We start from the raw sequence: 57671 nt of genomic DNA, 5'->3' as shown, positions 1-57671 counted from the left end.
GAAGAAATCGAAAACAACACCGTGCGCACGACGCAGGTGATCGAAGCATTTACGCCGTTTCAAGCTGCCGTGAAGGCAATCGGCCGGGAAGTTAGGCTGCGCAAGGACGAGCCCAGCTGGATCCAGGTGACGGAAGTGCTGACCAGAGCCAAGCAAACACGCGACGGCAGGGTTTTCGAATATTCCGTGGGAAGCTACCCGTCCCACGGCTGATGGACTCGGCCCTATCGCTCCCCTGGCGCGACGATTGGGTTGCGATGGGTCGGCATCAACGCGCTCTCACATCCCCTGCAAACAGCTTCCCAAATCCGTTCAATATCCTCTACGCGCGCAACGCCGCGCTCCGCCTTGCGTGCTGCGCTGCAGCATCGAATCTGACTTGACATAATTTATGCCAAGTGAGTAATTGCCCATTACCAAGGCAAATGCTCATCTTGGTTCATGGGAGGAATTTGATGAAACTGCGCACGCTCACTTTGGGCCTGTTGTCGGCCAGCGCCTTCGCTTTCGCCGCGCATGCCGAATCCATCACCATCGCCACCGTCAACAATGGCGACATGGTCCGCATGCAGAAGCTGACCGACGACTTCACCAAGGCTAACCCCGACGTCACGCTCAACTGGGTCACGCTCGAAGAGAACGTGCTGCGCGAGCGCGTCACCACCGACATTGCCACCAAGGGCGGCCAGTATGACGTGATGACGATCGGCACCTACGAGGTTCCGATCTGGGCCAAGCAGAGCTGGCTGTTGCCGCTCGACAAGCTCGGCGACGACTATGACGCCAAGGACATCATCCCGGCCATCGCCGGCGGCCTCTCGGTCGACGGCAAGCTCTATGCCGCGCCCTTCTACGGCGAAAGCTCCTTCGTCATGTACCGCAAGGACCTGATCGAGAAGGCCGGGCTGACCATGCCCGATGCCCCGACGTGGGACTTCATCAAGCAGGCGGCCGACAAGATGACCGACCGCGCCAATGGCGTGAACGGCGTATGCCTGCGCGGCAAGGCCGGCTGGGGCGAGAACACGGCGTTCCTGACGGCCATGTCCAACTCGTTTGGCGCCCGCTGGTTCGACGAGAACTGGAAGCCGCAGTTCGACCAACCGGAATGGAAGAACACACTGCAGTTCTATGTCGACCTGATGAAGGCCGACGGTCCGGAAGGCGCTTCGTCCAACGGCTTCAACGAGAATCTGGCTCTGTTCCAGCAAGGCAAGTGCGGCATGTGGATCGACGCCACCGTGGCGGCGTCCTTCGTCTCGGATCCGAAGGCCTCGAAGGTGGCCGACAAGGTCGGTTATGCTTTGGCGCCGGACAATGGCCTCGGCAAGCGCGCCAACTGGCTCTGGGCATGGTCGCTGGCGATCCCCGCAGGCACGCAGAAGGCGGAATCCGCCCAGAAGTTCGTCTCATGGGCGACCAGCAAGCACTATGCCGAACTGGTCGCTTCCAAGGAAGGCTGGGCCAACGTTCCTCCGGGAACGCGTTCCTCGCTCTACGCCAATCCCGAGTACCAGAAGGCGGCCCCGTTCGCCAAGATGACGCTGGACTCGATCAATGCCGCCGATCCGGCGCATCCGACGGTCAAGCCGGTGCCCTATGTCGGTGTGCAGTTCGTCGCCATTCCTGAGTTCCAGGGCCTCGGCACAACCGTTGGCCAGCTGTTCTCGGCGGCGCTCGCCGGCCAGACCAGCGTAGACGACGCGCTCAAGCAGGCGCAGGACGCCGCCACGGCGACCATGACCGAAGGCGGTTATATCAAGTAAGGCTCCTCCCGGTGCCGAACGCCGGTCGCCTCCTGACCGGCGATGGCCGCCCGAGTCCCAGTTCGGGCGGCCGCTTTTTCCCCGCTGTGAAAATTCAGTCCGACTAGTGAAGGGTGACCGTCATGGCTACTCAGCAGACCCGTTCGCTTGCCCGCTTCATGATGGCGCCGTCCGTCGTGTTGCTGTTCGTCTGGATGATCGTGCCGCTGGTCATCACCTTCTGGTTCTCCTTCCAGCAATACAATCCGCTGAACCCGATCCGCGACGGCTTCGTCTGGTTCTCGAACTACTCGCTGTTCTATTCCAACCCGGCATTCCTGCAATCGATCCTGAACACGCTCGTCCTGGTCGGCAGCGTGCTGCTGATCACCGTGATCGGCGGCATCATGCTGGCGCTGTTGATCGATCAGCCGATGTGGGGACAGGGGATCGTCCGCATCCTCGTCATCTCTCCGTTCTTCGTCATGCCGCCGGTGGCTGCACTTGTCTGGAAGAACATGATCATGCACCCGCAATACGGCGTCTTTGCCGACATTGCGCGCTTCTTCGGGGCTCAACCGATCGACTGGTTCGGGCAGCATCCGATGCTGGCCATCATCATCATCGTCGCCTGGCAATGGCTTCCCTTCGCCACGCTGATCCTGCTGACCGCATTGCAGTCGCTCGACGGCGAGCAGAAGGAAGCCGCCGAGATGGACGGCGCCGGCTTCGTCAGCCGCTTCATCTATCTGACGCTGCCGCACATGTCGCGCGCCATCACCGTCGTCATCCTGATCCAGACCATCTTCCTGCTGTCGGTCTATGCCGAAATCCTGGTCACCACCAATGGCGGACCCGGCTATGCCTCCACCAACCTGCCCTTCCTCGTCTACCAGAAGGCATTGCTGGAGTTCAAAATCGGCCAGGCATCGGCCGGCGGTGTCATCGCCGTCATTCTCGCCAACATCGTCGCCTTCTTCGCCATGCGCGCGGTGGGCAAGAACCTGGACAAGTAAGGGAGGATACGATGGCACGTGCAGTCACCACCCAACACAAGGTCATTGCGACAGGCGCCGCCTGGATCGTCGCGCTGCTGATCTTCTTCCCGATCCTCTACACGATCATCACCTCGTTCAAGTCGGAGCAGGAGGCCATCCAGGGCTTCGCGCTGATCCCGTCGGGGACGTTCGAGAGCTATACCGAGGTCCAGGCGCAGAGCGGCTACTTCAAGTTCTTCTTCAACTCGGTGCTGCTCTCGGTCGGCTCGACCATCCTGGCCCTGATAGTCGCGGTTCCGGCCGCCTGGTCGATGGCCTTCTCGCCGGGCAAGTGGACCAAGGACATCCTGATGTGGATGCTCTCGACCAAGATGATGCCGGCGGTTGCCGTGCTGTTCCCGATCTACCTCATCTTCCGCGATGCCGGACTGCTCGACAGCCGCATCGGCCTGATGATCATGCTGATGCTGATCAACCTGCCGATCGTGATCTGGATGCTCTACACCTACTTCCGCGAAATCCCCGGCGAGATCCTGGAAGCGGCACGCATGGACGGCGCCACCCTGTGGGGCGAGATCGTCTATGTGCTGACCCCCATGGCCGTGCCGGGCATCGCCTCGACCATGCTGCTCAACATCATCCTGGCGTGGAACGAAGCGTTCTGGACCATCCGCCTGACCACCACCGAGGCGGCGCCGCTGACGGCCTTCATCAGTTCGTTCTCAAGCCCGCAAGGCCTGTTCTGGGCCAAGCTTTCGGCGGCCTCGACGCTGGCCATCGCCCCCATCCTGATCATGGGCTGGTTCAGCCAGAAGCAGTTGGTGCGCGGCCTGACATTCGGCGCGGTAAAATAACGGACGTTGCCTGAAGCAATCCGGCCAAATAACCCCTCGGGGAGGAAACCATGGGAAACATCACGCTCAAGAACGTCTCCAAGCATTTCGGATCGACGGTCATCATTCCAGGCCTCGACCTCGTCATCGAGAATGGCGAGTTCGTCGTCTTCGTCGGGCCGTCGGGTTGCGGCAAGTCCACGTTGCTGCGCCTCATCGCCGGGCTCGAGGACACCAGCGGGGGCACCATCAACATCGATGGCCGTGACGTCACCGGCGAGGCGCCGGCCAAGCGCAAGCTGGCCATGGTATTCCAGTCCTATGCGCTCTATCCGCATATGACGGTGGCCAAGAACATCGGCTTCCCGCTGAAGATGGCGGGCGAGGATGTGGCGACGATCGACAAGAAGGTGAAGGACGCAGCCCGGGTCCTCAACCTCACCAACTATCTCGAACGCCGGCCCGGCCAGCTCTCCGGCGGCCAGCGGCAACGCGTCGCCATCGGCCGCGCCATCGTGCGCCAGCCCTCGGCATTCCTGTTCGACGAGCCGCTGTCCAACCTCGATGCCGCACTGCGCGGCACCATGCGTCTGGAAATCAGCGAGCTGCACCACCAGCTCAAGACGACGATGGTCTACGTCACCCACGACCAGATCGAGGCCATGACCATGGCCGACAAGATCGTCGTGCTCAACGCCGGCAACATCGAACAGGTCGGCTCGCCGATGGAACTCTACAAGTCGCCGAAGAACCTGTTTGTCGCCGGCTTCATCGGTTCGCCGAAGATGAATCTGATCGAAGGCGCGCCGGCGGCCAAATACAACGCCAAGACCATCGGCATCCGTCCCGAGCACATGGGGATATCGACCACGGCGGGCGACTGGAAAGCCCTTGTCGGCGTCGCCGAGCATCTTGGATCCGACACCTTCCTGCATGTCCAGGCTGACGGCGTCGGTCCGCTGACCGTGCGCGCCGATGGCGAAATGCCCGTCCGTCACGGCGACACCATTTACCTCACCCCCGACAAGGTCCGGATGCATCGCTTCGGCCCCGACGGAAAGGCGCTGACGCAGTGAGGCTGAAAGGCAAATCGGCGCTGGTCACCGGATCAGCACGCGGCATCGGCAAGGCCTTCGCCGAAGCTTATGTGCGTGAGGGTGCGACCGTCGCCATTGCCGATATCAATCTGGCGGCTGCCGAAAAGACAGCCTCCGAGATCGGCGCCAACGCCTATCCGGTCAGGCTCGACGTCAGCGACCTCGCTTCGATCGAGGCGGCGGTGAAGGCGGTCGAAACAAAGACCGGTGGCCTCGACATCCTGATCAACAATGCTGCCTTGTTCGACCTGGCGCCGATCGTCGAGATCACCAAAGCGAGCTACGACAAATTGTTCTCCGTCAACGTCGCCGGCACTTTGTTCATGCTGCAGGCAGCGGCACGTTCGATGATCGCAAGGGGCAAGGGCGGCAGGATCATCAACATCGCCAGCCAGGCCGGACGGCGCGGCGAGCCGCTGGTCGCCGTCTATTGCGCCACCAAGGCCGCGGTGATTTCGCTGACCCAGTCCGCCGGGCTCGACCTGATCAAGCACCGCATCAACGTCAATGGCATCGCGCCCGGCGTCGTCGACAGCGATATGTGGGATGAGGTCGATGCGCTGTTTGCCAAATATGAGAACCGGCCGAAGGGCGAGAAGAAGCGGCTGGTCGGCGAGGGCGTGCCCTATGGCCGCATGGGCAAGCCGGAGGACCTGACCGGCATGGCGGTGTTCCTGGCCAGCGACGACGCCGAATACATCGTCGCCCAGACCTACAATGTCGATGGCGGCCAATGGATGAGTTGATGGGCCGGGATCACGAAGGCCGCAGCCCGGCCAAAAGGGTAGAAAAATGACCGTGAAACTCTCCTCCTCGATCCTCTCGGAACTCCCCGCCAAGGTCGCCGGTCCCAGATATGATCGCTCCAGGCTCAAACCCGGTATCGTCCATTTCGGCGTCGGCAATTTCCATCGCTCGCATCAGGCGGTCTACCTCGACGATCTCTTCAATGCAGGCATCGGCCATGACTGGGCGCTGGTCGGCGCCGGAGTCTTCGAGGGCGAAAAAATCGGCCGTTCCAAGCTGCAGGAGCAGGACTGGCTGACCACCGTGGTCGAGCAGGATTCCGACCATATGAGCGCCCGCGTCACCGGCGTCATGATCGACTTCCTGACGCCCGGCGATGCCGATGCCATCATCGACCAGCTCGCCGATCCGGCGATCAAGATCGTCTCGCTGACCATCACGGAAGGCGGTTATTTCATCGATCCGGCCTCCGGCAAGTTCAACCCGACCCACCCCGACATCGTCGCCGACGCACAGGCAGGCACGACGCCGAAGACGGTGTTCGGCCTCATCCTTGCGGGCCTGATGCGCCGCCGGGCCGACGGCATCGTGCCGTTCACCGTCATGTCCTGCGACAACATCCCTCACAATGGCCATGTCACCTCGGATGGCGTCATCGGCCTCGCCCGGCTGATCGATGAGGATCTGGCAAACTGGGTCAGCGACAATGTCGCCTTTCCCAACGGCATGGTCGACCGCATCACCCCCGCCACCTCCGACCGCGAGCGCGGTATTCTCGCCACCGAGTTCGGCCTCGAGGACAACTGGCCGGTGTTCTGCGAGCCGTTCAAGCAATGGGTGCTGGAAGACCGTTTCACCGACGGCCGCCCGCCGCTGGAAAAGGTCGGTGTGCAATTCGTGAGGGATGTCGCGCCCTATGAACTGATGAAGATCCGCATCCTCAATGGCGGTCATGCCACGATCGCTTATCCCGCAGGGTTGATGGACATCCATTTCGTCCATGAGGCGATGCAGGAGCCGCTGGTGCGCGGCTTCCTCGCCAAGCTCGAGCATGACGAGATCATCCCGACCGTGCCGCCGGTGCCGGACACCGTGCTGGAGGATTATTACCAGCTCATCGAGCACCGCTTTTCCAACCCCAAGATCGGCGACACCATCCGCCGGCTTTGCCTCGACGGTTCCAACCGGCAGCCGAAATTCATCATCCCGACCATCGCCGACCGGCTGAAAGCCGGGAAGAGCGTCGCGGGTCTGGCGCTCGAGTCGGCGCTGTGGTGCCGCTATTGCTTCGGCACCACCGACAGCGGCGCGGTCATCGAGGCCAACGACCCGAGCTGGGGCCGGCTGCAGGCAAGCGCCAAGGCGGCGAAGGACAAGCCCGGCGCCTGGCTTGCGATGGAGGATATCTATGGCGGGGTCGGCCGCTCGGCGCCGTTCGCCGAGGCCTTTGCCCATGCGCTCAACGTCTTGTGGGCGAATGGCACGCGCGCGACGCTGACGCGCTACATCTCCGGCAAGCTCTGACGCCAGCCGCAATGACGCCCGAACTGGTCATCTTCGACTGTGACGGCGTGCTGGTCGACAGCGAGGCGCTGTCGGTTTCGGCTCTGCTCGGCATGATCTCTGCCGCCGGGGGCTCGGTCAGCGAAGATACCGCCTACGAGCATTTCTTAGGCAAGAGCATGAAGAGCGTGCGCGAGATACTTCTTCGCGATTTCACCATCGACATCACCGACGTGCATCTGACCGACATGCGCGTCGAACTGATGCGCAAATTCCGCGAGGAGCTGAAGCCGATTCCCGGCATCAGCGACATCCTGCCGAGGCTGGGCATTCCCTGCTGCGTCGCCTCTTCCGGCACGCTCGACCGCATTCGCTATGCGCTCGACGTTACCGGCCTGCTCGGCCTGCTCGAGCCCCATCTGTTCAGCGCCGCCATGGTCCCGCGCGGCAAGCCGGCGCCGGATCTTTTTCTCCATGCCGCCGCCGCAATGGGCGCGCATCCCGGTAATTGCATCGTAATCGAGGACAGCCCTGCCGGCATCGCGGCGGCGCGTGCGGCCGGCATGCGCGTCTTTGCTTTCACCGGCGGTTCGCACGCCGGCAACCCGGCCTTGAAAGCGCGGCTTGCGTCGAGTGAACCGGACTTTATATTCGCGGACATGCTGCAATTGCCCGATCTGATTGCAGGCTAGAGCATGATGCCAAAAAGTGTGAAGCGGTTTTCGGACGACATCATGCTCTACTTCTTTGATTTAGAGACGGATTCAGATTTCAGGTCGAACAGACCTGAAATCATCCGGCTCTAGGGAGCGAGAGTAAAAGCATCTTGACGAAAAGCTTCGTTTGCGCGGTCGATGTCGGCACCGGGAGCGCCCGCGCGGGCATTCTCGATACGTCAGGCACCTTGCTCGGCCGCGCCGAGCATCCGATCGTCATGAACCAGCCGAAGGCCGATCACGCCGAGCACAATTCGCAGGATATCTGGTCGGCGGTCTGCATCGCGGTGCGTGCCGCGCGCGAAAAGGCCGGTGTGTCAGCCGACGATATTGTCGGCATGTCGTTCGACGCCACCTGCTCGCTGGTGGTGCTGGACAGGAATGCCGGCCAGCTCAGCGTCTCGGTGACGGGCGAACGGCGCTGGGACACCATCGTCTGGCTCGACCATCGCGCCATCGCCGAGGCAGATGAATGCACCGATAGCGGCCACGCCGTACTCGACTATATCGGTGGCGTCATGTCGCCGGAAATGGCGACGCCGAAGCTGATGTGGCTGAAGCGCAATCTGCCGGGAACTTGGCATGAAGCCGGCTACCTGTTCGACCTCACCGATTTCCTGACCTGGAAGGCGACCGGGTCGCTGGCGCGCTCGCAATGCACGCTGACCGCCAAATGGACCTATCTGGCGCATGAGGAAACCGGCTGGCGCCGTGACTTCTTCGACAGGGTCGGGCTTGGCGATCTGTTCGAACACGGCAGCCTGCCGGAGAAGGCAAGTGCTGTCGGCGAAGACATCGGCACGCTCACCCCTGAAGCGGCGGCGGAGTTGGGCTTGAGCGAAAACTGTCGGGTCGGCGCCGGCGTCATCGATGCCTATGCCGGCGCGCTTGGCGTGCTCGGCGGCTTTGCTGGCGACGAGCAGAATATCGGCCGCCATCTGGCATTGATCGCCGGCACCTCGTCCTGCGTCATGGCGATGTCGCCCGACCCGCAGCCTTTCGCCGGCGTCTGGGGTCCATACTATGGCGCCGCACTGCCAAAGCTCTGGCTGTCGGAAGGCGGCCAGTCGGCTACCGGGGCTTTGCTCGACCACATCATCCGCTGGCATGGCGCCGGCGGCGAGCCGGATGCGGCCATGCATGCCAAGATCGCCAGGCGCGTCGCTGAACTGCGCAGCACCGAAGGCGACAAGCTGGCGGCGAGGCTGCATGTGCTGCCGGATTTTCACGGCAACCGCTCGCCGCTTGCCGACCCGCATGCCGTCGGCGTGGTCAGCGGGCTGACGCTGGATTCCTCCTTCGACAGCCTGTGCAAGCTCTATTGGCGCACGGCCGTCGGCATCGCGCTCGGCGTGCGCCATGTGCTGGAGGCGCTGAACGAGAACGGCTATCTCATCGACACGCTGCACGTCACCGGCGGCCACACCAAGAACCCGTTGCTGATGGAGCTTTATGCCGACGCGACCGGCTGCGCGGTGATCGAGCCGCTGGCCGACGAAGCCGTTCTGCTCGGCACCGGCATGGTCGCCGCCACCGCGGCCGGTCTGTTCCCGGACCTGAATGCCGCTTGCGTCGCCATGCAGCAAGGCGGCAGGGCGCGCACCTCGAACCCGGCCGCTTCAGGCCGCTTCGACCGCGACTACAAGATTTTCCTCGAAATGCACCGCCAGCGGCAGGAGCTCGACGCCATCAGCTAGAGGAATTCCAGGAAAAGTGTGAAACGGTTTTCCGTCCGGAATTGCGTACCAAATCTAGGCCTCCTCTCGCCGGCGCAAGGATGCGCCGGTCGCCGCGTCGAACAGATGCACGCTCTCCTCCTCGAACGTATAGCGCACAGGCGCGCGCAACGCCGGGCATTCGCGGGCCGATATCAACGCGCCGACCTCCTTGCCGCCGCAGGCGAACGTCACCAGCGCGTCATTGCCATGGAACTCGATGAGGTCGGCGGTGCCTTGCAGAAGATTGATGCTCTGAGCGCCGGCGGTCTTCAGGTCCGGCGGTCGGATTCCAAGCACGGCGCGCTGGACGCCGCGCAGATCGAAGCCCGAGCCTTCTATGGAGAAGGTCGAGCCGCCGCCTGTCAGCGTCCAGCGTTCGTCCTTCCGCCCGACGGCCACGTCGATGAAATTCATGTTCGGCGTACCGATGAAGGCGGCGACGAACAGATTGCCCGGCTGGCGATAGATCTCCGCAGGCGAGCCGATCTGTTCGATAACGCCATCCCTGAGCAGCACGATCCGGTCGGCCAGCGTCATCGCTTCCAACTGATCGTGGGTGACATAGACGGTGGTGGTCTTCAGCGACTGATGCAGCCGGGCGATCTCGACCCGCATGTGGTTGCGCAGCTTGGCATCGAGATTGGACAGCGGCTCGTCGAACAGGAACACTTTCGGCGTCTTGATCATGGCGCGCGCAATCGCCACGCGCTGCTGCTGGCCGCCGGAAAGTTCGGTCGGCTTGCGGGCGAGGTAAGGTTCGAGGCCGAGCGTCTTTGCCACCGCCTCGACCCGCTTCCGGATCTCGGCCGGGGGCACTTTCTGTCGCTTGAGCCCAAAGGCGATGTTGTCGAAGATCGTCATATGCGGGTAGAGCGCATAGTTCTGGAAAACCATGGCAATGCCGCGCTCGCCGGGCTCGAGATCGTTGACCACTTTGCCGCCGATCGACACTTCCCCGCCGCTGATATCTTCCAGTCCGGCCAGCATCCTGAGCAAGGTCGACTTGCCGCAGCCGGACGGGCGAGGAATACGACGAATTCGTGCTCCTCGATCGAGAGATTGAGGTCGCGGATGACGGTGGTGGCGCCGTAAGCCTTGTCGACATGGGAGCAAACGATCGCGGACATGGTCAGCCCTTCTCGCCGGTAAGAAGGATTTGCAGCTTGACGTCTTGCGGCTTGCCTTGCGCCGCCCGCTCGAAGGCCTCGATGCTGTCCGAGAAATCATAAGTGCCGGTGATCAGCGGCTTGAGGTCGACCTTCCCCGAGGCGATCAGCTGCAGCGCGCGGTCGAAGATGTTGGCGTAACGGAACACCGTCTCGATGCGCACTTCCTTGGAGATCGCCGCCGGAACGTTGAGGCTGACCGGTTCGACCGGCAGTCCGACCAGCACCACCGCGCCGCCCGGCCGCACGACATCGAACAGGTCGGCGAATGCCTTCGGGCTGCCGCTCGCCTCGAACACGATATCCGCGCCCCAATTGTCGGTCGCGGCGGAGACTGCGTCGACCAGCGATTGCTCACCTATATTGACCGGCACGATGCCGGGATATTGCGCGGCAATCTTGAGCTTGGGTGCGGAAAAATCGGAGATCAGCACCTTCGAGCAGCCGCCGGCCAGCGCCGCCAGCGCGATCATGATGCCGATCGGGCCGCAGCCGACGACCACGGCGACGTCGCCAGGCACGATGCGGGCGCGGCTCGCCGCCTGCATGCCGATGGCAAAGGGTTCGACCATCGCGCCTTCGGCGAAGGTGACATTGTCCGGCAGTCTGTAGGTGAAGGCGGCCGGGTGCACGGCATAGGGCGCCAGCACGCCATGCACAGGCGGCGTCGCCCAGAAGGAGACGTCAGGGTCGACATTGTAGATGCCGAGCCTGGTCGCGCGCGACGACAGGTTCGGCACGCCCGGCTCCATGCAGACGCGGTCGCCGACCTTCAGCGTGCCGACATTGGCGCCGATCTCGACGATCGTTCCCGCGGCTTCGTGGCCGAGCACCATCGGGGCCCGCACGACATAGCTGCCGATCGCGCCATGGGTGTAATAGTGCACGTCGCTGCCGCAGACGCCGACCGTGTGGATGGCGATCTTGACATCGCCCGGTCCGACGTCGAGCGGCAGCGCGATCTCGCGCAGCGACAGTTCGCCTTTTTTCTCAAGCACCAGTGCCCGCATAGGTAAGTCCTCGCATCAAGTCTTTTTTGCCGGAAAACGGAATTCAGGAAGCCGCTGAGCACGCCGAGGAACAGCAGCGGCGGTAGCGACAACAGCACGACCGAGGCGTTGAGGATTCCCCACGGCACGTTCATGCCTTGCTGTGAAAGTTCGGAAGCGACGATCGGCAATGTCTTGGCGTTGGAACTGGACAGCATCAGCGCGATCAGGAATTCGTTCCACACCAGCACGAAGCTGAAGGCGACGGCGCCGATCAGCGAGCGCGCCGCTACCGGCAGCGCAATGCGCCAGAACACCGAGTAAGCGCCGTAGCCGTCGACGAAAGCGGCTTCCTCGATTTCCTTCGGCACGGCCTGGAAGGCGGGAATGGCGAGCCACATGATCACCGAGATGGTGAGCAGCGAATAGGTGACGATCAGCGCCGGCAAGGTGTCGTAGAGCCCGATCTGCAGCCAGATCACCATCAGCGGAATGGCGACTGCCACCGGGGGCAGGAAGCGCAGCGACAACACGAAGAACTGGATGTCGCCAGCGAAGCGATTGGGATAGCGCGCCACCGCATAGGCTGCCGGAAGGCCGAGCATGACGCCGATCAGCACGGCGACGCCGCAGGAAATGACCGAGTTATAGAGACCGGTCATGACGCTGTCGCGGCCGATGATGTAGCTGATATTGTCGAAGGTCGGGGTAAACACCAGGCGCGGCACGCGGGTGATGATGTCGACATTGTTCTTCAGCGAATTGACCGCCGTCCAGGCGAGCGGAAACACCGCCATGAAGCCGGCGAAGGCCAGGATGATCTTGCCGATGAGGCGGCCCGGTCTCATGCGATACGGCCTCATGCCTGCACCCGCTTCCACAGCATGGTGAAGGTGATGACAGTCGCGATCATCATCAGCACCGCCATGGCCGAGGCATAGGACACCTTGCCGGATTCGATGAAGCCTTGCGAGAAGGCGTACATGTCGAGCGTCTCGGTCGCCACGCCCGGCCCGCCGCGCGTCATCACATAAATCAGGTCGAAGGAGCGCAGCGATTCGATCATCTTGACGAACATCAGGCTGATCAGCGGCGCCTTCAGCATAGGCAAGGTCACATAGGCATGGATCTGCCAGCGTTTGGCGTGGTCGAGCCGCGCCGCTTCGATCGGCTGCGGCGGCAAGGTCTCCAGAAGCTTCAGCACGATGACCGCGAAGAACAGTCCCCACTGCCAGACATCGACCGAGGCGACGGCAAACAGGGCCGTCGACGGCTTCGACAGCGGGTCGAAGATCAGCCCGCCGGTGATCAGCCTGTAGGGATAGGTGGCGATGCCGTAGAGCGGATGATAGGCAAACTTCCACACGAAGGCCGCCGAGACACGCGGCAACAGCACCGGGATGATGAACAGCAGGCAGTAGATGTTGCGCAGCCGCGGCGACGCTACTTCGAACATCAGCACGCCGAGCCCGATCGCCACCATCATCGTCGCCACCACGGTGACGATTTCCCACTTCACCGAAACCCAGACCGCGTTGAGGAAACGCCGGTCGGCGAACAGGTCGATGAAGTTCGACAGCCAGACCCAGGAATAGTCCGACGAGCTCAGCTCGCGGTTCTGCAGCGCAATGACGATGGCGTACAGCGTCGGCACCATCGACAGCACCAGAAGAATGGCGAGCGTCGGAACCAGAAACGTCACGGGCAGGGAAGAGCGTCGGCGCATTGCCTATCCTCGGGCTGTGCCTTTTTGGGGAGAACCCGCGGCGCACAGGTCCCGGCATCCGGTCGAATGCCGTGGACCGCGCGCCGCGGGCGGGAGGATTACTTCTTCTTCACCAGCTCGTTGGCGTAGGCCTCGAGTTCGTCGAGGCCGCCCTTGACGTCGGTGCGCGTGCCGGTGACCAGCTCTTCCAGGATGATGCCCCAGCGGTCGCCGAGATCCGGCCAGCGCGGATCCTGCCAGAAGTTCACCGCCGTCACCTTGCCGGTATCGGCAAGCGCCTGGCCGAGATCGGCGCCATAGATGTCGGCGAACTCCTTGCTGGACAGCACGCTGGTGCGGTTGAGCTCGCCGAACTGGTGCGCGTCGAGCCGGCGCTTCTCGTTCTCCTTCGACGTCGCCCAGGCGATGAACAGGCCGGCGCATTGCTTCGCGGCGTCATCGGCATTGGCCTTGGCGGCGATGGCGAGGCCGTGGCCGTAGCCGCCGCCGGTCAGTGGCGAGGGCGGCGGCAGGAAGCCGATCTTGCCGACCACTTGCGAGGTCTTCGGGTCGACCGCCATGCCCGACAGCGGCGTCGATTCGACCAAGATGGCAACCTGGCCCGACAGGAAGGCGCCGGTCGATTCATCCCAGCTGCCGGTCTGCGTGCCGGGCGCTGAATCCTTGAACAGTTTAAGATAGGTCTCGGTCGCTTTGACCGCGGCCTCGGAGTTGAAAGCCGGCTTGTCACCGTCGAACCATTTTCCGCCATAGGCCTTGAAGAACGGCATCCAGCGCCAGACATTGGCGCCCGAGCCACGCGCGCCGCGCAGCGCGATGCCGTACATGCCCTTGTCGGGATCGGTCAGCTTCGGCACGTCGGCGATCAACTCGTCCAGCGTCTTCGGCGGCTGGATGCCGGCGGCTTCCAGAATGTCCTTGCGGTAGACCATCAGGTCGCCGCCGCCGGTCAGCGGCGCGAACCACACCTTGCCGTCATAGGTGGCGACCTTCTGCCGGCCCGGGTCGAAATCGGCGTAGTCGTAGTCAGCCGGGTAATAGTCGGTGAGCGGCACGATCCATTTCGACGAGGCGAACAGCGCGACATTGGCTTCGTCGACATAGTAGACGTTGTAGTTGCCGACCGTGGACGCATCGGCGCGCGACTTTGCCCGGCGGTCGTTCTCGTTGAGATAGTCGATCTGGAAGCTGGCGCCGGCCAGTTTCTGGAACTCGTCCTTGGACGCTTCCAGCAGCGTCAGCCCGTCACGCGGTTGCGCCAGCACCTTAACCGGCGCCGAGCAGACCGGCGCCGCCAGCGCCATGGTCGAGAGGGTCGTGGTAAGCATGAAAGCTGCGCTTATGCTCGCAGCGAGCCGAATTGGTTTCATTGATTTTCTCCTCCAGGAACAGTCGCAGGAAGCGGAAGTCTTCGGTTGCGCGATCCTCGCCATCGCCCGAGCGACAAGCCACCCATCGCCAAAATGAGGAGTTGCTAAAGGCCGCGCTAGAAGCCCCGTTGCAGCAGACCTGTACTTTTATGCATTGTGCGCTGCAAAATCCGGCCCGCCTGCACAGCCTCTGTCACATGAGTACCGATGGAGTGAGGAAGGCCGGTTTTCAGGCGCGCATCGTCATCCGCTGCTTCGACAGCTTGCGGTAGGATGACGGCGTCATCCGGTGCTTGCGCAGGAAGGCGCGGTTGAAGTTGGAGATGTTCATGTAGCCGACCTGGAAGCAGACGTCGGTGATCGGAATATCGGTGTCCGCCAGCAGCTTGCAGGCTTGCCAGAGCCGGAGCTTGGCGATGTGGTCGCTGAAACTGTTGCCGGTGTTTTTCTGGAAGAAGCGCGAAAACGTGCTTTCGCTCATCCCCGCCAGCTCCGCCGCCTCCGGCAGCTTCAGGTCCTCGGCGAAGTGCTGGAAGAGATAGGTCAGCGTGCGCTGGATGATGTCCAGCGAGGTTGCGTCGAGCGCGGGTGAGAAATCCGGCGAGGACAAAAGCTCGTATTCGTCTGTCCTGGCCAGCAGATCGGCCAGTTCGAGGAAGAGGCAAAACCGGGCGAGCCCGTGCACGGTGCCCATCCGTTCCATCAGCGCAGCGCCGTCGAGCGCGGCGCGGCCATGGAAGACGATGCCGCGCAGCGATCGCTCCAGGAACGGTTCTAGTTCGCGCAGCTCCGGCAGCAGTCCCGCCGAGCCGCGCAGCCGCTGCGGATCGAATTGCAGCACGATGTCGCGTCCTTCGATCAGCTCGCCGGGTTGCACCGATGTCACCCAGTCATGCGGCAGCCCGCCGCCGACGATGCTCAGGTAGCCCGGCCCGAATGCGCCGATGTGATCGCCGACCAGCGCGACCCCGGAAGACTTCCTCAGGAGATGGATCTCGTATTCCGGATGAAAATTCCAGACATTGCGCTCCCAGGGATAGTCGTCGAGCCGCCACAGGAAACTGTCGCTCGCCTCGGTGACGATGTGCTCGAAAGCCGGCACCGTGCGAGGGATCGCGGCCGTGTTCTTTCTGCGCCTGAATGCCATCGTCTGCTCTCGGGGCGTATGAGGAAGCGACTGGTTTCGGGTAATCCGTAGCAGTCTGTCGCCCGCAAGTGAACGATGTCTGCCTCAGCGATTTCAACGCCGGCTCTCGATGATCTCGATGAAGCGGGCGAACAGCCCGGCCTGGGATTTGATGCCGAGTTTGCGGTGGATGTTGCGGCGGTGAACCTTCACCGTTCCCGGCACGATGCGCATGGCTCTTGCGACCGACTCGGTGGAATGCCCCTGCAGCACCAGATCGACGACATGCTTTTCGCGCGGGGTCAGCGACAGGCTTTCCCAAATGTGTGCGCGGTCGAACTCGTTGACTGCGGCGATCGTCTCGCCCTGCTCCGCTTCGTCCTGCTCCTCGGCCGAAAGTGCGGGCCAGCGCAACCGGGCGAAGTTGATGACCGCCGGCGCCATGTCGCGCAGCAGCCTGGCATCGGCGGTGCCGAAGGGACCCGAGGCGTGCAATCGCATCAGCGACAGCACCAGCGCATCTTTGCCGGGCAGCGGCACGAAGAAGCCGACCTCCTCGGCCAGCCTTGTCTGGCTATAGTAGGTGCGAAAATACTCGCTGGCATAGAAGCGGTCGGGCGCCAGTTCGCGCATGCGCCAGAACCCCTCCTTGCGCTCCACCGCCGCGTGATGAAATGGGTCGAGCAGATAAGGTCCTTCCTGATAGAGCGTGACGAAGACATGGCTCTCGGCCGGCGAGAAGGTTTCGAACAGCAGCGGCGGTCGCGAGGCGCCGCGGTAACCGAAGATCACGCAGTGGTCGAAGCCGACATGCTGGCTCAACCAGGCGACCATTGCCTTGCCGAACAGGTCGCCGCTCGTCTCCCGTGTCGCCGCGACAAGGGCTGCGAGCCGGCTGTATTCGTCGCTGCGGGACGCACTCAATCTATACCCCCTTAAACGAGAAAATAGATCAGATATACCACCAGCGAGGTATATACTAGACGCCATTGGCTCTGGTAGCGTCCTGGAATAGCCCTGTTGCTGGAGCCAGCACTTTGACCGCAGTGCCCGACATCGAGTTTCGCGGCGTCACCAAGCGCTATGGCGCTGTGACCGCAGTCAGCGGCATCGATCTGGCTGTGCCGCCCTCCGCCTTTGTCGCCCTTCTCGGACCGTCCGGCTGCGGCAAGACCACATGCCTGCGCATGATCGGCGGCTTCGAGCAGCCGAGCGAAGGCCAGGTGTTTATCCGTGGCCGGGACATGGCCGGAACGCCGCCCTATCGTCGGCCGGTCAACATGGTGTTCCAGCAATACGCGCTGTTTCCGCATCTCGATGTCGAAGCCAATGTGTCCTACGGGTTGCGCCAGGCACGGCCGCGCCTGTCGTCGCAGGAAATCGGCCGGCGCGCCGGCGAGGCGCTCGAAATGGTGCGGCTCGCCGGCTATGGCCGCCGCAAGATCCACGAACTCTCCGGCGGCCAGCAGCAGCGCGTCGCGCTGGCGCGCGCACTGGTCAACAAGCCGGCTGTGCTTTTGCTCGACGAGCCGCTGGCAGCGCTCGACAAAAAGCTGCGCACCGACATGCAGATCGAGCTGCAGAACCTGCAGCGCGAGATCGGCATCACCTTCGTGCTGGTCACCCACGACCAGGAGGAGGCGCTGTCGATGAGCGACTTCGCCTGCGTCATGAACGGCGGCCGCATCGTACAGCTCGGGCAACCAAGCGAGATCTATGACGAGCCGGCCGACCTGTTCGTCGCCGACTTCGTCGGCAAGACCAATCTGTTGAGCGGCAAGGTTGCCGGGCATACAGGCGATCTTGTCAATGTGGCGCTGGCGGACGGAACCGTCATTGCCGCGCGCAAACGAACCGCCTTGCAGCAGGGCGAGACCGTTTCTGTTAGCCTGCGTCCTGAATCGCTAAGCCTCGGCGCCACCAAAGGCAGCCCTTTCAAGGGCATCGTGCGCAACCGGATCTTCTTGGGCTCGACGGCGGAATACGCCATCGAGGTGCAGGGCATCGGAACGCTGCTGGCCAAGGCCGACCATGTGATCGGCCATGGCAACCTCTTCAAGCCGGGTGAACCCGTCGCCATCGGCTTTGCCTCCGGGACGCCGCTGGCGTTTCCGGAGACCAAGAACAACGGGACCAACCAGAGGGTAGCAAAAAATGTCGAAATCATATCGTGACGGACTGCCGATTAGCCCTGAGAACTTCGTCGACCAGCTGATGCGCCTGAAGCGCGGCTCGATCGGCCGCCGCGACTTCCTCGGCCTCACCGGCCTTGGCATCGCAACCGCGGTGATGGCGCGCGAGCTCGGCATCATGCCGACACCGGCCTTCGCTGCCGAAAACCTTGGCGACCGCATATCGATCGCCACCTGGCCGAACTACCACGACCCGCAGACCTTCGAGAATTTCAAGAAGGACACCGGCGTCGCCATCGAGGTCAACGTCTTCGGCTCCAATGAGGAGATGCTTGCCAAGCTGCAGGCCGGCGCCTCGGGCTGGAGCCTGTTCGTGCCGACCAACTACACGATCTCGACCTACAAGAAACTCGGCATCATCGATCCGCTCGACATGGCCAAGCTGCCGAATTTCGACAGCTCCCAGGAGGACCCGCGCTTCACCTCGGAAGGCACGATCGACGGCACGACCTACGCGGTGCCGAAGAACTGGGGCACCACGGGCTTTGCCGTCAACACCAAGAAGCTGGCCAAGCCGATGACCAGCTGGAAGGAATTCTGGGACGTCGCCATGGCCGAGGGCGATGGCCGCACCATGGTGCACGACTACCAGCTGACCACCATCGGCAACGCGCTGAAATATTACGGCTATTCCTTCAACTCGCTGAAGCAGGACGAGCTCGCCAAGGCCGAGGAGCTGCTGCTCAAGGTCAAGCCGCATCTGTTCGCGGTCTCGTCCGACTACCAGCCGGGAATGCGGGCGGGCGACGCCTGGATGACCATGTGCTGGACGAATGACGGCGCGCAGTTGCATCGCGATATTCCAGAGATCGCCTATGTCTTGGGCAAGGAGGGCGGCGAAATCTGGACCGATTTCTACGCCATCCCGAAGGACGCGCCGAACAAGCCGGCCGGCTATGCCTTGCTCAATTATCTGATGACCCCGGAGGTTGCTGTGAAGGAGCATCTCGCCAATGGCGCGCCCTCGACCGACGCGCGGGTCAACAAACTGCTGCCCAAGGAAGTGCTCGACAATCCGATCCTTTACCCGGCGGCCGACCTGTTGACACCGCTGGAGTTTGGTGCGGCGGCGACGCTGACCGACCCCGGCCGCGCCGAACTGATGGCGCGTTTCAAGTCGGCTTGAGGCTGGCCTGACGCAAACGGAAAACCGGCGGGCCTATGTCCGCCGGCATCGGGGCGGTTTCCATGCACGGCAACAGATTTCGGTATAACATCCTGACAGCGCTGCTGCTCGCTCCGGCTACAGCGTGGCTGGTGGTGTTTTTGGTGTTGCCGTTCATCGCCATTGCCGTGTTCAGCGTCGGCGAGCGGGCGCCGGAGGGCGGCTATCAGGCCGCCTTCACGCTGGCGCAATACGCCAATCTCCCGGCAAGGGCGACCGCCTTCTGGAACACGATGATGCTGGCGCCGGTGGGCGCGCTTGCCTGCCTGCTCGTCGCCTACCCGGTTGCCTACTATCTCGCCCTGAAGGCGCCGCAACGCTGGCGACTGATCCTGCTTGCGCTCGTCGTCATTCCCTTTTGGACCAGCCTTTTGATGCGCACCTATGCCTGGATGTACATTCTGGGCGGACGCGGCATTCCCGCACTGCTGGCCTTTGTCGGCATCGAGGATGTCAGGTTGATCAACACGCCGGGCGCCGTGCTGCTCGGTATCGTCTATGGCTATTTGCCCCTCATGATCCTGCCGATCTATGTCAGTCTCGAGCGGCTCGACCGAAGGCTGCTGGAAGCCTCCGCCGATCTCGGCGCGACCCCGCTCTCAACCTTTCTGGGAGTGACGCTGAAGCTGTCGCTGCCGGGCGTGATGACCGGCTTCTCGCTGGTCATGATCCTGCTGCTCGGAGAATACCTGATCCCGACGCTGCTTGGCGGCGGCAAGGTGTTCTTCATCGGCAATGCGCTGGTCGACCTGTTCCTGCAGTCGCGCAACTGGCCGTTCGGATCGGCCATCGCCATCACGCTGGTGGCGGTTTCGGTGGTGGTGCTGATCGCGGCAAACCGCATTTCGACACGGGTGTCGGGCGCCCGCAGGGTGGATCTGATCTGATGCGCGCCTTCGTCACAGCCGTCTTCGCCTTCCTCTATCTGCCGATTGCGTTGGTCGTGCTGTTTTCCTTCAACGCCGGCCGCCATGCCAGCGAGTTCACCGGCTTTTCGGTGCAGTGGTACGGCACGGCGCTGTCGAACCCGTTCCTGGTCGAGGCATTGAAGAACAGCTTGTTCATCGCCACCACCAGCGCGCTTCTGGCGGCGGTGTGCGGCACGGCAGCCGCACTCGGCCTGGCGCGGGTCGGGCTCAGAACCCGCGCCGTCTTCGACGCGCTGATGGGTGCCGCGATCGTCGTTCCCGGCGTCGTCATCGGCATCTCGACGCTCGTCGCGCTGGTCCAGTTGTTTGGCGTGCTCAACCCGTTCCTCGCCTCGATCTGGCCAAACGACCAGCCGCCGCGCCTGTCGCTCGGCTATGGATCGATCATCGCCGCCCACGGCCTGTTTTCGATGGCGTTGGTGACGATAATCGTCGGCACGCGTCTCGCCAGCCTCGACCGCAACCTGGTCGAGGCCTCGAGCGATCTCTACGCCACGCCGCTGACGACGTTTCGCTCGATCGTGCTGCCGCAGATCATGCCGGCGGTGATCGCCGGCTTCCTGCTCGCCTTCACCTTCTCCTTCGACGATTTCATCGTCGCCTTCTTCGTCGCCGGCGCGCAGACGACGCTGCCGATCTATGTCTTCGCCTCGATCCGGCGCGGCGTGACGCCGGAAATCAACGCCATCGCCACCATCGTGCTCGTCGCCTCGGTTCTTCTGGTGGTGCTTGCCCAATGGCAGCTGCGCCAGCGCCAGCCGTCAAACTGAACAAGCCATCCAGCTGAAAGACAAATTCATGATCCTTAGAGACCGCATCGCCGTGGTGACGGGCGCCGGTTCCGGCATCGGCCGCGCCGGCGCCATGATCATGGCCAGGGAAGGCGCTGTGGTGGTCATCGCCGACCGGGATAAGACCAGCGGCGAGACGACAGCGGCGGACATCCGGGCAGTGGGCGGGCAGGCCGAGGCGATTGTCACCGACGTCTCTGACGACGCGGCGGTCGGCCAGCTCATCACCGGCACGCTCGGCAAGTATGGCCGCATCGACATCCTGCACAATCACGCCGGCATCCAGGTCGGCGGCACGCTGACCGAGGTCGAGGTCGATGGCATGGATGCGTCTTGGCGCATCAATGTACGGGCGCAGTTCCTGGCCGCGCGGCTGGCCATGCCGGCGATGGTCGCGCAAGGCGGCGGCGTCATCCTCAACACGGCCTCGAACTCCGGCGTGTTCTACGACCGCGAGATGATCGCCTACGCGACGTCGAAACATGCGGTGGTGGCGATGACCAGGCAGATGTCGCTCGACTATGCCCGGCACAATGTGCGCGTCAACGCGCTCTGCCCGGGCTGGGTCGACACGCCTTTCAACGAGCCGTTCATCGCCCAGATGGGCGGGCGCGAGGCGATCGAGACCTATGTCCGCACCAGGATCCCGATGGGGCGCTGGGCGAGCGCCGAAGAGATCGCCGAAGCGATCCTGTTCCTCGTCTCCGACCGCTCATCCTTCATGACCGGCCAGGCGCTGGTGATCGACGGCGGCGAAAGCATCGGTTGATCCAAGGGCAGCCGGATAGGAGGGTTCCCGCCTCTGGCTCAATCGCCGGCTGCCCGTCCTCCCTTGCCTTCATGCCGCATTTCGTCCAATAGAACGACGCAAACGCTGCGAAACCGAAGGTTTTGCCGTTTGGAAGTGCGGCTTCCGGCCTCGTTGCCGACGCGCCGCAATCGGAAAGAGCAGGACAATGTCTGCGATCGAAGCCGGCGCTCGTGCGCCGGAAAATCTTTGGCGTCAGGAAATCAGGGCGACGCTGGCGCTGGCCTGGCCGATGGTGCTGACCAATCTCGGCCAGACCGCGATGACCGCCACCGACGTCATGATGATGGGGCGTCTGGGCGCGGACACGCTGGCCAGCGGCGCGCTTGGCGCCAATCTCTATTTCATGCCGCTGATCTTCGGCCTCGGCCTGATGCTGGCGACCTCGCCGATGATCGCCACCGAGCTTGGCCGCCGCCGCTATTCGGTGCGCGATCTGCGTCGCACCGTGCGCCAGGGCCTGTGGCTGGCGATCCTGATCTCGATCCCGATCTGGATCGTGCTGTGGCATGGCGAGGCCATTCTGCTGGCCATGGGCCAGGAGCCGGCATTGGCGCATCAGGCCGGCATCTATCTGCGCTGGCTGGAATGGGCGGTGCTGCCTTTCTACGGCTATATCGTGCTGCGCTCGTTCATCTCGGCACTGGAGCGGCCGGGCTGGGCGCTGATCATCGTCTTCGTCGCCGTCGCCTGCAACGCCTTCTTCAACTGGGTGTTCATGTTTGGCAATCTCGGCGTCACCTCAATGGGCATTGCCGGTTCGGGGCTGGCGACCACGCTGTCGAGCACGCTGATGTTCTGCGGCCTGGCAGCCGTGGTGATGCTGGAGAAGAAATTCCGCCGCTACCGCCTGTTCGGCCGCTTCTGGCGCTCCGACTGGCCGCGTTTCAAGGGTCTGCTGCGGCTCGGCATGCCGATCGCCGGCATCCTCGCCTTCGAGGTGACGATCTTCAACGCGGCAGCCCTGCTGATGGGCCTGATCGATGCGGATTCGCTTGCCGCGCACGCTATCGCCATCCAGATCGCCTCGATCTCCTTCATGGCGCCGCTCGGCCTCAACCAGGCCGTCACCGTGCGCGTCGGGCTGGCCCATGGCGCCGGCAATTCGGCAGGCGTTTCGCGCGCCGGCTGGACCGCCTTCGTCATCGGCGTCTCGTCCATGGCGCTGATGGCGCTGGTGATGGTGCTGTGGCCGCATCTGTTGATCAGCGCCTTCATCGACATGACCGATCCGGCCAATGCCAGGGTGATCGCGCTGGCCGTGTCGTTCCTGGCCTTTGCCGCACTGTTCCAGATCTTCGACGGCGCGCAGGCCGTTGCCGCCGGCATGCTGCGCGGCCTGCACGACACCAAGGTGCCGATGATCTATGCCGCCATCGGCTATTGGGGCATCGGCCTGCCGCTCGGCGTGCTGCTCGCCTTCCATTTCGGCCTGCACGGCGTCGGCATCTGGATCGGCCTTGCGTCGGGTCTGGCCGTGGTGGCGGTGCTGCTCCTGGCTCGCTGGCTGCGGCGGGATCGGATAGCGCCGCCGCTCGTCTTCAGCCATTAAAAGCAAAACGGCCGCCGGGTTCGGCGGCCGTTCTCGTTTGGCGTGGCTCGCTCAGCTCCCGTCCGACGACATCGCGCCGAGCAGCCTGCGTATATCGCCAAATCGCGCGATCGAGCCGAACACCAGTGCCGCCACCGCGACGAAGAACACCGACACCGAAGCCATGGTCGGCGTGTAGCCGTAGCGCAGCGCGTTGAAGATCTTGATCGGCAGCGTCTCGGTGGTGAAGCCGATCGTCATGTAGGCGACGATGTATTCGTTGAGCGACAAGACGAAGGCGAAGGCGTAGCCCGAGACGAGGTAGGGCAGGATCAGCGGCAGCACCACGGTCTTCAGCACCGTGCGATCATCGGCGCCCATGGTCGCCGCAGCCTCGACCAATGAGCGGTCGATCGAGGCAAAGCCGAGCGACAGGGTCACCAGCGGCAGCGTCACGAAGAAGATGGCGTGGCTGATGATGGCGGTGAAGAACTGGCCGAACAGCCCGACCGTCGCCCAGAAGGAGAGGAAGCCGAGCGCGGTGATGACCGGCGGCAGGATGAAGGGGGCAAGCCCCAGCACCTGGAAAATGTTCGCCCATGGCGCGATGCGCCGCCACAGGAACCAGGCCAGCGGCAGCGCCACCGCCACGGCAATCGCGGCCGAACAGACGGCCAGCGTCACAGAATGGATCAGCGCCAGACGCCATTCCGGATCGGTGAAGATCTGGGCGTACCAGGCGAGCGAGAAGCCGACCGGCGGGAAGCTGAGCTCCTGCCGCGAATTCACCGACACGCCGGCGACGACGATCAGCGGCGCCGCCAGGAACAGCGCGACGATGGTGAAATAGACACGGCGCAGCAAGGTCGCGGTCACAGGGCGTTCTCCCTTCGTCCGACGAGCAGCGTCAGTCCGACCAGCGCCAGCGAGATCAGCACCAGGAACACCGCCATTGCGGCCGCGAACGGCATGTTGGACTGGTAGATCGCCTGGTCGGTGATCAGCACCGACAGCGTCCAGTGCTGCGGCCGTCCCAGAATCTGCGGCAAAAGATAGGAGCCGAGGGCGAACACGAAGACCATGATCAGCGTCGCCACAATGGTGTTGCGCAATGCCGGCGCGACGACGTTGAAGAAGGCGCGGATCGGCGAGGCGCCGAGCGTGCGCGCTGCCTCGAGCAATGTCGGGTCGAGGCGCACGAGGGCGGGGTACAGCACCAGGATCGTATAGGGCAGCGCCTGGTAGACCATGCCGGTCAGCACCGCGCCAAAGGTCGGCAGCAGCGCCACCGGCTTGTCCATCAGCCCGATCGCCACGAACAGATTGGTGATGCCGGCGGTGCGCGAAAACAGCGTCGACCAGGCAAAGCCGATAATGACTTCCGACAGCGACAGCACCGACAGGAGGCCGACCAGCCACAGCGTCTGCACGCGGCGCGGCCGACGGGTCAAAAGGTAGGTGAAGGGGAAGGCGATGGCCACGCAGCAGACGGCGACCAGCACCGCCAGCAGCAGCGAAAAGCCGAGCACGCCGCCGAAGAACACCGACAGGAAGCGGGCGTAATTGTCGAACACGAAATCCGGCGTGTAGAAACCGGACGGGTTGCGCTTGAAGAAGCTCACCGCGATCATCGTCGAGAACGGCACGACGAAGAAGACGATCAGCATCAGCGCCGGAAAGAACAGCGGCGTGTAGTCGGCTATCGACTTCGGCGCCTCGCGTCTCATGCGCCGAGCACCACGCAGCTTGCCGGCGGCAGTGTGACGCCGACCTTGGCGCCGACCGGCACGTCATGCCGCTCGCGCGGCGTCGTCACCGCAATGATGCTGGTGCCGCCGACGTCGACGAAGGTCTCGATGGTGCCGCCGAGATCGCGCACGAAACTCACCTCGCCGGTGATGGCCGAGCCGCCGGGGCTGCCGAGATGCACATCCTCGGGGCGGACCGATACAGACGCTTTAGTCTGACCCGCCGGCATGGCAAGACCTGGAATGGCTGTGCCCAGAATGGTGGTGCGCCCGGTGCTGTCGATCTCGGCCGGCAGCAGATTGGTGATGCCGATGAAGTCGGCGACGAAGGCGTCGGCCGGCTTGCGGTAGATCTCGATCGGCGGCGCCGCCTGCAGGATCCTGCCGTGGCCCATGACGACGACGAGGTCGGCCATGGTCATGGCTTCGCGCTGGTCGTGGGTGACGACGATGGTGGTGATGCCCAACCGCTGCTGCAACTGGCGCAGTTCCACCTGCATGGCCTCGCGCAGTTTGGCGTCGAGCGCCGACAGCGGCTCGTCGAGCAGGAACAGTTTCGGCGACAGCGCCAAGGCCCGTGCAATTGCCACGCGCTGGCGCTGACCGCCCGACAGTTTGGCCACCGGGCGGTCGGCAAAGCCGGTCAGATGGATGAGGCCCAGCAACTCGTCGACGCGCTTCTTCTGCTCCTCCTTCGAGGCGCCGCGAATGCGCAGCGCATAGGCGATGTTGTCGCCAACAGAGAGATGCGGAAACAGGGCCAGCGACTGGAACACCATGCCGAGATTGCGCTTGTGCGTCGGCAAAGGCGTGATGTCCTCGCCGTCGAGCACGATGGCGCCGCTGGTCGGCTCCTCCAGTCCGGCAATCATGCGCAGCAGCGTGGTCTTGCCGCAGCCCGATGGGCCGAGCAGACACACGAACGTGCCATGCGGCACGTTGAGCTGGACATTGTCGACGGCGGCGAAGTTGCCGAATTTTTTGGTGACCGCATTGATGTCTAGTCCGGACATGCTCATCCCTCTCAGGCTGTGCGCTGGAGCAATTCCAGGAAATGGCCGCCGGAGGAAATCCGGCGGCCGATCAGTTTTCAAGCGGAACGGGCGGCTCAGCCGACGATCAGCTCGGTCCACTTCTGGTTGATCCAGTCGGCCTTCGACGTATAGAGGTCATAGCGCGGGATGATCGGATCGATATCCGACGACACCGCGGCGAACTCTTCCGGCTTGAGGTCGAGCACCTCTTTCTTCAGCGTAGGCGTGGTGCCGACCTTGCGCGACATCAGGCCCTGCATCGACGGCTGGCTCATATAGTCGATGAATGCATGCGCCTCGTCGACCTTGGTCGAGGCGCGCGACAGCACCCAATTGCCGGAGTCCTGGATGCCGCCTTCCTTCGGGAAGGTCGAGCGGACATGGAAGCCGTCGGCGACCGCGAGGCCGGTGACGTCGTGATAATACTGGCCCATCGGGATCTCGCCCGACTTCAGCGCCTGCTCGAACTGCGCCTCGTCGCGATACCACAGCCGGACATTCGGCTTGAGCTCGGCGAGCTTTTCGAACGCCTTGTTCAGTCCGTCCTCGGTGTCGAGCGCATTGGTGCCGCCCATGAAGGTCTTGGCCGTCACTTCGAGCAGGAACGAGTTCGAGGCAAGTGCCAGAAGGCCAAGCTTGTCCTCATTGGCCTTGTCCCACAGCGTCTCCCATGAGGTCGGCGCATCCTTGTAGACATCGGTGTTGGAGACCAGCGTGATCCACCAGGCGACGGCGCCGATGCCGGCGACCCGGCCATCCGGATATTTGTTGACGAAGCGCGGCAAGAGGTCGTTGTAGTGCTTGAACTTCGACGTATCGAGCGGCGTCCATAATTCGGTCGACTGGCCCTTCAGCGTCGAGGTCTGCGACATCATCGAAAGGTCGGCCGGCGCCTGGCCTGCCTTGGACGCCTGTTCGAGCTGCACCAGCCAGGCTTCGCCGGTCGGCTCGGCGACCGATTCCACTGCAATGCCGGTGGCCTTGGTGAAATCTGGGAAGACGTGCTCGTCAAAGGATTTCTTGAAATAGCCGCCATAGACGCCGACCTTCAGCGACTTGTCCTGCGCGCGCAGGATCGACGGCATGGCGAGCACGCCGGCTGTAGCGAGGCCCGCACCAAGCACGCCGCGCCGTGTCAGGGATTTTCCGATCAGTCTGTTCATCTGGTTTCTCCTCAGTTGATGCCGTTCTATTCCGGCAGGTTCCCTTCACGCACTGTCGCCGCCTGGCGTCAGTGGGCCGCCGCTCGTTGTTCGAGCGTACGGGCGTATTGCGTCAGTGGAAAGCACATGACGAAGAAGATCAGCGCCACCAGCCCGTAGACCTTGAACGGTTCGAAGGTGGCGTTGTTGATGGCGTTGGAGGTTCTGACCAGCTCCTCGAAGCCGATGATCGAGGTCAGCGCCGTCGATTTGATCAACTGCACCAGGAAGCCGACGATCGGCGCCCTTGTGATCGAGAACGCCTGCGGCAGGATGATCAGCCTGAGCTCCTGCAGACGGTGCAGCCCAAGGCTGGCGCCAGCGTCCCACTGCCCGCGCGGCAGCGCATCGACGCCGCTGCGCCAGATCTCGGCCAGATAGGCGCTGGCGAAGAAGGTCAGGCCGAGCACCGCTGCCGTCCATGGCTCGATGCGCAGGCCGAGCATCGGCAGGCCGAAGAACATCAGGAACAGCTGCATCAACAGCGGCGTTCCCTGGAACAGGGCGATGTAGCCGGAAGCGATGCGCCGGCTCCATTTATTTTCGGCGATGCGGAAGAACAGCACGATCAGCCCTACCACCGCCCCGCCGACAAAGGCCGCCAGCGACAACAGCACCGTCCAGCGGGCGGCGAGCAGCAGATTGCGAACGATGTCCCAGAAGGTGAATTCGATCATGTGACACCTGCCCCCAATACGCGGCGCCCGCCTGTGACCAGCAGCCGGCGCAAGGCCATGGACAGGACGAGGTAGACCAGGGTCACGACGAAATAGGTTTCGAAGGAGCGGAAGGTGCGGGCTTGCAGCATGTCGGCCTCATAGGTCAGCTCACGCACGGCGATCTGCGACACCACGGCCGATTCCAGCATCATGATGACGATCTGGCTGGTCAGCGCCGGGTAGATCACCTTGAGCGCCTGCGGCAGCACGATCTTGATGAAGACCTGGCGCGGTCTCAAGCCCAGTGCAAGCGCTGCTTCCGTCTGTCCGCCGGGCACGGCATCGAGACCGGCGCCGACGATTTCAATGGTGTAGGCCGCCATGTTGAGCGTCATTGCCAGCATGGCGGCCAGGATCGGGTCGAGCCTTATGCCGAGGCTGGGCAGGCCGAAGAAGATGAAGAACAGCTGCACCAGGAACGGCGTGTTGCGCATCACCTCGACATAGACCGCGATGGCGCGCTTCACGAATACCGGGCCGTTGCGCCGGCCGGCAGCGCCCAGGATGCTGAGCAGCGTGCCCACGAGCGTGGTCACGACGATCAACAGGATCGTCGTGGCCGCGCCGCGCGCGATGTCGCCCACAGCACCTGGGAGCCAGGCAAAGGCCACGAGAACTCAATCCTTGAGGTTGTCGGGATTGAGCGGCGTCTTCAGCCAGGCCTTCGAGCTCTCGTCGAGCTTGCCGTCGGCCAGCATCTTGGCAACCGCATCATTGACCGCCGTCTTCAGCCGGTCCTCTTTCTTGTTGAGGCCGATATGCGAGGGCGAGGTCAAGAGCTGGAACTTCTGCTCCGGCTTCAGCGCGTCCTGCTTGGCCAGCACCTGGGCGCCGACATCATTGCCGACCACCATCAGCTGGGTCTGGCCCGAGATGAAGGCCTGGATGACGGAATTGTAGTTGTCGAAGCGCTTGATGTCGGCCGATGCCGGCGCCGCTTCGGTCAGCGACGTATCCTCCAGCGTGCCGCGATTGACGGCGATCGACTTGTCGGCGAGATCTTCCTTGCCTTTGATCGAAAGCGCCGCCGGACCGATGACGGCGATGTAATAGGGCGCATAGGCGGCGGCGAAATCGATGACCTCCTCGCGCTCCTTGGAATAGCCGACGCTCATCAGGATATCGACGCGCTTGTCGGTGAGATACGGGATGCGGTTCTGGCCGGTGACGCTGACCAGATTGAGCTTCACCTTGAGTGAATCGGCGATCGCCTGCGCGACGTCGACGTCATAGCCCTTGATGCTCATATCGGCGCTGGCCGAGGAGAAGGGCGGAAAGTCGGAGAAGATGCCGACATTGATGGCGCCGGCCTTGGTGATGTCGTCGACGGCGTCGGCATTGGCCTGGGAGGCGAAGCCGAGGCCGGCGAGCATCAGCGCGGCGGCGATGGTTGATTTCATTTGGATTGTCATTGGTATTCCCCTTCTGGAAGCTTGTTTGTTTTGGAAACGGCCGCCGGCTCCAGCGCGGCGGCCGCCTTTGCATGTGAAATCCGTCAGGCCCCCTTGCCGGTGATCGCCGGGCTGAACACCATCAGGCTCAGGATCTCGAACAGGACCTGGGCGCCGACATGGGCGGTGTTGGTGGTCGCGTCATATTGCGGCGCCACCTCGACGACGTCGCCGCCGACAATGTTGAGGCCTTTCAAGCCGCGCAGCAGTTCGAGCACCTCGCGCGTCGTCAGGCCGCCGATCTCCGGCGTGCCGGTGCCTGGCGCGAAGGCCGGATCGACACTGTCGACGTCGAAGGAAATGTAGGTCGGGCCGTCGCCGACGATTTTGCGCGCCTTCTCGATGATGGCGGGGATGCCGAGACCCGTCACCTCTTCGGCATGCACGACCGTCATGCCGGATTCGTAGGTGAACTCCCACAGATACTCCGCCGAGCCGCGGATGCCGATCTGGATGGTGCGGGTCGGGTCGAGCACGCCGTCCAGCACTGCGTTGCGGAACGGGCCGCCATGGTGGAACTTGGTCATGTCGAACAGCCCGCTTGTGTCGCAATGGGCGTCGATATGGATCATGCCGACCGGCGCCTTCTTGCCGACCGCCTTCAGGATCGGATGGCTGATCGAGTGGTCGCCGCCGACCGATAGCGGCAGCACGCCGGCATCGACGATCTGGTTGGTGCGGCGCTCGATGTCTTCGTGGCTGACCTCCAGCCGGTAGCGGCTGCGGAACGGCGTATCGCCGATGTCGGCGACGCGCAGCTCATGCGTCGGCGCGCATTCCAGCACATGATTGTAGGGGCCTATGCGCTCGATGGCGCGCAGTGCCCTGGGCCCGAAGCGCGAGCCGGGCCGGTTGGTGACGCCGAGATCCATCGGCACGCCGATGATCGCCACCTGCAAATCGCCGAAATCGGGATTGTCGGCTGCGATTTCGCGATAGGGCGCGGCGAGGAAGGTCGGGATGCCGGCATAGGGCGCGAGTCGGGTGCCGCTCTTGGAGAAGATCTTGTCGGCGACCTTGCGGAACTTCGGGTCGAACATCTCGCCGCCATGGCTCTCGCCATATTTGCGGCGCAGCGCGTCGAGCTTGCCTCTGTCATAACCCATGTCGGTCTCCTCCTGCCGGGCTGGTGCATGCGGCAGCGTCTGCAAACTGACCATTATCCGGCCGGGTCGCTGTCCCGCTGGCTGCCTGTAGATTTCACGTCATTGATGCTGTTGACCTGCCAAAGTGTCCGGCAGCCGCATTGAAAAATCAATTGATATTGTTACGGTGCTGATTGTGAGAAAATCTCACAGAGTATCCGGTTGCTCATGGCCAAGCGTCTGCCCCCCTTGAATCCCTTGCGCGCCTTCGAGGCGACGGCGCGGCATGCCTCGCTGACCAAGGCGGCGAGTGAGCTCAACGTCACCCACGGCGCGATCAGCCACCAGATCAAGGCGCTCGAGCAATCGCTCGGCGTAAAACTGTTCGAACGCACCGGACAGCGGGTAAAGCTCACCCCGCACGGCGCCGAATTGCTGCCGGCGGTCTCGACCGCCTTCGACGGCATCGCCGCCGCCACCCAGCGCATGACCAGGCCAGCCAGCGCCGGTACGCTGTCGGTCTCCTGCGTGCCGGCGCTGCTGCTTCTGTGGATGACGCCGCGGCTCGGCAGCTTCATGGCGCAATATCCTGATATCAGGTTGACGCTGATCCCGTCCAACGACCCCAAGGACATCCGCGCCCCACAGGTCGATGTCTGCGTGCTCTATGGCGACGGCAGCTGGACCGATTGCTGGATGCGCAAATGGTCGGGCCTCGAACTGTTCCCGGTGGTCAGCCCGACGCTGATCAACAACCGGCCGCTCCGCATCTGCCGGGATCTTGCTGGCCATGTCATCCTGCATGGCGATGATGGCCGCGAATGGCACACCTGGCTGGCCGCCGCCGATGGGCTCGACCTCGAACGTGGCCGCCGCCACCATCTCGGCGACGCCCGTACGGCGATCGAAGCCGCGGTGCACGGACATGGCGTGGCGCTCGGCGATTCCGTCACCGCCAGCATGCTGCTCGCCAGGGGCCTGCTGGTGGCGCCGTTCAGCCTGTCGGTGCCGGCGGTCGATGATTTCTACGTCGTCTGCCGCAACGAGATGCGTTCGGCGCCTATCGTGCAATTGTTCGTCGACTGGCTGTTTGCCGAAAAGGAACAGGCCGACAGCCGGGCCGACGCGCCGGTGGCCGGCCGCATCGGCAGCCGCAGGAAGCGTCCGGCGCTGCGGATGGTGGGCGCCAAGAGTTGAGGCTGGACCTGAGCGGCTGCTTTTTGTCGGGCCAGCCCGGAAAGCGGGAGGCGCTTTCAAAAATTCAATGCTAATAAGCTCTTGCCCGGCAATTCCAGGAAAACTGTGCGGCGGTTTCCCGTCCGGAATTGCGTAAGAAGACGTGAGTAGCGAAGGCGACGGCAGGACATGGCAAGAACCGATATAGCGCGGCGCGTCTACAACCACACCTGGAAGCTGGACCCGATCGTCCGCAGCCTGCTCGACACCGATTTCTACAAGCTTCTGATGCTGCAGATGATCTGGGGCATGTACCCCAAGGTCGACGCCACCTTTTCGCTGATCAACCGCACCACCTCGGTGCGCCTGGCCGACGACATCGACGAAGGCGAATTGCGCGACCAGCTCGACCATGCCCGCACGCTGCGCTTCTCCAAAAAGGAGATGATCTGGCTTGGCGGTAACAATTTCTATGGCCGCAAGCAGATCTTCGAGCCGGAATTCCTCGCCTGGCTGGAAGGTTTTCGGCTGCCCGACTACGAGCTGTCCAAGCGCGACGGTCAGTACGAGCTCTCCTTCAGCGGTCCCTGGATGTACACCACCCTGTGGGAAATCCCGGCGCTGGCGATCATCAATGAGCTTCGTTCCCGCGCCGCCATGCGCGCCTTCGGTCCCTTCGCGCTTGACGTGCTCTACGCACGCGCCAAGGGGAAGATGTGGGCCAAGACCGAACGCTTGAAGGCGCTGCCCGGCATCCGCATCTCAGATTTCGGCACCCGCCGCCGCCATTCCTTCCTGTGGCAGCGCTGGTGCGTCGAGGCGCTCAAGGAAGGCATTGGCGAAGCCTTCACCGGCACCTCGAACGTGCTGCTGGCGATGGACAACGACCTCGAAGCGCTCGGCACCAACGCGCATGAATTGCCGATGGTTTTTGCCGCCCTTGCCAAGTCGGAAAAGGAATTGAAGGAATCGCCCTACAAGGTGCTGCAGGACTGGCAGCGCTATTACGGCGGCAACCTGCTGATCGTGCTGCCCGACGCTTTCGGCACCGCATCCTTCCTGCGCGACGCCCCGGACTGGGTCGCCGACTGGACCGGCTTCCGCCCCGACAGCGCGCCGCCGATCGAAGGCGGCGAAAAAATCATCGACTGGTGGCGCGAGAAGGGCAAGGACCCCAGGCAGAAGCTGCTGATCTTCTCCGACGGTCTCGAGGTCGAAACCATCGAGGAGACCTACAGGCACTTCAAGGGCAAGGTGCGCATGTCCTTCGGCTGGGGCACCAACCTCACCAACGATTTCGAAGGCTGCGCGCCGACCGAAACCAACAGCCTGGATGCGATATCGCTGGTCTGCAAGGTGACGGAGGCCAATGGCCGGCCGGCGGTGAAGCTGTCGGACAATCCGGCGAAAGCGACGGGCGACAAGAAGGAGATCGAGCGCTATCTCCGGATTTTTGGGGCGAAGGACCGCGTGGAGCAGCTGGTCAAGGTTTGAGGGTCGGCGGGTGCCTTGCTGGACGAAATGGAAATCGCGATAGCGTGAGTTCCCGCCCACCCCCCTCTGTCCTGCCGGACATCTCCCCCGCAAGGGGGGAGATTGGCAGCGTCGAGTACCGCGCCTCTTTCTTTACCCTTGAAAGTTGGCGAAAGCCCCGGCGACATCCAATCTCCCCCCTTGCGGGGGAGATGGCCGGCAGGCCAGAGGGGGGTGTGAAGGATCGCGTCAGGCTGACATATGTCGCCTGCTCCCCCACCCTCACACTCCTCCCCACCCCCGCCCTCGCGCACGCCTCCGACCGCGGTCACGTCCTCCTCCTGCCCACCGGCTACTACATCGCCGGCGGCGCGCTTGCCGTCGCGGTAAGCTTCCTCGTTCTCGCCCTGCTGCCACCCGCAACCCTCCACCGCTTCTGGCGCCGCCGCCTGCCGCTCTTCCCATTCGCCGACACCCCTCGCACAATCATCAGCGTCATCTCCTTTGCCGGCTTCGCAACGCTCAACGCCGCCGGCCTGTTCGGCAGCCGCGATCCGCTCTCCAATCCGCTGCCGCTAACCATCTGGACGCTGCTCTGGGTCGGCCTTGCCATCGCGCAAGGCCTGTTCGGCGATCTCTGGTCGTGGCTGAACCCATGGTATGGCCCGTGGCGGATCGTAAGCCGCCTGTTCAAGCTTCGTGGCGGTGAGGGACAGGAATCGCGTTTGCCTTCATGGCTCGGCTGCTGGCCAGCCGTTATCCTGTTCTTCGCCTTCGCCTGGTTCGAGCTGATCGACCCGGCGCCCGACGACCCGGCGCGGCTGGCCTATGCCGCCGGCCTCTACTGGTTGCTTACCTTCATCGCCATGCTCGCCTTCGGCTACCGCGATTGGAGCCGGCGCGGCGAATTCCTGACGGTGTTCTTCGCCATGGTGGCGCGCTTCGCCCTTGTCGAGCGCGATGAACACGGGCGGCTCGCTCTCTGCTGGCCGGGCTCAAAACTGCTCGGCGCGGCACCCCTGCCGGCAAGCGGCATCGCTTTCCTGCTGCTCAGCCTGTCATCGGTGTCCTTCGACGGCCTGTCGAAAACCTTCTTCTGGCTCGGCCTGTTCGGCATCAACCCGCTGGAATATCCCGGCCGCACCGCGCTCATCGGCATTAGCAGCTTCGGCCTCGTGCTGACCTTCGTTCTGCTGGCGGCGGCATTCCTGCTGGCCGTCATACTCGGCCAGCGCCTTGCCGGCAGCCGACATTCCCACGGCGAGGCCGCCGGGCTGCTGGTCTGGTCGATCGTACCGATCGCGCTCGCCTATCATGTCGCGCACTATCTGACGGCGCTGCTGGTCGACGGCCAGTATGCGATTGCCGCTTTGTCCGACCCGTTCGCGCTGGGATGGAACCTGTTCGGCGCCGCCGACATGCAGATCGAGGCCGGCCTCGTCGCCGGGGCCCACTCCGCCTGGTGGCTGTGGAACCTGCAGGCCGGCATCATCATCGCCGGGCACATGCTGGCGGTGCTCGTTGCCCATGGACTGGCCTGGCGACTGCACCAGGCGCCATCGCGCGCCGCCCTCAGCCAGTTGCCGCTCACCATGCTGATGATTGCCTACACGATCTTCGGCCTGTGGTTGCTTGCCACGCCGACGGCCGGATGAGACAAGCTGATCCACATGCCTTTGCGGAAAGCCCGCTTGCAAGCTCTGTGCTTTGGTGATTTAGTTTGTACACATGCAATTTCTGCCCCTCCTGCAAGGGAGTGGCCTTGCCTCGTTACAGACAGTCAAAACTCAAAAACAGGGGAACTGCCGTGACTGACAAGAATGGGTTTTTCGATCTCTCCAAATCCACCCTTAGCCGCCGCACCGCGCTGAAAGGTCTCGCCGCCGGCGCCGGGCTGACGCTCGCGCCCGGCTTCGTCCGCTACAGCCAGGCGCAGAGTTCGGCGCCAATCAAGATCGGCTTCCAGTCGCACCGCACCGGCATCGGCGCCGCCTATGGCCGCTGGTATGAAAAGACCAGTGCCGCCGCGGTCAAGGCGATCAACGACGCCGGCGGCATCAATGGCCGACCTGTCGAACTGGTGATCGAGGATGACGGCACCGATCCCGGCCGTGGCGCCGAGGTGGTCGGCAAGTTCGCCACCCAGCACAAGACCGACATCGTCTTCGGCACGCTGTTCTCGCATGTGGTGATCGGCTCGGCGCCGGCCGCCGGCGAAAACAAGATCCCTTATTTCGTCGTCAGCGAAGGCCACCACGTCGCTTCGACCAAGCTCAACCGCTATGTCTTCCAGCCTGGCATCACCGATGTGAAGAGCCAGATCCAGTCGATGGCGCCATGGATCGCGGCCAATGCCGGCAAGAAGGTGACGCAGATCTTCCCCGATTTCGCCTTCGGCTACGACCATCGCGACTACCTGCCGCCGGCGCTGAAGGCGCAAGGCGCCGAGGTCATCGCCCAGATCGCCATCCCGCCGACAGAGTCATCTTTCACGAAATACTTCCCGCAGATCCCGGCCGAGACCGAAGTCATCTACCACGTGATGGTCGGCCCGGCCGTGCTCACCTTCGTCAAGGAACTCGGCGAGTTCTACGGCTCCAACCGGCCGCAACTGTTCGGCTTCATCGATTCGCTCGAAGCCACCGACATCAACAGCCCCGGCCTCGAATTTTTGGACGGCAGCCATTTCTGGGAAGGTTCGCCGCGCTATGCGCAGGCCAATGACTCGGCCGCCCAGAAAGCCTACCGCGCCGCTGTCGGCATCGACGACAATGGGGCTGCCGTCGGCGACCCCAAGGACGTCTCCACCGCCGCCCACATGTTCGGCTGCTGGGAGACGCTCTATGTCGTTAAGAAGGCGATGGAAGATGCCGGCTACAAGGGCCCGGAAGACCGCGCCAAGCTGGTCGAGGCGACCGAGGCGCTGACCGAATTCGCCGAAGGGCCGGAGCATCCGCAGGGGCCGAAGACCTTCAACGGCAAGATCCACCAGTGTTTTGGCATCCAGAACATCTCCAAGGTCGAAGGTGGCAAGCTGAATGTCGTCCACAAGACCAAGATCGAGGACGGGCTTTACGAGGCCGAAGGGGATTATACGACGCAGGCGCTGTGAGGCGCCTTACCCTCCCCCTTGTGGGGAGGGTCGGCACGCAAGCTTCGCACTTTTGCGAAGCTTGCGAGACGGGGTGGGGGTCGCGACGGCCCGTGCCCAACCCCCACCCGACCGCTGCGCGGTCACCCTCCCCACAAGGGGAGGGTAAGGGCGCCCTGAATGCATTTCGGACCCCACCTCCTCCTCGCCGCCCTCGAAGGCCTTGTCACCTCCGCCGTGTTGGCGCTGACGGCGCTTGGGCTGTCGCTGGTGTTCGGCGTCATGCGCGTCGTCAACGTCGCCCATGGCGAGTTCTTCATGCTGGGCGCGGTGCTGGCCTGGGCGATCTCGACGGCGATACCCGGCCATCCCACGCTCGGCTTCCTGGCGGCGCTGGTGATTGCGCCGCTGATTGTCGGCGCCATTGCGCTGGTAGCCGAGCGGCTTGTGCTGCGCCGGGTCAATTACAATCCGGAAGCCACCATCGTCGCCACGATCGGCATGCTCTACATCATCCAGCAGCTGGCGTTGAGCTTCTATGGCCCGGAAGCGCGCCCGGTGGAGCCGCCCTTCAGCTACCGCATCCTTTTGCCCTGGTTCGGCTATTCCGGCTACAAGCTGTCGATCATTGCCGCTTCGGCCCTTCTGCTCATCGCCACCTGGCTGGTGCTGACGCGCACCAAGATCGGCCTCATCATGCGCGCCACCCAATATGACAGCGAGACGGCGCAGGCCTTCGGCATTCCGGTCGCCCGCGTCTATGCCGGCGTCTTCGCGCTCGGCGCCATGCTGGCGGCCATCGCCGCCGTGCTGATCGTGCCGACCAGTCAGGCGCATTATCTGATGGGACAGGACCCGCTGCTGTTGTCCTTCATCGTCGTCATCATCGGCGGCCTCGGCTCGCTGCGCGGCACCGTCGTCGCCGCCGTGCTGATCGGCCTGTCCGACGGCATCATCTCGGTGTTCTTCTCGCCGACTTTGGCCAAGATCATCGCCACGCTGCTGGTGGCCATGGTGCTGGTGTTCCGGCCGCAGGGCCTGTTCGGGCAGGCGCCGCGATGAGCGATGCTTCGCCGGCAAAAGCCTATGCATTGCATCTCGGCGTCATCGCGCTGCTGTTCGCCCTGAGCTTCGTCCTGCCGGATTATCATCACGGCCTAGTCGCCCGCATCATGGTGCTGGCGGTGTTCGCCATGGGCTACAACATGCTGTTCGGCTATGTCGGCCTGCTCAGCCTCGGCCACGCCATGTTCTTCGCCGCCGGGCTCTATGGCGCTGGTCTCGCGGTCATCCATCTCGGCTGGAGCGTGCCTTTGGCTTTCCTCGCCGGCATCGCCTGCGGCGCGCTGCTGGCACTGGTGATCGGCCTGCTGGCGCTGCGCACCACCGGCGTCGCCTTCATGATCGTCACCATGATGTTCGCGCAGGTGTTTTACCTCGTCATCCTCTATTTCGCCGCCTGGACCGGCGGCGACCAGGGTCTGGTCGTGCCGCAGCCGGCGCGGGTTCTGGCCTTCGGCGCGACATCGCTCGACCTAACCAACCCGACCGTGCGCTACATGAGCGCGCTGGCGCTGTTCTCGGTCGTGCTGCTGATCACCCTCGCCATCGTCCGCTCCCGCTATGGCCGCGTGCTGGTCGCGGTGCGCGAGAACGAGGAGCGCACGAAAATGCTGGGCTACGACACCTTCTCCAACAAGCTGATCGCCGTCGTCGTCTCCGGCACCATCTGCGCCGCCTCGGGTGCGGCCTATGCGCTGCTGTTCGGCTATGTCGGCTCGAGCTTTGCCTCGGTGCAGTATTCCATCCTGCCGCTGCTCTGGGTGCTGCTCGGCGGCGCCGCCACGACGCTGGGCGCGCTGCTCGGCACGGTGTTCATGTACTATGTCATCGACACCGCCAGCGGCTACACCTCCGCCTATCTCCTGATCGTCGGTATTGCGCTCATCCTGCTGGTGCTGTTTTTCCCCAAAGGCATTCTGGGCACCATCCGCCAGCGCTGGCTCGGGTGGCTCCCATGATGCCGTTGCTGACCACCAAAGGCCTGGCGCGCAGTTTCGGCGGCCTGCGCGCCGTCGACGGTGTCGATTTTCAGCTGATGCCGGGCGAGATCCGCGCCGTCATCGGCCCCAATGGCGCCGGCAAAACCACCTTCGTCAGCCTGGTCAGCGGCCGCATTCAGCCATCGTCCGGCATGATCGTCTTCGACGGCGCCGACATCACCAGCCAGCCGGCCTATCTCAGGGTGCGCCGGGGCATCGCCTACACCTTCCAGATCACCAGCGTCTTCGCCAACCTCTCTGCCTACGATAATGTCGCGCTGCCGGTGCAGCGCACGCTGACCGATGCCCGCTCGAAAGGTGCGGTGCGCACCGGCGTCATGGCCGCGCTGGAACGCACCGGACTGGCCGGCCGCGCCCATATGCCGGCCGGCCAGCTTTCCTACGGCCATCAGCGCCTGCTGGAAGTGGCAATGGGCCTGGCGCTGAAGCCGCGGCTTTTGATCCTCGACGAGCCGACGCAAGGGCTGGCCGACAGCGAGATCGACAATTTCATCGACCTGGTGCGCGAGATCGCCAAGAGCGCCACCGTGCTTTTGATCGAGCACAACATGCCTGTCGTCATGCAACTGGCCGACCGCATCACCGTCTTCAACGCCGGCAGGATCCTGGCCGAAGGCACGCCCGAACAGGTCCGCGCCAACACACAGGTGCAGGAAGCCTATCTGGGAACGGCGGCATGAGCGAAGCCCCCAAAACTGATACCCACACGACTGAAGCGCTGACCATCTCCGGGCTCGACTGCTTCTACGGCGAGGTTCAGGTGCTCTACGGTCTTGATCTCGTGCTCAACAAGGGCGAGGTGCTGTGCCTGTTCGGTCGCAACGGCGCCGGCAAGACGACGACGCTGAAAGCGACCATGGGGCTGGTTCGGTCGAGCGCCGGTTCGATCCGGCTCGCCGGCAAGGAGTTGACCGGCCTGCCGGCGCATGAGGTGCCCAAGGCCGGCGTCGCCTATGTGCCGCAAGGCAGGCGGCTGTTCGCCGAGATGACGGTGGCGGAAAACATCGAGATCGGCCTGATGGCGCGCGGCAAGGGAAGAGCGACGCGCGAGAGCGTGCTCGACCTCTTCCCGTTGCTGCGCCAGCGGCTGCGGCAGCGCTCCGGCACTTTGTCCGGTGGCGAACAGCAGATGTTGGCCATGGCCCGCGCGCTTTGTCTGGAGCCGCAGGTGCTGTTGCTAGACGAGCCGACGGAGGGGCTGATGCCGTCGATGATCGCCAAAATCCGCGAGACGGTGGTGAAGCTGCGTGAGCTAGGTGTCTCCACCATTCTGGTCGAACAGCGCGTCGACGCCGTGCTGTCCGTCGCCGACCGCGTCTGCTTCATCGAAAACGGCCGTAACCGCGAGACGGTGGATGTCGAACAGCTTCGCGCCGATCCGTCGGCGGTGCGCCGATATGTGGGCGTCGGCTAAGATTACCCTCCCCCTTGTGGGGGTCCGAAGGACGGGCGAGACCCGTGGCTCGCCCCGACAAGTGGCTGCGAAGCAGCCGGGTGGGGGCGGCACCGACCCCCACCCGGACCTTCGGTCCGACCTCCCCACACGGGGTAGGTAAGGGCCCAGCGCCCTTCGCATCACGCAAAGAAGACAAAACCTGTAATCAGAAATATCGGGATCAGCACCACGCCCGACCACGCCATGTAGCCGAAGAAGCCCGGCATTTTCACGCCGCGATGCCGGGCGATGGCGTAGACCATGAAGTTGGGGGCATTGCCGATATAGGTGTTGGCGCCCATGAACACCGCGCCGGCCGAGATCGCGGCCAGCGTCGAGGCCGCCTCCGTCATCAGGTGCCGCGCGTCGCCGCCTGCGAGTTCGAAAAACACCAGATAGGTCGGCGCATTGTCGAGGAAGGACGACAGCCCGCCGGTCAGCCAGAAATAGGCGAGATCATTGGGCTGGCCGGTGGGTGACGTCACCAGCGCCACCAGCGGCGCCAGCGCGCCGTCATGGCCGGCGCGAAGGATGGCAATGACCGGCACGATGCAGATGAAGATGCCGGCAAACAGTTTTGCCACCTCCGCGATCGGGCCCCAGGTGAAGCCGTTGGCCTCGCGATGGCTCTTGAGGGAAACGACAAGCGACAGCCCGGCGAGCGCCAGGATGATGGCATCGCGCACCAGGTTCTGCAGTTCGAGGCCGACGCCGAGGATGGAGAAAGTCACGCCCGGCTTCCAGGCAGCTGAAAGCAGGATCGCGGCAATGACGCCGGCCAGCAACGGCAGATTGGCCAGGCCGCGAAGGCGCACCTTCGTATCCGGCGTCGGATCCTTGATCTTCGGCGCGCCGCCTTCACGGCGATGCAGCATGATGTCGATGGCCAGGAAGACAAGCAGCACCAGGCCGCCGGTAAACAGCGTCTCGCGCCAGAGGTTCGCCGACGTCCAGAAGAAGTCGACGCCGCGCAGGAAGCCGACGAACAATGGCGGGTCGCCCAAGGGCGTCAACGAGCCGCCGATGTTAGACACCAGGAAGATGAAGAAGATGACGACATGGGCGTTGAACTGCCGGTTGTCGTTGGCGCGCAGCATCGGCCGGATCAGGATCATCGAGGCGCCGGTGGTGCCGATCACCGAGGCCAGCATCGCCCCGACGAGCAGCAGCCCGGCATTGACCAGCGGCGTGCCATGGATGTTGCCGGCGACAAGGATGCCGCCCGAAATGGTGTAGAGCGCGAACAGCAGGATAATGAACGACATGTATTCGGTGAGCAGCGTGTGCAGCACGGCTTCACCGGCTACCGGAACGCCGAATGCAACCATCAGCGGGATGACCGCCAGCGCTCCCCAGCCGGCGGCGATCTTGCCGTAATGATGCTCCCAGACATGGTGGAACAGCAGCGGTCCGGTGGCGATCGAGAGCAGCAGGCCGGCGAAAGGCAGCGCCCACCACAGCGACATGGCAGCATCGGGCAGGCCGCGGGCCTCGGCCGCGAAGGCCATTTGCGGAGACACAGCGGAAGCGAGTACACCTGCCGCGAAAGCCTTCCCCAACTGTGTGCAGCCCCCTCGCTGCGTCACGATCCAGTCACTCCGAGATCGGGTCTTCGAGCTTCACCCCGGCATCGCGCATCCGCTTCAGCATCGCCTCGACCGAACCGTTTAGATCGATGCCGCGGCACGCGTCGAGCCGCACCGTCGTCTTGAAGCCTTGCTTGACCGCGTCGAGGGCCGAAAAGGCAACGCAGAAGTCGGTCGCCAGGCCAACCAGGGTCACACTGTCGATGCTGCGCTCCTTGAGGTAGCCGGCGAGCCCCGTCGGCGTCTTGTGGTCGTTCTCGAAGAAGGCGGAGTAGCTGTCGATATCAGGGCGAAATCCCTTGCGGATCACCAGCTCGGCCTTGGTCCAGGCGAGCCCCGAGTGAAAATCCGAGCCGAGGCTGCCCTGGATGCAATGGTCCGGCCACAGCGTCTGCGGCCCATAGGGCATCTCGATCGCGCTAAAGGGCTGCGCCCCCGGATGGCTGGAGGCAAAGCTCGAATGTCCGGCCGGGTGCCAGTCCTGCGTCAGCACGACATGCTCGGCATGCCGAATCAGATCGTTGACCAGCGGCACGATTTCGTCGCCGCCGGCAACCGCCAGTGCGCCGCCGGGGCAGAAGTCGTTTTGCAGGTCGATGACAACAAGCGCTTCGTCGGCCATGGCGCCTCTCCTCTTCTACGTCTCGAACGGGGGATCGAGTGAAATACGCCGCTGATGCGACCGGATGCTGAAACTTGACCGGATGGCCGCCTGCGTCAACCTCTGCAAGCGTAAGAAATGCTTGGCGGCCGGGTTCCCTTAAACTCCGGCTTTGACAATTTCCGCCAGCTTGATATCATTTGCATACGAATGAATTTGGCCTGATCAGACATTGGCGGGGTTCGGGAAGACCCCACCTTTTGAAGGTCCCAATGGGAAGGCCTATTTTTTTGGAAGGCAAAGCGTGATCCGTTACGCGAAACCCGCCACGCTCGACGAGGCGCTCGCTCTGCTGGGCGAGGGCGCCTGGCGCGTGCTTGCCGGCGGCACCGATTTCTATCCGGCGCAGGGCGCCAAACCGTTCCGCGACAATGTTCTCGATATTAACGGCCTGGCCTCGCTGCGCGGCATTGCCGAGACCGAAACCCATTGGGTTTTGGGCGCCCGCACCACCTGGACCGACCTTGTCCGCCATCCATTGCCGGCGGCTTTCGATGCGCTGAAGCAGGCCGCGCGCGAAGTGGGCTCGCTGCAGATCCAGAATGTCGCCTCGATCGCCGGCAATCTCTGCAATGCTTCGCCTGCCGCCGATGGCGTGCCTAGCCTGCTGGTGCTGGACGCCGAGGTCGAGCTGCGCTCTGCAGCCGCGACGCGTCATCTGCCGCTGCAGGAGTTCATTCTCGGCAACCGCCGCACCGCGCTGCTACCGGGCGAGCTGGTTGCCGCCATCCGGGTGCCGAAGCCCAGGGCCACCGGCACGTCGGCCTTCGTCAAGCTCGGTGCGCGGCGCTACCTCGTCATCTCCATCGCCATGGTGGCGGCGCGCCTCGTTGCCGAGAATGGCATGGTCATGGAAGCCGCTGTCGCGGTCGGGTCCTGCTCGGCCGTCGCCAGGCGGCTCGCCGCTGTCGAAGCGGTGCTGGTGGGCAAGCCTATCGGCCCGGCACTCGCCGATGCGCTCCTGTCCGCGCCGATGGCCGAGCTCTCGCCGATTGCCGACGTGCGCGGCAGCGCCGAATACCGGCTCGACGCAGCGCGCGAGCTTGTCGCCCGCGCCGTGCTGAGGGCTTGCGGGCTGACGAACGACAACAGCATGGTGGCGGCATGAGCCACTCCGAGATGATTGAAGCCCTGCCCGACCTCGTGCCGGGCCTCGGCATCGAGCGCGCCGAGATCGCCTTCGCCGTCAATGGCGCCGCCGTCTCGGTCAATGTGCCGCCGCTGCGCCGGCTGTCGCAGGTTTTGCGCGACGAATTGCAGCTGACCGGCACCAAGGTTGGTTGCGATGCCGGCGATTGCGGCGCCTGCACGGTGCTGGTCGACGGCGACGCCGTCTGCGCCTGCCTGATGCCGGCGGCCTCCGCAGCCGGGACGTCCGTAACGACCGTCGAAGGCCTCGCCGATGGCCGGCTCTCGGCGCTGCAGGCGTCCTTCCTGGCGCATGGCGCCGCGCAATGCGGCATCTGCACGCCGGCGCTGCTGGTCGCGGCAACGGCGCTGCTGGATGGCACGCCGAATCCGACCGAGACCGAGGTGCAGGATGCGCTGGGCGGCATCCTCTGCCGTTGCACCGGCTACAGAAAGATCATCGCGGCAGTGATGGATGCGGGACGGTTCGAGACGTCGACCGACGGCGCTGCCCCTCATCCGCCTGCCGGCACCCTCACCCCGTATAGTGACGGGGAGAAGGGAAGTGCTCCAGCGCCAACGCTCCCCGCTCCCCGTTCTTCACGGGGAGAGGGTAAGGGTGAGGGGCAGCGCCAACGTCATTCGTTGGAATTCAACTTTGAACGTAGAATGCCAACCACAGGGAATGCTGTAGGCGCCTCCCCGGTCCGGCTCGACGGCGTGCCAAAAGTCACCGGCGCTGAAAAATTCGGCGGCGATGCCTTTCCCGCCGATGCGCTGGCCGTGCTGGTGGTCCGCTCGCCGCATTATCATGCCGGCTTCGCCTTCGGCGACCTGGAGGGCTGGGTGAAGTCGCATCCCGGCATCGCCGGCGTCTTCACCGCCGCCGACATCCCGGGAAAAAACTGTTTCGGCGTCATCGGGCCGTTTGCCGACCAGCCGGCGCTGGCCGAAGGCTTTGCGCGGCTGCGCGGCGAGGCAGTGGCGCTGGTCGCCGGCGAGCGCGAGGCCATGCTCGATCTCGACCTCCAGGATTTCCCGGTCCGCTGGACCGAGCTGCCGCATTTTCTGCAGCCCGGCGACGCGCAGGCAGAAGGGGCGGCGCTCATCCACGCGAACCGCCCGGCCAATTTGTTGACCAAGGGCTTTGTCGAGCGCGGCGACCCCGAGGCGTCGCTTGGCGAGGCTGCCTTCACAGTGTCCGGTGCCATCGACACCTCCTATGTCGAGCACGCCTACATCGAGCCGGAAGCCGGCCATGCCTACATGGACGGCGACACGCTGGTCGTCGTCGCCTGCACCCAGGCCCCCTACATGGACCGCGACGAAACGGCGAAGGTGCTCGGTCTTGCCGTCGACAAGGTGCGCATCGTGCCGACCGCGACCGGCGGCGGCTTCGGCTCGAAACTGGACGTTTCACTGCAGCCGCTCATCGGCCTTGTGGCGCTGAAGACCGGCCGGCCGGCAGCACTGGCCTACACCCGCAACGAATCCATGATGTCGACCACCAAGCGACATCCCGCCGAGATGAAGGCGACCATCGGCGTAGATGCCGAGGGCCATGTCACCGGCATGGTCTTCACAGGCGATTTCAACACCGGCGCCTATGCCAGCTGGGGCCCGACCGTCGCCAACCGCGTGCCGGTGCATGCCTCCGGTCCCTATGCGACGCCGAACTACCGCGCCGAAGGCCGCGCCATCCACACCCACGGGCCGATTTCCGGCGCCTTCCGTGGCTTCGGCGTGCCGCAGGCGACGATCATGCAGGAGACGCTCTATGATGAGCTCGCCGGCAAGCTTGGCATGGACCGGCTCGATTTTCGGCTGAAGAACTGCCTTCGGAACGGATCCGAAACGGTTACCGGACAGCGACTGGAGTCGGGCGTCGGCATATTCGAGTGCCTCGACTCCTTGCGGCCGCATTGGGCTCGCGCGACGGCCGACGCAGATACATTCAACAATGCCAATACGAGCAAAAAGCGCGGCGTCGGCATCGCGTCCTGCTGGTATGGCTGCGGCAACACCTCGCTGCCCAATCCGTCGACCATAAGGGTCGGTATCTCGCCAGAGGGGGAGGTCATCCTGCATCAGGGCGCCGTCGATATCGGCCAGGGCTCCAACACCGTCATTGCCCAGATCTGCGCCGACGCACTCGGCCTGCCGCTTGAAAAATTCAAGCTGAAGAGCGCCGACACTGCGATCAGCCCCGACGCCGGCAAAACATCGGCCTCGCGCCAGACTTTTGTCACCGGCAAGGCGGCCGAAAAAGCCGGCCGCGCCTTGCGCGAAAAGATCCTGCGCTTTGCCAATGTCTCGGAGAACGCGGCCCTGCAATTGGACGGCCCGGCGATCGTCATTCGTGAGGGCGAAGCCACTCGGCGTATCGATCTCGCCGCGCTCGATGTCGATGCGGACGGCTACGTCTTCCGCGCCGAGGAAACCTACGACCCGCCGACGCTGCCGCTCGACGCCAAGGGCCAAGGCAAGCCTTACGCCGTCTATGGCTATGGCGCGCAGATCGCCGAACTGGAGGTCGACCTCAAGCTCGGCACGGTGAAGCTCGTGAAAATCACCGCCGCGCACGATGTCGGCAAGGCGATCAATCCGCTGCTGGTCGAAGGCCAGATCGAGGGCGGCATCGCGCAAGGCATCGGCATGGCGCTGATGGAGGAATACATCCCCGGCCGCACCGAGAATCTGCACGACTATCTCATTCCGACCATCGGCGACGTGCCTGAGATCGAGCACATTCTGATCGAGGTTCCCGATCCCGAGGGGCCGTTCGGCGCCAAGGGCCTGGGCGAGCATGTGCTGATCCCGACCGCACCCGCCATCCTCAACGCCATCCGCCACGCAACCGGCCTTCTCATCACCAAGGTTCCGGCGACGCCGACGCGCATCCGCGCCGCCATCCGCGAAAAAGATGGCATCGACGACAAGGAGGCACGCCGATGAGCGAGCTTGCCGAACGCTTCGAAACCCACGATCCCGGCGAAAAGCTGGTGGCGGAAAAGATCCGCTGCGATGCCTGTCCGGTGATGTGCTACATCGCCGATGGCCGCACCGGCGCCTGCGACCGCTACGGCAATGTCGGTGGCCGCATCGTGCGTATGGACCCGCTGACCATCCTCGATCATGCGGCAGAGAGTGGCGCCGCGGTCGTGCCCTTCACCGCCGAGGGCGAGCAATGGGACGGCGAACTGGTCAACAACGGCCGCCGCTTCGTCACTGCGATCGGCGCCGGCACCACCTATCCCGACTACAAGCCGGCCCCCTTCATCGTCAGCCAGGAGGTCGAGGGCGTCGATCTGGTGACCGTGGTCACCGAAGGCATTTTTTCGTACTGCGGCGTCAAGGTGAAGATCGACACGGACCGTCATCTCGGCCCCGAAACGGCAATCGTGCGCGCGCAAGGCGAGGCGATCGGCCACGTCACGACAGGCGAGTATGGCTCGCAGATGCTGTCGCTGGGCGGCGTGCATCATCTGACCGGCGGCTCCAAGGCCGAAGGCCGGGCAACCTGTGACGCGATGCTCAGTCTGTGCAATCGCAAGCCGGTCGAACTGACCATCGATGGCGGCGCCACCATCACCGTCGAAGCCGGCAAACCACCTGTCATCGACGGCAAGCAGGAACACCGCATGCGGGTCGGCTGCGGCTCGGCCACCATCGGCATGTTCGCCACGCAATGGCGCGGCCTTGTCGACGAGGTGGTGGTGGTCGACGACCACATCACCGGCGTCGTCTCCGAGCATCAGGCCGGCAAGGTGCTGGGCTGGCAGGACACCGGCATCAAGATCATCGGCCGCCGTTCGACGCCGGGCCGCTATTTCAAGGTTTCCGAGCCCGGCCTCGGCTGGGGCGGCACCTCGATTTCCGACCCGCTGTCGATCCTCGGCGAATGGAACGCCAAGAAGGGCGCCCGCCCCGGCCTGTCGCTGCTGATGGTGTCGACCACCGGCGAGCAGTTCGCCTATTACGAGCTCGACGACGAGTTGAAGCCGGTGGAAAAACCGTTCCCCGAGCGGCTGCAGAAATCGGTCGGCCTGATCGAGGACAATTGCGAGCCGGCGCTCTGCACCGTGCTGTTCATCGGCGGCGCCGGCGGTTCGCTGCGCGCCGGCGTCACCGAAAACCCGGTCAATCTCACCCGCTCGGTGCAGGGCTTGAATACCTATGTTACCGTTGGCGGCGCGCCGGTCTATGTCTGGCCGGGCGGCGGCATCACGCTGATGGTCGACGTCATGCGCGTGCCGGAAGGCGCCTTCGGCTATGTGCCGACGCCGGCGCTGGTGGCGCCGATCGAATTCACGCTACGCCGCGACGACTATGTCCGGCTGGGCGGCTACGAGGCCGAGATACGCAGCGTCGAGGATATCGTTGCCAAAGGCGGCGAATATCTCAACCCGCGCCGCGGCTCAGGCGCCGAGGCCCACAATCCATGGCCGCCGCTGGCGCAGTTGCGCCGCGTCGGCTCGAACGGGGCCTCTTGATGCAAGGCCCGCAAGTCCACTGGCTGCAGGACGGCAAGCGGCTGCACCTCAACCACGGGCCGATCGACCTGATCGTCGAGGCCTTTGGTGAGGCGGCTGAGTGTCGTGCCGCCTACGATCAGGCGATCGAGCGCTTCCAGACGATCCTGATCGAGTTGGTCGAGGAGCTTCCCGAATTGCGGCTGCCGGCATTTTTCCTGGCGCCGCGCACCTTCGCCGGCCCGACCGCGCGGCGCATGGAAGCAGCCGTCATGCCGTTGGCGGAATGCTTCATCACGCCGATGGCCGCCGTCGCGGGATCGGTAGCCGACGAAATGCTCTCGGCATTGCTTGCCGGTCGCAAGCTCGACCGGGCCTATGTCAACAATGGCGGCGACAGCGCCCTCCATATCGGCAAGGGCCAGTCGATGAACCTGGCGATCGCCGGCACCGGCAACGGCATGGCCGACCGCCTCACCATTCGCTCGGCGGACGGCGTGCGCGGCGTCGCCACCAGCGGCTGGCGCGGCCGTTCGTTCTCGCTTGGCATCGCCGACGCCGTCACCGTGCTGGCGCGCACCGGCGCCGAGGCCGATGCGGCGGCGACACTCATTGCCAACGCCGTCGACCTGCCCGGCAATCCCGCCATCAAGCGCATTGCCGCGCAGGAACTGGCGCCCGACAGCGATCTCGGCGCACGGCTGGTGACACAAGCCGTCGGCATGCTCGCGCGTGACGATGTGGAGCGGGCGCTGGACAATGGCCTTGCCGTCGCCGAAGATTTTCGCCGGCGCGGCCTGATTGCCGCATCGGCGCTGTTTCTAGGTGGGGAAGCGCGCATCAGTGGTTCCATGGCGCTTGCCGCGCCCAACAAAAATCCAGGGAAGGAAGTTGCCCATGCCTGAGTTTCCGATCCGCAAGATTGCGGTTCTGACCGAAGAGATTTTTCACGATGGCGGCCCGGTCGCAGCTGCGCCGCGCCGCCGCGCGGCGGCCGTGGCGCTGGTGAAGAACCCGTTCGCCGGCCGCTACGTCGAAGAACTGCAGAGCGCCATGGACGATCTGAAGCCGCTTGGCCTGCTGCTCACCGACAAGCTCATTGCCGCATTGGGCGGCGACATCAAGCAGATCGACGCCTACGGCAAGGGCACCATTGTCGGCTCGTCGGGGGAGCTGGAGCACGGCGCGCTGTGGCACGTTCCTGGCGGCTACGCCATGCGCGAGCGGCTCGGCGACGCCAAGGCGATCGTGCCGTCGGCAACCAAGGTCGGCGCCTTCGGCTCGCGGCTCGACGTACCGCTCGGCCACACCAACGCCGCCTATGTCCGCAGCCATTTCGACGCCATGGAGGTAGGCCTCAGCGACGGGCCTCGCCCCGACGAAATCCTGTTTTGCCTCGCCATGAGCTGCGGCCCGCGCGTGCATGACCGCATGGGCGGCCTCGCGGTTGGCGATATCAAGGCCTGGGACGGCTTGCGATGAGCGGCGGGGACAATCTTCTCAAGCTCGTCGAGGCCGAAGAGCCTGACGATCATGACTACCGCCTGCAGGAGCAGGTCGGCTTCATCCTGCGCAAGGCGCATCAGCGCCATGTCTCGATCTTTGCCGCCCAGATCAGCGACCTGACGCCGCCGCAATTTGCAGCACTCGCCAAGCTGCACGATGTCGGCGAGACCTCGCAGAACCAGCTCGGCACGCTGATCGCCATGGACGCGGCGACGGTCAAGGGCGTCATCGACCGGCTGAAAGCGCGTGGCCTTGTCGACCTCACCAAGCATGAGGTCGACAAAAGGCGGCTGCTGGTCAATCTGACGCCGGAGGGACGCGAGGCGATCGAACGGCTGATCCCGCTGGCACGCACCATCACCCAGGAAACGCTGGCGCCGCTGACCGCCAAGGAGGCGGCCACATTTATGAGGCTGCTGGCAAAACTAGCCTAGGCGCGCAGTCTCGCGCCTTCCGGATCGAAGAACGGCATCGGCGCCACCACGGCGCGGGTCGGCTTGCCGTCTATGTCGATGCTCAGCTCGGTGCCGATGGCGGTGAACGGCAGCCGCAGATGCGCGGTCGCCAGCACCTTGCCCAGCGAATAGCCGTGATCGCTATAGGTGACGACACCGGCATCCTCGCCCTCGGCGAAAACCCTGGCATCCGTCGCGGCCGGCTTGTCACCGTCGAGAATCAGCCCGGTCCAGCGTTCGTCGAGCCCTTTGTCGCGAATTTTGAGCAGCGCCTCGCGGCCGATGAACTCGCCCTTGTCGAACTTGATCCAGCGATCGAGCCCGACATGGAAGGGCGTACGGCTCTCGTCCATGTCGATGCCATGCGCCGGATAGGCCTTTTCCAGCCCGAGCGTGAACATGGCCAGCACGCCGTATGGCTTCAGGCCGAAATCGCTACCGGTCCGCATCAGCGCGTCCCAGAAGGAAGTGGCCTCGTCCGCCGGCACGAACAGTTCGAAGCCGAGCTCGCCGGTCACCCCGGTGCGTGAGATCAGGACTTTGGTCTCGCCGACGCGCCCTGAAGTGAACGCCCAGCGTTTCAACTCATCGAGATCGGCATCCGAAAGTGCTTTCAGCAGCTCGCGTGAACGCGGCCCCTGTATCGTCGGAAAGGCGACGGCCGCCGTGATGTCGGTGACATAGGCCTTTCGCGCTTCAGCATGATGTTGCAGCCAGGGCAGCATCTTCAGCCGGTTGACCGAGCCGGTCACCAGCATGAAATGCTCAGGCGCCAGCCGGAACACGGTGAGGTCGTCCATGATGCCGCCATCGTCGCGGCAGACGGTGGAATAGCGCACCTGGCCGGGGCTCATCGCGGCCGCATCGTTGACGATGATGTGGTTGACCAGCGCCTCGGCTTCCGCCCCCTTGATGTCCATCTTGCCCATGGTGCTGAGATCCTGCACGCCGACATTCTTGCGCGTGTTCAGGTGCTCGTCGGCAATGCCGGAGTAAGTTTTGGCCGAGACGAAATCGCCGCCGACCCGGCCCATCGTGGCGCCGAGGCCAACGATGCTGGTGTAGAAAGGGGAGCGCCGCTCAACCAAGAAACTTCTCCGTCATCTCATGAAAACGGCAGCGCCTGATGGCGCTGCCGAGGTAGGAGCGGTGAAGGGGTTAACTTCCGTAGACGTCGAACAAGAAGTATTTGTCGTTGATTTCCTTGTACTTGCCGTTGGCACGCAGGGCGTCGATGGCGGCATTGAACTTGTCGGCCAGTTCCTTGTTGCCCTTTTGCAGGGCGATGCCGACGCCGGGTCCATGAATGGCCGGATCGGCGGCCAGCGTGCCGAGCAATTTGCAGCAGGCGCCATCGGGCTTCTTCAGCCATTCGGTCAGGATGATCGAGCCGTCCATCATCGCGTCCAGCCGGCCATTGGCCATGTCGGTGCGGGCGTCGTCGCCGGTCGGATAGGCCTTGACGGTCGAGCCGGAGTATTTCTTCTCGGCGAAATTCTGGTGGATGGTGGCGCTCTGCACACCCAGCACCTTGCCCTTCAGATCGTCAGGCGACGTGCCTGCAATGGTCGAATCCTTCGGCACGGCGATGGCCGGTGGCGTCTGGTAATATTTGTGGGTGAACTCGACCTTCTCGGCCCGTTCCGGCGTGATGGTGATGTTGATGATGGCGTCGAACTTGCCGGCCTGCAGCGCCGGAATGGAACCATCGAAATCCTGTACGGAGAATTCGCACTCGGCCTTCATCTCGGCACACAGCGCCTTGCCGAGGTCGATGTCGAAGCCGCCCAGCGTGCCGTCCGAATTGGCATAGTTGAAGGGCGGATAGGCGCCCTCGGTCCCGATCCTGAGTTTCTCGGCGGAGGCAGCACCGGTCCCAAGCAGCAGGGCGGCGGAAGCGGCAAGCACGAAACGACCGAAAAGACGCATGTTCCTGATCTCCGTTGACTAAGCAATTCCAGGGAAGGTGTTGGCGGTTTCCCGTCCGGAATTGCGCGAAAACAAGGATAGAAGTCTATGGTCTTTTGCAGGCCCCACGGAGACGGAAACGACATGCTCTGCGGCGATCACGGCGTGGCAAGCCGTCCTTCCCCAGGAATCTTACTGTGATCTAAATTACAGACCGATCATGGACATGGGCGCATGCTCAGCTGGAAGTAGACGGTCGTGGGAGGGACCTGGGGATGGACCAGCAGGAATTCGTGCAGGAAGCCGCGCAGCGGCGCATAGACGACGACATCGCCAAGCGCATCAGGGTTCACCAGGCCAACATCGAGCGGCTCGAAACCGCAAGGGAAAGTGCCGGCAATCTCGAGGCGGCCGTCGCCAACCGGCCGCTGGTGATGCTGGCGCAGGGCGATTCCTGGTTCGACTATCCGCTCACCGGGAACGGATTTCCGTTCGTCGACACCGATGTGATCGCGCAGCTGCGCCGCATCGGCTCGATGCCGCCGACCATCCTCAACCTTGCCCATCATGGCGATGCGGCGACCGACGAGATGTCGCTGCCCAAGCAGCAGCGCATGATCGCCGCCCTGCGCAACAAGGCCAACTGGCTGGACGGCAAGCCCGATGCCATCCTGTTCTCTGCCGGTGGCAACGACATTGCCGGCGACCAGTTCTGCATCTTCCTCGACTTCAATGACGGCCACGCCCCCGGGCTGAACAAGAACCGCTTCACCAAGGCGCTCGGCATGGTCGAGGCCTGCTATCTCGATTTGTTCGCGCTGCGCGACCGCGTCGCGCCAGGCGTGCCGATCTTTGGCCATTGCTATGATTTTCCGATCCCGAACGGAGCGCATCCGTCCTGTGTCGGCCCGTGGCTGAAACCGTCGCTCGATTTCTGCAACTGGACGGTCGCCAAGGGCACGGTCATCGTTCACGACGCGCTGGCGGCGTTCCGCGATGTGGTGAAGCGCCTGGCCGACGATCCCAACAACAATTTCCATCTGGTCGACACGCAGGGAACGTTGAAGGTGGCCGACTGGGCCAACGAACTGCATCCCGATCCCGCCGGCTTCAAGAAGATCGCGCAAAAATTCGCCGATGCGCTGAAGGCCAAGCTGCAGACCTGACGCGGCTCGGGCCTGTCGGCTGTCAGGTTCCGAACAGCTCTTTGGCTTGTTCAACGGTGTAGTAACCAAGCCTGATGTCTTCGGCGACCAGTTTCGGGTCGCGCTCACGCGGATCACCATAGCCGCCGCCCCCGGGCGTGCCGACCCTCACGCGGTCGCCGGCCTTGAGCGCGATGTCCTGTTCCTTGGACAGATGCGGCGGCACATGTGCCTCGCCGTCGCGGAACACGGTCACCGTGTTCACCGCGCCGTCCTTGCCGCCGAGCGCGCCTTGCGGGCCGAAACGGCCATGGTCCATGACGAAGGACGCGCGCGCCTCTCCTCGCAATATCTCGACCTCATAGGCGAGGCCGAAGCCGCCGCGCTGCTTGCCGGCGCCGCCCGAGCCTTCGCGCAAGGCATACTGGCGGTAGAGAACCGGAAAGGCCTGCTCCATGATCTCGACCGGCGGCGATTTCGAAATGCCGATGGTCGAGCAGCCATTGGTCAGGCCGTCATGGCCGGAATTGCCGCCATAGCCGCCGCCGGAGATCTGATACATCACATAGTCGCGGCCGCGCGCCGGATCGTTGCCGCCCAGCGCGAAATTGCCGCTGGAGCCGGCGGGCGCGGCCGTCACCTTTTCCGGCAGCGCCTGCACCATCGCCGCGAACACCGCCTCGGCGATGCGCTGCGAGACTTCAGCCGCACAGCCGGAGACGGGACGCGGGTATTTGGCGTCGAGGAACGTGCCTTCCGGCCGCTTGACGATCAGCGGCTCGAAAGCGCCGGCGCTGATCGGCACATCAGGGAAAATATGGCGCATGGCGAGATAGACCGACGACAATGTCGTCGCCAGCACGCTGTTCATCGGCCCGGCACAGGGTTTTGACGAACCTGTGAAATCGAAGGTCAGCGTATCGCCCTTCTTCTCCACCGCGAGCGCGATGGTCAGCGGCTCGTTGACCACGCCGTCCGAGTCGACAAAGGCCTTCGAGCTGTAGGTGCCGTCGGGAATGGCGGAGATGTTGGCGCGCATCTGCTCGGCGGCGCGGCGACGCAGTTCGGCGATCGCCCCGACGACGGTTTCGTCCCCGTAACGATCGAGGATTCCATTGAGCCGGTCCTGACCGATCAACAGTGCCGCGGCTTGCGCCCTTATATCGCCGATGCGCTGGTCGGCGACGCGGATGTTGGAGCAGATGATGGCGTAGATTTCGGTGTCGAGCACGCCCTTCTTGAACAGCTTGACCGGCGGCAGCCGCAGGCCTTCCTGCTCGACGGCTGTGGCGGAGGCGGAGAAGCCGCCCGGCACCGAGCCACCGATATCGGGCCAGTGGCCGGTATTCGATAGCCAGCAAAATATCTTGCCGTCGCGGTAGACTGGCATGGCGAAGCGCACGTCCATGAGATGCGTGCCGCCGAGATAGGGATCGTTGACGATGTAGATGTCGCCCGGCTCAGGCGGCAGGCAACGGCCGTCGGCGATCATCTCGATCACCGTTTTGGTCGAATACTGCATGACGCCGACGAACACCGGCAGGCCCTGGCTGCCTTGTGCGATCAACGAACCATCGACGGCCGAGTAGATGCCGTCGGAGCGGTCATTGGCCTCGGCGATGACAGGCGAGAAGGCAGCGCGGGAGAAAGTGAGATCCATCTCGTCGCAGACCTGCTGCAAGGCTGCCTGCAGGACCGAAAGCGTGATGGCGTCGAGCTTTTGCATCTCAGGCCTCGCCAATGTCGATGATGATGTTGCCGTCGGCGTCCGATCTTGCGCGGTCGCCGGGTTCGAGCACGGTGGTGGCGTCCATCTGTTCGAGGATCGCCGGCCCTTGGATAACGGCATCGAGCGGCAATTTTTCGCGTGCGTATATCGGCGTATCGTGCCAGCGTCCGGCATACCAGACCGGCCTTGTCTCGCGCAGCGCCTCGTCTAGCGTCTTTGTACGTCCGGCCGGGTCGATCAGCCGTGACAGGTCGATTGCCGGCCGCACGCCCGTCACCGACGTGTTGAGGTTGACCAGATTGGCGCGGATCTCCGGCAACTCGACCTTGAAGCGGGCGAAATAGGCTTTTTCGAACAGCGCCTGCAACTCCTGCCTTGTCACCGATGAAGACGGCAGCGCCACGTTGATGATGTGGGTCTGGCCGACGAACTGCATGTCGGCAGAGTGCGTAACGCGGATCGTTTCCGGCTTCACCGCTTCCTTGCCGATCAGTTCCTCGCCTTCCCCGCGGTGACGTTCCAGCACCTCGCGAAGCCGGGCTTCATCAAGCACGGCGACCGGCTGGTTGATGGTGTTGACGAAGTCATGGCGCAGATCGGCCACGACGCAGCCGAGCGCGTTGGTGATGCCCGGACGGGCCGGCACCAGCACGCGGGGCAGGCCGAGTTCGCGCGCCAGCGCGGTTGCATGCAGCGGCCCGGCGCCGCCGAAGGCGAACAGCGCGAAATCACGCGGATCATGGCCGCGCGACACCGAGACCATGCGGATGGCGCCGGCCATTTTCATGTTGCCGAGCCGCAGGATTGCACCCGCCGCCTCGACGCCGGAGAGGCCGGTGGCCTTGCCTATTCTGTCTTCGAAGATGCCGGTGACGCGCTCGACGGTGACCGGATTTTCGACCGCCAGCAGTTTTTTCGGCGCCAGCCGTCCCAGCACCAGATTGGCATCGGTGATGGTCGGCTCCAAGCCGCCGCGGCCGTAGCAGATCGGACCGGGATTGGCGCCGGCACTTTCCGGGCCGATCTGGATCAGGCCGGCCGCATCAACGCGCGCGATCGAGCCGCCGCCGGCGCCGACCGTATGCACCGCCACCATCGGCACATGGATCGGCATCGCATATTCGATCTCGATCTCGTTGGAGACCGCCGGCTCGGCGTTGCGGATCAGCGCCACATCGGTCGAGGTGCCGCCCATGTCGTAGGTGACGAGGTTTTCAAAGCCGGCGCGCTTGCCCGTATAGGCGGCCGCGATGACACCCGAAGCCGGGCCTGACATCACGGTCTTGGCCGACTCGCGCGTGACGAAGCGGGCCGAGATCATGCCGCCATTGCCGTTCATGATCAGGAAGTCGCGGGCATAGCCCTTGGCAGCCAATTCCTTGCGCAGCCGCTCGACATAACGCTCGAGGATCGGCTGCACCGAGGCGTTCACCGCGGCGGTCACGCCGCGCTCGAATTCGCGGGCTTCCGACAGCAGCGCATGGCCAGTCGTGATGTAGCCGTTCGGCCAAAGCTCGGCGGCGATTTCGGCCGCGCGCCGCTCATGCGAAGGGTTGGCGTAGGAATGCAGGAAATGGATGACCAGGGACTCGCAGCCGGCCCCGATCAGCGTCTTCACGGCGTCGCGCATCTCGGCCTCGTCGAGCGGCGTGCGCACCGCGCCCGACGCCTCGACGCGCTCCGACACTTCGAGCCGGAGATCGCGCGGGATGATCGGAACGAAGCTTCCGGTCATGCCGTAGGGCTGCGGCCGTGTGCGGCGGCCAAGCTCGATCACGTCGCGAAAACCGCGCGTGGTGATCATGCCGGTTTTCGCCAGCCTGCGTTCCAGCACCGCATTGGTGGTGGTGGTCGTGCCATGCACGATGAGGTCGATGCCGTCTATGGCAAAGCCTGTGGCGCCCAGCGCTGAAACCACGCCGAACGCCTGGTTGTCGACCGTCGTCGGCGTCTTGGCGATATGCACCTTTCCGCCGTCATTTCCGTCGATCAAAATGAGGTCGGTGAAGGTTCCGCCAACATCGATGCCGGCAACGACGTCGCCTGCGGAATCCGGCTGCTTCACCGAAAAATTCTCTTTCATTGTCGAAATCCGAAATGGCGGAACTACGAATATGCCGCAGTTTGGAAAGCTGTTTTAGCGTGGTATCTTGACACAAATATCGTTTGTATACTAATAAATTTGGGACACAAGAGCTCACTGCTTTGGAGTGTGTGAACGGCACGCCGGGACCTGAAGGGTCTGGGCGCGCAGGAAACGGTTTGGCGCCCGCGTAGTGGCTTGGGCAAGACAGAGTTGGATCGATGAACACCACATCCGCACTCAACACCGCCGGCGCCCGTCCGCTGCAGTTCCCGATTCCGGCCAATGTCTATGCCGAAACCGTCGTCTCGGTGAAGCATTACACCGACCGCCTGTTCCAGTTCCGCATCACCCGTCCGCAGTCGTTGCGCTTCCGCTCCGGCGAGTTCGTCATGATCGGGCTGCCCAATGCCGAAAAGCCGGTGTACCGCGCCTATTCGGTCGCCAGCCCGGCCTGGGACGAAGAGCTGGAATTCTTCTCGATCAAGGTGCCGGACGGCCCGCTGACTTCCGAGCTGCAGAAGATCCAGGTTGGCGACACCGTCATCATGCGCCAGAAGTCGACCGGCACGCTGGTCGTCGACGCGCTGACCCCGGCAAAGCGCCTGTTCATGATCTCGACCGGCACCGGCATTGCGCCCTTCGCCAGCCTTCTGCGCGACCCCGATACCTACGAAAAATTCGATCAGGTCATCCTGACCCACACCTGCCGCGACAATGCCGAACTGACCTATGGCCAGGAACTGGTGGCCGCGCTCGAGAACGATCCCCTGATCGGCGAACTGACCGGCGGCCGCGTCACCCTCTACAATTCGACGACCCGCGAAGAATCGGCGCGCATGGGCCGCATCACGGCGCTGATCGGCTCGGGCAAGTTCTACGCCGACCTCGGCATCGAGAAGCTCAATCCGGAGACGGACCGCATCATGATCTGCGGCTCGATGCATATGCTGAAGGACGTCAAGGAAATGGCCGAAGGCCTCGGCTTCCATGAGGGCTCGCTCAGCCATCCCTCGACCTTCGTCGTCGAGCGCGCTTTCGTCGGCTGACATCAGCAGGCGCCTCGGCGCCCGCTTCTCGATTGGAATTTTGACCATGCGGTCAAAATTCAGCTGCTTTCGCCGCCTTTTTCCGCTATGACCGCTTGAAGGACTCGTGAAGCGATGCTTCACGGGCTATCTTCGGTGTGCGTCGCCTAAAGCCGCCGTGCGGTCCGGGAGCAACGACACGCACCACGACGTAAAATCGTCGAGCGAAAGGGCAGGAGATGAGCAGCACAATCCGCGAAGCCGATCTCGGCGCGTCCAAGGTCACGCCGCTGCCGGCGCGTGCCGCAGCCAACACGCCCGTTCCGCAATCGCATGGCATCGC

51 protein-coding genes and 2 pseudogenes (2 of these 53 cut by a window edge) are annotated in these 57671 nt (G+C 63.9%); 32 read left to right on the top strand and 21 right to left on the bottom strand.

Features of this window, described 5'->3' with window-relative positions; genetic code table 11:
* From NKJ77_RS24560 to NKJ77_RS24520, 9 genes are all read left to right on the top strand, one after another.
* Positions 1–213: the 3' portion of a hypothetical protein gene (locus tag NKJ77_RS24560; protein ID WP_155923262.1), read on the top strand. Its footprint begins 129 nt before the window's first position; 213 of the gene's 342 nt are visible here — the last part of the coding sequence; its start codon lies beyond the left edge, outside the window; its stop codon occupies positions 211–213.
* Positions 214–455: 242 nt separating this feature from the next.
* Complete coding sequence (locus NKJ77_RS24555) at positions 456–1766, top strand: ABC transporter substrate-binding protein (RefSeq protein ID WP_023806257.1); 1311 nt, start codon at positions 456–458, stop codon at positions 1764–1766.
* 122 nt (positions 1767–1888) lie between these two features.
* Positions 1889–2761, top strand: coding sequence for a carbohydrate ABC transporter permease (locus NKJ77_RS24550; protein WP_023711367.1), 873 nt, complete (start codon positions 1889–1891; stop codon positions 2759–2761).
* Positions 2762–2772: 11 nt separating this feature from the next.
* Positions 2773–3597: a carbohydrate ABC transporter permease gene (locus NKJ77_RS24545; RefSeq protein WP_023671250.1), complete on the top strand. Its 825-nt coding sequence runs from the start codon at positions 2773–2775 to the stop codon at positions 3595–3597.
* A gap of 50 nt (positions 3598–3647) precedes the next feature.
* Positions 3648–4652 (top strand): ABC transporter ATP-binding protein, encoded by a 1005-nt coding sequence (locus NKJ77_RS24540; protein WP_023671251.1) that lies wholly within the window; start codon positions 3648–3650, stop codon positions 4650–4652.
* The gene (locus tag NKJ77_RS24535) at positions 4649–5419 is read left to right on the top strand and encodes an L-iditol 2-dehydrogenase (protein WP_023832541.1); all 771 of its coding nucleotides are present in this window, start codon (positions 4649–4651) and stop codon (positions 5417–5419) included. Before NKJ77_RS24540 ends, NKJ77_RS24535 begins: the two co-directional genes overlap by 4 nt.
* A gap of 46 nt (positions 5420–5465) precedes the next feature.
* The gene (locus tag NKJ77_RS24530) at positions 5466–6944 is read left to right on the top strand and encodes a mannitol dehydrogenase family protein (RefSeq protein WP_023832542.1); all 1479 of its coding nucleotides are present in this window, start codon (positions 5466–5468) and stop codon (positions 6942–6944) included.
* 11 nt (positions 6945–6955) lie between these two features.
* Entirely contained in the window at positions 6956–7615 is a 660-nt protein-coding gene (locus tag NKJ77_RS24525; RefSeq protein WP_023671254.1) for an HAD family hydrolase, read from the top strand.
* Positions 7616–7749: 134 nt separating this feature from the next.
* On the top strand, positions 7750–9336 hold the full coding sequence (locus NKJ77_RS24520) for an FGGY-family carbohydrate kinase (protein WP_023832543.1): 1587 nt from the start codon (positions 7750–7752) through the stop codon (positions 9334–9336).
* Positions 9337–9390: 54 nt separating this feature from the next.
* On the opposite strand, the pseudogene NKJ77_RS24515 reads toward NKJ77_RS24520, so the two are convergent.
* The 7 genes and pseudogenes from NKJ77_RS24515 to NKJ77_RS24485 form a co-directional block, all read right to left on the bottom strand.
* Positions 9391–10484 (bottom strand): annotated as a pseudogene (locus NKJ77_RS24515) (ABC transporter ATP-binding protein).
* A 2-nt stretch (positions 10485–10486) separates the two neighbouring features.
* Positions 10487–11533 carry an NAD(P)-dependent alcohol dehydrogenase gene (locus NKJ77_RS24510; RefSeq protein WP_023683584.1) on the bottom strand — a complete coding sequence of 349 codons (1047 nt, stop codon included), beginning with the start codon at positions 11531–11533 and terminating at the stop codon, positions 10487–10489.
* 20 nt (positions 11534–11553) lie between these two features.
* Positions 11554–12360 (bottom strand): annotated as a pseudogene (locus NKJ77_RS24505) (carbohydrate ABC transporter permease); the annotation flags it as partial.
* Positions 12361–12371: 11 nt separating this feature from the next.
* Positions 12372–13238 (bottom strand): carbohydrate ABC transporter permease, encoded by an 867-nt coding sequence (locus NKJ77_RS24500; protein ID WP_023683583.1) that lies wholly within the window; start codon positions 13236–13238, stop codon positions 12372–12374.
* 98 nt (positions 13239–13336) lie between these two features.
* Entirely contained in the window at positions 13337–14608 is a 1272-nt protein-coding gene (locus NKJ77_RS24495) for an ABC transporter substrate-binding protein (protein WP_023693095.1), read from the bottom strand.
* A gap of 229 nt (positions 14609–14837) precedes the next feature.
* Positions 14838–15755 (bottom strand): AraC family transcriptional regulator, encoded by a 918-nt coding sequence (locus NKJ77_RS24490; RefSeq protein WP_352535881.1) that lies wholly within the window; start codon positions 15753–15755, stop codon positions 14838–14840.
* Positions 15756–15848: 93 nt separating this feature from the next.
* Positions 15849–16658 carry a helix-turn-helix transcriptional regulator gene (locus NKJ77_RS24485; protein WP_352535880.1) on the bottom strand — a complete coding sequence of 270 codons (810 nt, stop codon included), beginning with the start codon at positions 16656–16658 and terminating at the stop codon, positions 15849–15851.
* A 113-nt stretch (positions 16659–16771) separates the two neighbouring features.
* Between NKJ77_RS24485 and NKJ77_RS24480 the strand changes: the two genes are divergently transcribed.
* The 6 genes from NKJ77_RS24480 (at position 16772) to NKJ77_RS24455 (ending at position 23171) form a co-directional block, all read left to right on the top strand.
* Positions 16772–17908 carry an ABC transporter ATP-binding protein gene (locus NKJ77_RS24480; protein WP_023832547.1) on the top strand — a complete coding sequence of 379 codons (1137 nt, stop codon included), beginning with the start codon at positions 16772–16774 and terminating at the stop codon, positions 17906–17908.
* Positions 17889–19052 carry an ABC transporter substrate-binding protein gene (locus NKJ77_RS24475; RefSeq protein ID WP_352535879.1) on the top strand — a complete coding sequence of 388 codons (1164 nt, stop codon included), beginning with the start codon at positions 17889–17891 and terminating at the stop codon, positions 19050–19052. The genes NKJ77_RS24480 and NKJ77_RS24475 overlap by 20 nt, the downstream gene beginning before the upstream one ends.
* Positions 19053–19114: 62 nt before the next feature.
* Positions 19115–19978 carry an ABC transporter permease gene (locus NKJ77_RS24470; RefSeq protein ID WP_023832549.1) on the top strand — a complete coding sequence of 288 codons (864 nt, stop codon included), beginning with the start codon at positions 19115–19117 and terminating at the stop codon, positions 19976–19978.
* A complete protein-coding gene (locus NKJ77_RS24465) occupies positions 19978–20790 on the top strand; it encodes an ABC transporter permease (RefSeq protein ID WP_023683576.1) in 813 nt (270 codons plus the stop codon). The genes NKJ77_RS24470 and NKJ77_RS24465 overlap by 1 nt, the downstream gene beginning before the upstream one ends.
* A 28-nt stretch (positions 20791–20818) precedes the next feature.
* A complete protein-coding gene (locus NKJ77_RS24460; protein WP_023832550.1) occupies positions 20819–21580 on the top strand; it encodes an SDR family NAD(P)-dependent oxidoreductase in 762 nt (253 codons plus the stop codon).
* Between the two features lie 187 nt (positions 21581–21767).
* A complete protein-coding gene (locus NKJ77_RS24455; RefSeq protein ID WP_023832551.1) occupies positions 21768–23171 on the top strand; it encodes an MATE family efflux transporter in 1404 nt (467 codons plus the stop codon).
* A 51-nt stretch (positions 23172–23222) separates the two neighbouring features.
* Here the strand turns inward: NKJ77_RS24455 and NKJ77_RS24450 are convergent, their stop codons facing one another.
* The 8 genes from NKJ77_RS24450 to speB all read right to left on the bottom strand — a co-directional run bounded on the left by NKJ77_RS24450 (position 23223) and on the right by speB (position 30410).
* Positions 23223–24026 (bottom strand): ABC transporter permease, encoded by an 804-nt coding sequence (locus tag NKJ77_RS24450; protein WP_023671272.1) that lies wholly within the window; start codon positions 24024–24026, stop codon positions 23223–23225.
* Complete coding sequence (locus NKJ77_RS24445) at positions 24023–24877, bottom strand: ABC transporter permease (protein ID WP_023703699.1); 855 nt, start codon at positions 24875–24877, stop codon at positions 24023–24025. Before NKJ77_RS24445 ends, NKJ77_RS24450 begins: the two co-directional genes overlap by 4 nt.
* Positions 24874–25911 carry an ABC transporter ATP-binding protein gene (locus NKJ77_RS24440; RefSeq protein ID WP_023671274.1) on the bottom strand — a complete coding sequence of 346 codons (1038 nt, stop codon included), beginning with the start codon at positions 25909–25911 and terminating at the stop codon, positions 24874–24876. The genes NKJ77_RS24445 and NKJ77_RS24440 overlap by 4 nt, the downstream gene beginning before the upstream one ends.
* 95 nt (positions 25912–26006) lie before the next feature.
* Complete coding sequence (locus NKJ77_RS24435) at positions 26007–27095, bottom strand: ABC transporter substrate-binding protein (protein WP_023671275.1); 1089 nt, start codon at positions 27093–27095, stop codon at positions 26007–26009.
* 68 nt (positions 27096–27163) lie between these two features.
* Positions 27164–27811, bottom strand: coding sequence for an amino acid ABC transporter permease (locus NKJ77_RS24430; RefSeq protein WP_023671276.1), 648 nt, complete (start codon positions 27809–27811; stop codon positions 27164–27166).
* A complete protein-coding gene (locus NKJ77_RS24425; RefSeq protein ID WP_023671277.1) occupies positions 27808–28464 on the bottom strand; it encodes an amino acid ABC transporter permease in 657 nt (218 codons plus the stop codon). The genes NKJ77_RS24430 and NKJ77_RS24425 overlap by 4 nt, the downstream gene beginning before the upstream one ends.
* A 6-nt stretch (positions 28465–28470) precedes the next feature.
* Positions 28471–29265: a transporter substrate-binding domain-containing protein gene (locus NKJ77_RS24420; RefSeq protein WP_352500086.1), complete on the bottom strand. Its 795-nt coding sequence runs from the start codon at positions 29263–29265 to the stop codon at positions 28471–28473.
* An 83-nt stretch (positions 29266–29348) separates the two neighbouring features.
* Positions 29349–30410: an agmatinase gene (gene speB, locus NKJ77_RS24415; RefSeq protein WP_023703696.1), complete on the bottom strand. Its 1062-nt coding sequence runs from the start codon at positions 30408–30410 to the stop codon at positions 29349–29351.
* Positions 30411–30617: 207 nt separating this feature from the next.
* On the opposite strand from speB, the gene gcvA reads away from it, so the two are divergent.
* From gcvA to NKJ77_RS24375, 8 genes are all read left to right on the top strand, one after another.
* Complete coding sequence (gene gcvA / locus NKJ77_RS24410; RefSeq protein ID WP_023746519.1) at positions 30618–31586, top strand: transcriptional regulator GcvA; 969 nt, start codon at positions 30618–30620, stop codon at positions 31584–31586.
* A gap of 168 nt (positions 31587–31754) precedes the next feature.
* Positions 31755–33059 (top strand): nicotinate phosphoribosyltransferase, encoded by a 1305-nt coding sequence (pncB, locus tag NKJ77_RS24405; RefSeq protein ID WP_023683568.1) that lies wholly within the window; start codon positions 31755–31757, stop codon positions 33057–33059.
* 191 nt (positions 33060–33250) lie between these two features.
* On the top strand, positions 33251–34693 hold the full coding sequence (locus tag NKJ77_RS24400; protein WP_352535878.1) for a hypothetical protein: 1443 nt from the start codon (positions 33251–33253) through the stop codon (positions 34691–34693).
* A gap of 152 nt (positions 34694–34845) precedes the next feature.
* Entirely contained in the window at positions 34846–36150 is a 1305-nt protein-coding gene (locus NKJ77_RS24395) for an ABC transporter substrate-binding protein (RefSeq protein ID WP_023732666.1), read from the top strand.
* A gap of 159 nt (positions 36151–36309) precedes the next feature.
* On the top strand, positions 36310–37191 hold the full coding sequence (locus NKJ77_RS24390) for a branched-chain amino acid ABC transporter permease (RefSeq protein ID WP_352535877.1): 882 nt from the start codon (positions 36310–36312) through the stop codon (positions 37189–37191).
* Positions 37188–38150: a branched-chain amino acid ABC transporter permease gene (locus NKJ77_RS24385; RefSeq protein WP_352535876.1), complete on the top strand. Its 963-nt coding sequence runs from the start codon at positions 37188–37190 to the stop codon at positions 38148–38150. Before NKJ77_RS24390 ends, NKJ77_RS24385 begins: the two co-directional genes overlap by 4 nt.
* Positions 38147–38872: an ABC transporter ATP-binding protein gene (locus NKJ77_RS24380; protein ID WP_023695898.1), complete on the top strand. Its 726-nt coding sequence runs from the start codon at positions 38147–38149 to the stop codon at positions 38870–38872. The genes NKJ77_RS24385 and NKJ77_RS24380 overlap by 4 nt, the downstream gene beginning before the upstream one ends.
* A complete protein-coding gene (locus tag NKJ77_RS24375) occupies positions 38869–39606 on the top strand; it encodes an ABC transporter ATP-binding protein (protein WP_023736901.1) in 738 nt (245 codons plus the stop codon). Before NKJ77_RS24380 ends, NKJ77_RS24375 begins: the two co-directional genes overlap by 4 nt.
* A gap of 161 nt (positions 39607–39767) precedes the next feature.
* Here the strand turns inward: NKJ77_RS24375 and NKJ77_RS24370 are convergent, their stop codons facing one another.
* Both NKJ77_RS24370 and pncA read right to left on the bottom strand, forming a co-directional pair.
* On the bottom strand, positions 39768–41135 hold the full coding sequence (locus NKJ77_RS24370; RefSeq protein WP_352535875.1) for a sodium:proton antiporter: 1368 nt from the start codon (positions 41133–41135) through the stop codon (positions 39768–39770).
* Positions 41136–41220: 85 nt separating this feature from the next.
* Positions 41221–41835, bottom strand: a complete 615-nt coding sequence (gene pncA, locus NKJ77_RS24365) for a bifunctional nicotinamidase/pyrazinamidase (RefSeq protein ID WP_023683560.1) — start codon at positions 41833–41835, stop codon at positions 41221–41223.
* Positions 41836–42118: 283 nt separating this feature from the next.
* Here pncA and NKJ77_RS24360 point away from each other — a divergent pair, with 283 nt between their 5' ends.
* From NKJ77_RS24360 to NKJ77_RS24335, 6 genes are read left to right on the top strand one after another with little or no spacing between them, the layout of a single operon-like run.
* The gene (locus NKJ77_RS24360) at positions 42119–42982 is read left to right on the top strand and encodes an FAD binding domain-containing protein (protein WP_352535874.1); all 864 of its coding nucleotides are present in this window, start codon (positions 42119–42121) and stop codon (positions 42980–42982) included.
* 11 nt (positions 42983–42993) lie between these two features.
* Entirely contained in the window at positions 42994–45957 is a 2964-nt protein-coding gene (locus NKJ77_RS24355) for a molybdopterin-dependent oxidoreductase (RefSeq protein ID WP_488494724.1), read from the top strand.
* The gene (locus NKJ77_RS24350; protein ID WP_023683557.1) at positions 45954–47495 is read left to right on the top strand and encodes a hypothetical protein; all 1542 of its coding nucleotides are present in this window, start codon (positions 45954–45956) and stop codon (positions 47493–47495) included. Before NKJ77_RS24355 ends, NKJ77_RS24350 begins: the two co-directional genes overlap by 4 nt.
* Positions 47495–48379 (top strand): UPF0280 family protein, encoded by an 885-nt coding sequence (locus tag NKJ77_RS24345; protein WP_023714548.1) that lies wholly within the window; start codon positions 47495–47497, stop codon positions 48377–48379. Before NKJ77_RS24350 ends, NKJ77_RS24345 begins: the two co-directional genes overlap by 1 nt.
* Positions 48372–48956, top strand: a complete 585-nt coding sequence (locus NKJ77_RS24340; RefSeq protein ID WP_023714549.1) for an amino acid synthesis family protein — start codon at positions 48372–48374, stop codon at positions 48954–48956. Before NKJ77_RS24345 ends, NKJ77_RS24340 begins: the two co-directional genes overlap by 8 nt.
* Complete coding sequence (locus NKJ77_RS24335; protein WP_352535872.1) at positions 48953–49414, top strand: MarR family winged helix-turn-helix transcriptional regulator; 462 nt, start codon at positions 48953–48955, stop codon at positions 49412–49414. Before NKJ77_RS24340 ends, NKJ77_RS24335 begins: the two co-directional genes overlap by 4 nt.
* Here NKJ77_RS24335 and NKJ77_RS24330 read toward each other — a convergent pair.
* Together NKJ77_RS24330 and NKJ77_RS24325 are read right to left on the bottom strand one after the other, a co-directional pair.
* Entirely contained in the window at positions 49411–50523 is a 1113-nt protein-coding gene (locus NKJ77_RS24330) for an aminomethyl transferase family protein (RefSeq protein WP_352535871.1), read from the bottom strand. The genes NKJ77_RS24335 and NKJ77_RS24330 overlap by 4 nt on opposite strands.
* Positions 50524–50593: 70 nt before the next feature.
* On the bottom strand, positions 50594–51364 hold the full coding sequence (locus tag NKJ77_RS24325; RefSeq protein WP_023700430.1) for an ABC transporter substrate-binding protein: 771 nt from the start codon (positions 51362–51364) through the stop codon (positions 50594–50596).
* Positions 51365–51618: 254 nt separating this feature from the next.
* On the opposite strand from NKJ77_RS24325, the gene NKJ77_RS24320 reads away from it, so the two are divergent.
* Positions 51619–52509 carry an SGNH/GDSL hydrolase family protein gene (locus NKJ77_RS24320; protein WP_023689203.1) on the top strand — a complete coding sequence of 297 codons (891 nt, stop codon included), beginning with the start codon at positions 51619–51621 and terminating at the stop codon, positions 52507–52509.
* A 22-nt stretch (positions 52510–52531) separates the two neighbouring features.
* On the opposite strand, the gene NKJ77_RS24315 is transcribed toward NKJ77_RS24320, so the two are convergent.
* Both NKJ77_RS24315 and NKJ77_RS24310 read right to left on the bottom strand, forming a co-directional pair.
* Entirely contained in the window at positions 52532–54214 is a 1683-nt protein-coding gene (locus tag NKJ77_RS24315) for a hydantoinase B/oxoprolinase family protein (RefSeq protein WP_352535870.1), read from the bottom strand.
* A 1-nt stretch (position 54215) separates the two neighbouring features.
* Positions 54216–56300, bottom strand: a complete 2085-nt coding sequence (locus NKJ77_RS24310; protein WP_023700428.1) for a hydantoinase/oxoprolinase family protein — start codon at positions 56298–56300, stop codon at positions 54216–54218.
* A 221-nt stretch (positions 56301–56521) separates the two neighbouring features.
* On the opposite strand from NKJ77_RS24310, the gene NKJ77_RS24305 reads away from it, so the two are divergent.
* Together NKJ77_RS24305 and deoC are read left to right on the top strand one after the other, a co-directional pair.
* Positions 56522–57349 (top strand): ferredoxin--NADP reductase, encoded by an 828-nt coding sequence (locus tag NKJ77_RS24305; RefSeq protein ID WP_352535869.1) that lies wholly within the window; start codon positions 56522–56524, stop codon positions 57347–57349.
* A gap of 218 nt (positions 57350–57567) precedes the next feature.
* Positions 57568–57671, top strand: the 5' portion of a protein-coding gene (gene deoC, locus NKJ77_RS24300) for a deoxyribose-phosphate aldolase (protein WP_023703681.1). Its footprint extends 946 nt past the window's final position; the window shows 104 of its 1050 coding nt (coding positions 1–104); the start codon lies at positions 57568–57570; its stop codon lies beyond the right edge, outside the window.

This window comes from Mesorhizobium sp. M0052, assembly GCF_040323255.1.
Classification (GTDB): Bacteria; Pseudomonadota; Alphaproteobacteria; order Rhizobiales; family Rhizobiaceae; genus Mesorhizobium.
Note: the sequence above shows the minus strand (reverse complement) of the source record. Positions and strands in the feature narration are given on the sequence as shown.

Excerpts from the sequence above, each read along its gene's own strand:
- NKJ77_RS24530 (WP_023832542.1), top strand. The coding sequence starts at position 5,466 with ATGACCGTGAAACTCTCCTCCTCGATCCTCTCGGAACTCCCCGCCAAG.
- NKJ77_RS24555 (WP_023806257.1), top strand. The coding sequence starts at position 456 with ATGAAACTGCGCACGCTCACTTTGGGCCTGTTGTCGGCCAGCGCCTTC.
- NKJ77_RS24455 (WP_023832551.1), top strand. The coding sequence starts at position 21,768 with ATGTCTGCGATCGAAGCCGGCGCTCGTGCGCCGGAAAATCTTTGGCGT.
- NKJ77_RS24495 (WP_023693095.1), bottom strand. The coding sequence starts at position 14,608 with ATGAAACCAATTCGGCTCGCTGCGAGCATAAGCGCAGCTTTCATGCTT.
- NKJ77_RS24385 (WP_352535876.1), top strand. The coding sequence starts at position 37,188 with ATGAGCGATGCTTCGCCGGCAAAAGCCTATGCATTGCATCTCGGCGTC.
- NKJ77_RS24355 (WP_488494724.1), top strand. The coding sequence starts at position 42,994 with ATGATTGAAGCCCTGCCCGACCTCGTGCCGGGCCTCGGCATCGAGCGC.
- NKJ77_RS24325 (WP_023700430.1), bottom strand. The coding sequence starts at position 51,364 with ATGCGTCTTTTCGGTCGTTTCGTGCTTGCCGCTTCCGCCGCCCTGCTG.
- NKJ77_RS24540 (WP_023671251.1), top strand. The coding sequence starts at position 3,648 with ATGGGAAACATCACGCTCAAGAACGTCTCCAAGCATTTCGGATCGACG.
- NKJ77_RS24420 (WP_352500086.1), bottom strand. The coding sequence starts at position 29,265 with ATGACAATCCAAATGAAATCAACCATCGCCGCCGCGCTGATGCTCGCC.
- NKJ77_RS24525 (WP_023671254.1), top strand. The coding sequence starts at position 6,956 with ATGACGCCCGAACTGGTCATCTTCGACTGTGACGGCGTGCTGGTCGAC.
- NKJ77_RS24305 (WP_352535869.1), top strand. The coding sequence starts at position 56,522 with ATGAACACCACATCCGCACTCAACACCGCCGGCGCCCGTCCGCTGCAG.
- NKJ77_RS24470 (WP_023832549.1), top strand. The coding sequence starts at position 19,115 with ATGCACGGCAACAGATTTCGGTATAACATCCTGACAGCGCTGCTGCTC.
- pncA (WP_023683560.1), bottom strand. The coding sequence starts at position 41,835 with ATGGCCGACGAAGCGCTTGTTGTCATCGACCTGCAAAACGACTTCTGC.
- NKJ77_RS24340 (WP_023714549.1), top strand. The coding sequence starts at position 48,372 with ATGCCTGAGTTTCCGATCCGCAAGATTGCGGTTCTGACCGAAGAGATT.
- NKJ77_RS24465 (WP_023683576.1), top strand. The coding sequence starts at position 19,978 with ATGCGCGCCTTCGTCACAGCCGTCTTCGCCTTCCTCTATCTGCCGATT.
- NKJ77_RS24460 (WP_023832550.1), top strand. The coding sequence starts at position 20,819 with ATGATCCTTAGAGACCGCATCGCCGTGGTGACGGGCGCCGGTTCCGGC.
- NKJ77_RS24550 (WP_023711367.1), top strand. The coding sequence starts at position 1,889 with ATGGCTACTCAGCAGACCCGTTCGCTTGCCCGCTTCATGATGGCGCCG.
- NKJ77_RS24335 (WP_352535872.1), top strand. The coding sequence starts at position 48,953 with ATGAGCGGCGGGGACAATCTTCTCAAGCTCGTCGAGGCCGAAGAGCCT.
- speB (WP_023703696.1), bottom strand. The coding sequence starts at position 30,410 with ATGGGTTATGACAGAGGCAAGCTCGACGCGCTGCGCCGCAAATATGGC.
- NKJ77_RS24370 (WP_352535875.1), bottom strand. The coding sequence starts at position 41,135 with ATGGCCTTCGCGGCCGAGGCCCGCGGCCTGCCCGATGCTGCCATGTCG.
- NKJ77_RS24315 (WP_352535870.1), bottom strand. The coding sequence starts at position 54,214 with ATGCAAAAGCTCGACGCCATCACGCTTTCGGTCCTGCAGGCAGCCTTG.
- NKJ77_RS24500 (WP_023683583.1), bottom strand. The coding sequence starts at position 13,238 with ATGCGCCGACGCTCTTCCCTGCCCGTGACGTTTCTGGTTCCGACGCTC.
- NKJ77_RS24380 (WP_023695898.1), top strand. The coding sequence starts at position 38,147 with ATGATGCCGTTGCTGACCACCAAAGGCCTGGCGCGCAGTTTCGGCGGC.
- NKJ77_RS24435 (WP_023671275.1), bottom strand. The coding sequence starts at position 27,095 with ATGAACAGACTGATCGGAAAATCCCTGACACGGCGCGGCGTGCTTGGT.
- NKJ77_RS24375 (WP_023736901.1), top strand. The coding sequence starts at position 38,869 with ATGAGCGAAGCCCCCAAAACTGATACCCACACGACTGAAGCGCTGACC.
- NKJ77_RS24445 (WP_023703699.1), bottom strand. The coding sequence starts at position 24,877 with ATGAGACGCGAGGCGCCGAAGTCGATAGCCGACTACACGCCGCTGTTC.
- NKJ77_RS24320 (WP_023689203.1), top strand. The coding sequence starts at position 51,619 with ATGGACCAGCAGGAATTCGTGCAGGAAGCCGCGCAGCGGCGCATAGAC.
- gcvA (WP_023746519.1), top strand. The coding sequence starts at position 30,618 with ATGGCCAAGCGTCTGCCCCCCTTGAATCCCTTGCGCGCCTTCGAGGCG.
- NKJ77_RS24310 (WP_023700428.1), bottom strand. The coding sequence starts at position 56,300 with ATGAAAGAGAATTTTTCGGTGAAGCAGCCGGATTCCGCAGGCGACGTC.
- NKJ77_RS24400 (WP_352535878.1), top strand. The coding sequence starts at position 33,251 with ATGGCCGGCAGGCCAGAGGGGGGTGTGAAGGATCGCGTCAGGCTGACA.
- NKJ77_RS24390 (WP_352535877.1), top strand. The coding sequence starts at position 36,310 with ATGCATTTCGGACCCCACCTCCTCCTCGCCGCCCTCGAAGGCCTTGTC.
- NKJ77_RS24545 (WP_023671250.1), top strand. The coding sequence starts at position 2,773 with ATGGCACGTGCAGTCACCACCCAACACAAGGTCATTGCGACAGGCGCC.
- NKJ77_RS24350 (WP_023683557.1), top strand. The coding sequence starts at position 45,954 with ATGAGCGAGCTTGCCGAACGCTTCGAAACCCACGATCCCGGCGAAAAG.
- NKJ77_RS24510 (WP_023683584.1), bottom strand. The coding sequence starts at position 11,533 with ATGCGGGCACTGGTGCTTGAGAAAAAAGGCGAACTGTCGCTGCGCGAG.
- NKJ77_RS24345 (WP_023714548.1), top strand. The coding sequence starts at position 47,495 with ATGCAAGGCCCGCAAGTCCACTGGCTGCAGGACGGCAAGCGGCTGCAC.
- NKJ77_RS24440 (WP_023671274.1), bottom strand. The coding sequence starts at position 25,911 with ATGTCCGGACTAGACATCAATGCGGTCACCAAAAAATTCGGCAACTTC.
- pncB (WP_023683568.1), top strand. The coding sequence starts at position 31,755 with ATGGCAAGAACCGATATAGCGCGGCGCGTCTACAACCACACCTGGAAG.
- NKJ77_RS24475 (WP_352535879.1), top strand. The coding sequence starts at position 17,889 with ATGTCGAAATCATATCGTGACGGACTGCCGATTAGCCCTGAGAACTTC.
- NKJ77_RS24490 (WP_352535881.1), bottom strand. The coding sequence starts at position 15,755 with ATGGCATTCAGGCGCAGAAAGAACACGGCCGCGATCCCTCGCACGGTG.
- NKJ77_RS24430 (WP_023671276.1), bottom strand. The coding sequence starts at position 27,811 with ATGATCGAATTCACCTTCTGGGACATCGTTCGCAATCTGCTGCTCGCC.